Consider the following 56300-nt stretch of genomic DNA (forward strand, 5'->3'; position numbering starts at 1 on the left):
GGGTCAGCTTGAGGCTGTCCGGCAGAAGGCCGAGCGTGAGGGTGTCGACCACCTCCAGGGCGCGGGCCTGGAGCAGCGCCGCGGGCTGGGGCAGGCCCAGGACCACGCGCTTGCGCATCGTCACCTTGAGCATGTAGCGCACCAGCGCCTCGAGGGTCTCCACCTCGGGGCCGCCGAGCTCGTAGACCTTTCCGGCGGGCACTTGGCCCTCCACGGCGCGAGCCACCGCCTCGGCCACGTCGGCGACGTAGACGGGCTGGAAGCGCGACGCGGCGCCGGCCAGCGGCAGCACCGGCAGGGCGCGGGCCAGGGCGGCGAAGCGGTTGAAGAAGCTGTCGCCGGGGCCGAACACCAGCGAGGGCCGCAGGATCACGTGCGGACCGCCGGCCTCGGCAACCCGGGCCTCGCCGAGGGCCTTGGTGCGGGCGTAGTGCGAGGGCGAGTTCACGTCGGCGCCGATGGCCGAGACATGGACCAGGGGCGCGCCGACGGCGGCCGCCGCCCGGGCGATCTCGCCCGCGCCCTCGGCCTGGAGCTGCGAGAAGCTCTGCTTGCCGGTCTCCTGCAGGATGCCCACGAGGTTCACGACGATGTCGGCCCCCTGGACCGCGCGGGCGATGGACTCCGGGTAGCGCAGGTTGGCCTGCACGGCGACGATCTGGCCGACCTTGCCGAGGGGCTGCAGGAACAGGGCGAGATCGGGCCGGCGCACGGCCACCCGGATCCGGTAGCCGCGCTTGGCCAGCGCCCGCACCACGTGGCGCCCGAGGAAGCCCGATCCGCCGAACACGGTGACGAGCTGCGCGGCGGGGCGGGTCAGGGGGAGGGTCTCGAAGCCGGTCATCGCTCGTGCGTCTCGAAAAGCGGCGCCCGCGCCCGTCCGGCCCCTTGCGGGGCATGGATCGGCGCCGGTCCTTGAGCCAGGTGCAGCGTATCTAGACCACTTCCAGGCCAGACGGGAGGCCGCCTGGTGAAATTCGGACCCGGCTGTTCCGATGGCCTCAGCGCAGGCGCGGCTGGGGCTGCGGGCCGGCGACCGGGGTACGCCGGCTGAGGCCCTTGTGAACGTGCACCATCAGGGCGATGCCGAAGAGCGGGGTGACGAGATTGAGCACCGGCACCACCATGAGGCCCGCGAGGAGCACGCCGGCGAGGAGCGTGGTGCCGCCGTAGTGGCGGCGCATGGCGCCGGCCTCCGCCATCGGCCGAAAGCGCCCGGCGGCCAGTTCGAAATACTCCCGCGACAGCAGGTAGGCGTTGGCCCCGAAGAACGCGACCAGATTCACCCCCGGCACGAAGAACAGGATCAGCGCCACGAGGTTCACCAGCAGGGCGAGGCCGGCGAAGCGGACGGCGTAGAACATCGCGGTGCCGAGCGGCAGGGCGAGACCGGGCGGCTCGTCCGGAAAATCCGTGCGCTCGACGATCTCGGCCGCGTCGTCGAGGAAGTAGCCCGCCACCAGGATCGATACGGCCGGCATGACGTAGGCGAGGCCCACGAACAGGCCGGCCCCGGCGAAGAACACCGCCAGGGTATCGAGGAAGGGATAGTCCACGGAGAGATGGTGCTGGGACAGGAACCAGTTGATCGCCCGCGTCAGCCCGAACCAGACGACGACGAGGATACCCACGGTCAGTCCGAGGGACTTCCACAGGATCGCGCGCAAGGGAGCTGAGAACACCTGCCGGACGGCGGCGAAGGCGGCCTGGATGAGCATACCTGGGAATCCCGTGGTCGTGGATCGATCCGTTCGCAAGGACCCGGCCTGCGTCGCCCCCGCGCGCCGTGTCCCGAGGTTCTGGCTATGGCGATGCGCCGGCGCAAGTGCGGACCATCGCTGCACCACCCGTCCCGCCGGGCGGCGGATGGGCGATTCGCGGCGCCGATCCTGGACACCGGAGTTTTCTGGCGTGTGACCGGATTGCGACCGGAGGCGCGGTGTCGCCCGGCACCGCCCTCTGCTAGGCCCGTCGCCACCCTTCGCCGACAGGAACGAGACCGTCATCCATGAGGACGTCCCGCCCCGACCACGAACGCTGGCGCCCGAGCGTCGCGCCGCGCCTGGCCCCCCCGCCCGACGATCCGGAGGTCATCGTCGTCGGGGCGGGCGCCGCCGGCGTGGCGGCGGCGCGCGGCCTCGCGGCCCGGGGCGTCCGGGTGGCGGTCCTGGAGGCGCGCGATCGGGTCGGCGGCCGCCTCGTCACCGTCGCCCTGCGGGGCCATCCCGTCGACCTCGGCGGGCACTGGCTGCATGCGGGGCCGATCAACCCGCTGGTGCGGCTCGGCACCCAGCGGGGGGAGCCCCTGCGGGTGGCGGCGCAGGAGAGCCATCTCTGGGTCGGGCGCCGGCGCGGCCGGCCGGCGGAGGCGGCGGCCCTCGGCCGGGCCTTCGCGGTGGCCGACCGGGCCATGAGCACCCAGGCGGGCTGGGCGGGGCCCGACCGGCCGGCCGCCACCGCCCTGCCGCCGGGTCTCGGGCCCTGGGGCCGGCGGGTCGAGCGCGTCCACGGCCTGGTCTCGGGGCAGTCGCTGGACCGCGTTTCGCTCCAGGATTTTCCGAGCATGGAGTACGGCGACAACCGCTTCATCGCCGGTGGCTACGGCGGTTATCTCGCCCGCCTCGCCCAGGGGCTGCCCATCGCCCTCGGGACGCCGGTCACCGGCATCGACTGGTCGGGCCCGGACGTGCGGGTGCAGGCGGGCCCCCGGAGCTTCACGGCCCGGGCCGTCATCGTCACGATTCCCACCATGGTGCTTCGGGCCGCGCCGCTCTTCACCCCCGCCCTCCCCCCGGAGGTCGCGGACGCGATCACGGGGTTCGCCACCGGCATCTACGAGCACGCGGTGCTGCACTGGCCTTCCTGCCCGTTCCGCGGAGCGGACCGGCTCGCGAGCCTGGTCGGCGGGCGCGAGCCGAGTCCGGGCCTCCTCACCCGGATCGACGGCACGCCGTTCCACTTCTTCGAGCTCGATGCGCCGATGGCCGCCGCCCTCGACGCCCGCGGGGCCGGGCCGGATGGGGTCCGCCGCCTGGTGCGGACGGCGCTCGCCGCACATTTCGGCGCCCGCGCCCTGCATGACCTGAGCATCCCGGCGGTGAGCGCGTGGCGCCACGACCCCTGGGCGCGCGGATCCTGGGCCGTGGTGCCGCCGGGCCATGCCGGCGCCCGGGCCCGCCTGCAGGCGCCCGTGGCAGACCGGGTCTGGTTCGCCGGCGAGGCCCTGTCGCGCCTGCAATGGGGTACGGCGGGGGGCGCCTACGAGGAGGGTACGCGGGCCGCCGCCGCGGTGGCCGAGCGCCTGCGCGGCTCGGACGGCCTCGTCACGCCGGCGCCCGGCGGAACGTGAGCGGCAGGAGGGGGAAAATCTCGCCGAAGCGCACCGGCAGGGACGCGATGAGACGGGGGATCTCGTCGGCCGGTCGGGCCGGGCTGAAGAGGAAGCCCTGGATGTCGTCGCAGCGACTCGCCCTGAGCATCTGCGCCTGCTCCATCGTCTCGACGCCCTCCGCGGTGACGGTGATCGAGAGCTTGCGCGCGAGGGTCAGGATCGCCTCGATGATCGCCAGGCATTCGGGCCGGCTGCCCATGTCCTTGATGAAGGAGCGGTCGATCTTGATCTTGTCCACCGGGAACCGGATCAGGTAGCTCAGCGACGAGTAGCCGGTGCCGAAATCGTCGAGCGCCACGCGGATGCCCAGGGCGCGTAACTCGTTGAGATTGGCGATGGTCGTCGCATTCATCTCGAAGAACACCGACTCGGTGACCTCGATCTCCAGCCGCTCCGGCCTCAGCCCGCTGGCCTCCAGCGCCTGGGTCACGTCGGCGACGAGGTCGGTGTTCCGGAACTGGATCGGCGAGAGGTTCACCGCCAGCCGGATGTCGTCGGGCCAGCGCGCGGCCTCTCGGCAGGCCTGCATCAGGACCCAGCGGCCGATCTCGGTGATCAGGCCCGAGGCCTCGGCGACGGGGACGAAATCCGCGGGGGAGACCGGGCCGCCGGAGCCCCGGGTCCAGCGCAGCAGGGCCTCGAAGGTGCGGACCCGACCGTCCTCCAGGCTCACCAGGGGCTGGTAGTGCAGGCTGAATTCGCCCTGCGCCACCGCCCGCTTGAGATCGACCTCGAGTTCGCGCCGCAGGCGCATCGTCGCCTCGAGGTCGGGCGAGAACACCCGAACGTTGCCGCGGCCGGTGGCCTTGGCCCGGTAGAGGGCGAGATCGGCCTTGCTGAGGAGGCCTTCGGGGGTGTGGGCATCGCGCGGCGCCAGGGCGAGGCCGACGCTGGCGCCGATCTCCACCTGAACCCCGTCGAGGGTGTAGGGTATGCTCAGGGCCGCGATGAGGCGCCGGGCCAAGCCGACCAGGGCGTCCTCGTCGCCGCCGGGCAGGAGAATGGCGAACTCGTCGCCGCCGAGGCGCGAGACCAGCCCCTGGGGCGGGACCGTGCCGGTCAGGCGCTGGGCCACCCGGACCAGCAGGACATCGCCCAGGGCATGGCCGAAGGTGTCGTTGACGAACTTGAAGCCGTCGAGGTCGAGGTAGAGCAGCGCGCAGGCCTCGCCCCCGGTCTGTGCCCGGGCACAGAGCTGGGTCGCCACGCCCTGGAACTGGGTTCGGTTGGCCAGGCCCGTCAGCGGGTCGTAGCTCGCCAGATAGGCGATCCGCGCTTCGGACTGCCGGGTATCGGTGATGTCCGAGCCGACCCCGCGAAAGCCCAGGAAGGTCTCGGCGCCGTCGGTGATGGGCCTGCCGCTGAGGCGCCACCAGCGCGTGAGTCCGTCGATGGTGACCTCGACGACGCGCTCGCGAAAAGCTTTGCGCTCGGCGACGAGGGCCAGGATCTCGGCGAGTTCCGGGGTCATCGGACGGGGCTTGCGAACGCCGAGGAAGAGGGCCGCGAACGGCGCCTCGTGCAGGACCGCCGGGTCCTCTCCCGACACTTGGCCGATGCGCTCGGAGACGTGCTGGAGCCGTCCCAGCGGGTCGGTCTCCCAGAGCCAGTCGCTGGTGCTCGCCTCGAAGTCGTGGAGCAGCAGGCTGATCGTCTCGTTCTGCTCGCCGACCCGGACGCGATCGATGATCCGCTGTTCCGAGAGGCGGCCCATCCGCCCGGCAGTGAAGGCGACGAAGGCCGAATAGATGCCCATCAGCATCGCCAGCCACCAGTTGGCGGGGCCGCCGACGAGGAACAGGGCCGCGAGGCTGCCTAAGGCGATCGGCGCGGAATAGACCAGACCGAGATGCGCGAGCGACCCGAAGGTGTAGGTGGTGGCCATCAGGCCGACCCCGATGGCCACCACGAAGGTCTGGTCCTGGGTGCCTGCGGGCGGGAGGATAGCCAGGGGCATGCTGGCCCAGGCCAACCCCAGAATCAGCGAGAACAAGGCCGCGAGCCGATGCCCGGTGACGATCTCGCGCGCTCCCAGGCGCCGGCGACGGTAGCGCTGCGCCCCGATGGCTGCGAGGGTGATGGGACCGGCGACGCTGGCGAACAGGACCAGCAGGTAGGTTCGGTGCGCCTCGCTCCAGAAGAGTAGCAGCACGGCCCCGACGACCAGCGTATGGGTCAGGGCCAGGTAGGGCGCGAATTGCAGCACCTCGTCGAGATGGCCGGCCCGGGCCTCCAGATCGTAGCGGTTCGTGTTGCGGCCGGCCGCGTGGGCCGGCGCCCCCTCCGACGCCGGCTCCGGGCTGCACGGTGCCGAGGCGCGCACGCGATCCCCCGCCCGGCGTCCCCACGTCGCTTCGGGCGCTCGCGATCCGGACAGGTGGGAAGGGCCGGCGAGGACAGGATCGGGCGGACGCGGCATCAGCGAGGCGATCTTCAGGATATCGCCAGCAGTGGAAACCTGCCGGATCGACTCGATGGGACAGGACCCGACGGAACCGGGATGGTCGCATCGTCCGCGTACCGCATCGTCAAGTCTCCGACTGGAGGGCGAGGCCGTAGGCTAGTCCTGATCATTTGATAGAAACTTAATTGTAGCCTTGCGGGCGGTTCCGCCGCGATTGCGGCTTCTGGATATCCCCGCCCAGCTCGTCGCCTCCTCGGATCGCGGGAGGAACCGGACCGCCCTCGGACAGACCGGAGAGATCCCGCATCCCGCGAGCGACCTACCCCGTCACAACAGGACGTGGGGGCCGAGATCCTCCGCCGGCAGGGGCTGGAGGAACGCCGCGCCGATGCCGTCGTCGAAGCAGCGCGCGACCGTTGCCGGCGTTCGACCCAGGGTGATCTGCGTGCCGGGCTCCAAGCGGATATCGATCCGCACGGCCGCGCCCGAGGCCGAGACGTTGAGGAGGCGGGCCGGGATCCGGGTGCCGCAGGACATCGTGACGAGGATGTCGGGCGAATCCGGCACGAAGCGCGGATGGACGCGCTGGGGCACCTCGGCGCCGTTCTGCTCGGCGGCGAGGTCGAGCAGGCGACGCACGATGACGGGCAGCGGGGCCTCGGCGCGGATCACCCGCGTGACGAACTGCTCCTTGCCGCCCTCGATGACCTGGGCCTCCATCGAGCCCGCATGCCGAATGCTGCAGGACAGGATTTCGCCCAGAGACGGCACAACGGACGAACGGAAGCGAAGACCCGTGACGGAGAGATCGGCGGTGACGGCATAGAAATCGGCGCGGTACCGGCTCCAGCAGAGCGCAGGCAGGATCAGTCTCGTCTGCGTTGCTGTGATGGATTCGCCCATGACCATCCTGAGGTTGCGGATGTCATAGAACGGGGCGCTTCCCGACATTCCTTTACCCGAACGTCGAGAATTTGATTCAACGGCTCCCCGGAAGGCCCGGGATGCACAATTTCCGTGCAGAAGTCCGTGCTCGGACATCTTGCCCGCCGCATCGGTGCGGACCCGCCGCAGACCCGGTCGGATGGGCTAGGGATGGCAGTCGGTGCTCGACGGCAGGGTGTCGAGGCGGGTGAGGTCGCCGACCACGGCGAATTCGCCGTAGTTGAGCCGCAGCGCGCCGCTGACGCCGTTCTCGTAGAGGTCGAAGCTGAGGACGTAGATCGGCGTGCGCTCGCCCTCGCCGGGAATGTAGTAGCTCAATGTGACGGGCCAGCGCGGTACGGTCGCCATCGGCCCGTCCCGCAGGGGCTTGTCGCGCTCGGCCGCCTTGTCGGAGGCCGCCGGTGCCGGGACCTGACGGCCGATGACCGCGAGGGTGTCATAAACCTTGTGCCCATCGTCGGAGCCGTCGAACACCTTGACGGAGACGGTGGTCTGTCCGTCGCGGGCCGCCTGGATCAGGCGCCGCATGTGCACCGTGGGAAAGAGGACCTCGCCCGCGTCCTGGAATTGGTCGCGCTTGGGCTCCTTCAGCTTGACCTTCAGCAGGTCGGCGCCTGCCTCGGCTGTGCCGTCCACCGCCTGGCCGGGCGTGCCGTTGAGCACCGTGCTGGTCTTGAAGCGGTAGCTGCGCCCGTCCCCGCTCTCGAAGGTGCTGTTGCGCAGGTCCGAGGTGCGGCTGCCGGTCTCGCCGCTCTCCAGGACCGTCACCTGGCGGGTCTGCATCGTGTAGCCCTTGCAGGCATCCCCGGTGAAATCGATGACGATGCGCCCCCGCGCGCTCTCCACCGCCCGCGTGCCGCTGCTCTCGGCGAGGGAGAGATCGTAGACGGCCCGGTGGTTGGCGAGGGTGATCGGCGTGGCGGCCCCCGCTCCGGTCGCGAACAGGACGAGACCGACGGCGATGCCGGGGAAGGCCATCCGCACCCTCAGGGCGGCTGCACTCACGCTGGGACGACGCATGGACTCTCCTGACAGGACGGGGCCGGAGGACGAGGGCCCCGCCGACGCCCTCAGATAGGGCACCCCGCGGACCGGCGCGAGGTTCGTTCACCCCCGTCCGCATTCGCCGCGCCGACGGGGCGCCCTAGATAGGACCGGAGAAGAAGAACCGGAAGACGGGAGAAGGAAACGCCCATGGACGCCGATACCCTGCGCTCGCTCCAGGCCCCGATCAAGGACCGCTACCGCAACGCCCCGGACTCGGCCGTGGTGACCCTGCGGGCCCGGGGCAGCCTCGACGACACGGCGATCGCCTGCAAGGTCGAGACCGGACGCGCCCTGGCGGTGGCAGGCCTGCACCCGGCCACCGGCGGCTCCGGTGCCGAGCTGTGCTCGGGGGACATGCTGCTCGAAGCCCTGGTGGCCTGCGCCGGCGTCACCCTGAAGGCGGTGGCCACCGCGATCGGCGTCGAGCTCCGGTCCGGCACGGTGAGCGCCGAGGGCGACCTCGACTTCCGCGGCACCCTGGGGGTCGACAAGGCGGCGCCCGTGGGCTTCCGCACGATCCGCCTCGCCTTCGCCCTCGACACCGACGCCCCCCAGGACAAGCTCGACCAGCTCCTGAAGCTGACCGAACGCTACTGCGTCGTGTTCCAGACCCTGAACCACAAGCCGGAGCTGGCCGTCACCCTCGCGCAGGGCTGACCGGCGGCGCCGGGTTTCGTGCCGGGGCGATTGATCCCGGCGCCGTGATGGTGCGTTCCCCTCGACATGATGATCTTCCAATGGACGGTCGGCGTCCTTCTCGGCGCCGTGCTCCTGGCCGGGCTCGCCCGCCGGGTGGGGGCCCCCTATCCGGTCTTCCTGGCGCTGGGTGGGATCGGCCTCGCCTTCATCCCGGCCGTGCCGAACCTCGTGCTCGACCCGGAGCTGGCGCTGGCCCTGTTCCTGGCGCCCGTCCTCCTCGATGCCGGCTACGACACCTCGGTGCGGGACCTGCGGACCCACTGGCGCCCGATCGCCGGCCTCGCCTTCGGGGCGGTGGTGGCGACCACGGCCGCCGTGGCCGTGGTGGTGAAGTGGCTCGTGCCGGACATGCCCTGGGCCGCCTGTATCGTCCTCGGCGCGGTGGTGGCGCCCCCCGACGCCGTGGCGGCCCTCTCGGTGCTGCGCCACGTCTCCCTGCCGCACCGCCTCACCACGATCCTGCGCGGCGAGAGCCTCCTCAACGATGCGGGCTCCCTGCTGATCTACCGCCTCGGGGTCACGGCGGCGGTGTCCGGCACCTTCTCGGCCGCCGAAATCGGGCCGACCTTCGTCGTCGGCATCCTCGGCAGCCTCGTCGCCGGGCCGGTCCTCGCCCTCCTCTACAGCGCCGCGACGCGCCCCGTGGCCGACGCGCCGAGCGTCATCGTGCTGCAGTTCGTGGCCGCCTTCGGCATCTGGATCGGGGCGGAGCACGTCCACCTGTCCGGGGTGCTCACCGTGGTCACCTTCGCCATCACGGTGGCGCGGATCGCCCCGGGCCACACCCCGCCGCGGACCCGCATCGTCTCCTACGCGGTCTGGGATACGGCGGTGTTCGTGCTCAACGTGCTCGCCTTCGTGCTGATCGGCCTGCAGATCGGTCCGATCCTGGAGCGCCTGACCCGGGAGCAGCAGATCTCCTACGCGCTGGTCGGCGCGGCGGTGTTCCTCACCGTGGTGGTGGTGCGCTTCCTCTGGGTCCTGCCCACGGCCCACCTCGCCCGCCTGGGAGCCGACGGGACCGAGACCCGCGACCGCGGCCTCTCGGCCGGAATCGCGGTATCCTGGGCGGGCATGCGGGGGATCGTCACCATCGCGACGGCCCTGGCCCTACCCGATGGCGATCCGGGCTTTCCCTATCGCGACCTCATCGTGCTCACCGCCTTCTGCGTCATCATCGGCACGCTGACGGTTCAGGGCCTGACCCTGCGCCTGCTGCTCGGCCGGCTCGGCTTGGAGGACAACGATCCCGTCGGGCGCGAGGTCGGGCACGGCCGGACCGAAGCCTACCGGGCCGCCCTGAAGACCCTGGAAGATGCCGAGGATGCCCCCTCCGAGGCCCTGCGCGAGGAGTTCCGCATCGCTCTGGAGCAGGCCGAGGCCCGCGACACCGGCTTCGCCTCCGAGACGCTGCCCGCCGATGCCGCCCGCCGGCGCGCCATCGAGGCGGCCCGCGACCGGGTGCTGGCCCTGCGCCGCTCGGGCGATATCGGCGACGACGCCTACTACGTGCTGGAGGAGGAGTTCGACTGGGCCGAGATGAACGCGACGCCGCGGGCCGAGACCTGAGGCGCGGACGGGGAAGTCCCTTCTCGGGCGCACCGCCTCACGCCACGGGTCCCACCCGCAGGGAGAAGTGCGCGCCCTGCACATCCGGGGCGACCGCGAGGGCGCCCCCGAGCTGGCGGGCGAGACTGTTGATGATGCGCATGCCGAGGCTGGCACTGCGCGCCGCCGTGGGATCGAACCCGTCCGGCAGCCCGGCACCGTCATCCTCCACCGCGAGGATCAGGCCGCCCGCATCGTCGGGACGGGCCTCGACCCGGATCTCGCCCTCACCGTCCGCGTAGGCGTACTTGATCGCGTTGGTGACGAGCTCGTTGACGAAGAGGCCGAGGGGGATCGCGAGGTCGGCGGGAATGTTCATCCGGGCCGCGTGGCAGACGAGGCGGTGGCGCGGTGCGCTCTCCTGCAGCTTGGCGCAGAGAGCCTCGAGGAAGCCCGCGACGTCGATCGCTTCGAGGCTCGGCTGGCGCCAGAGCTGGTCGTGCACCTGGGCCACCGCCTCGACCCGGGTGCGGGCATCGGCGAGGGCGCTCTTCACGTCGTCGTTGTCGGAGCCCCGGGCCTGCAGACCCAGGAAGCCCGCCACCACCGCGAGGCTGTTCTTCACCCGGTGGCTCATCTCCCGGGACAGGAGCTCCTGGCGCTCCAGGGCTGCCTTCAGCCGTGCTTCGGCCCGCTGGCGCTCGATGGCGCCGCCGACGAGGTTGGCGAACCCCTGCATGAAGGCGATGTCGGCCTCCTCGAACTGGCCCTCGCGGGTGTCGTCCACCTCCAGCACGCCGTAATTGCCGTCGCGGTTGGCGATGAGCACGTTGATCGCCCGGCGGATGCCGTGGTCGGCCATCAGCTTCGGGGTGCGGAAGCGCGTCTCGTTCTCGAGGTGGTTCGAGATCACGGGCCGGCCGGTCTTCAGGGCATACCCCGCCGGCGAGGCGAGGTCGGCGCCGATGATGGTGGTGCCCACCGCGTCCTCGGCCCAGCCCACACCGGCGCAGACGAGGAGGCAGTCCTGGTGAGGCTTGTATTCCAGGGCCTTGCAGAACTGCGCCTCCATGCCCTCGGCGCAGAGTTCGGTGGCGCGCTGGAGCAGGGGCAGCAGCTCGGTGGCCCGCAGGGCCTCGACCCCGAAATCGGAGAGGATCGCCTGCTGCCGCAGGCGGATCGCCAGGGCCTTCGGCGCCAGTTCGGTCATCGCTACGCTACACGTCCCGGATCCAGCGCGGCCGGGCCGCCCGCCCGCGTGGCCTCCTTGTGCGACACCCGGAGCGCTGCCCGCAAGGCCATACGGCACTGTCTGCGCGAGAGTTGATGGCCCGCGCCCGGCTCAGATCTCGATCTCGGTGCCGACCTCGACCAGTTGCCGCGTCGGAACGCAGAAATGCGCGCCGGTGCGCTCCGCATTGCGCAGGAGGAACGCGTAGATCTCCTCCCTCCAGGTCGCCATGCCGCGCTGGTCGCTCTTCGGGATGATGGTCTCGTGCCCGATGAAGATCGTGAGATCCTCGAGGCATTCGGCCGGCAGGCGCTTGGCCTCCACGGCGCAGCGCAGGCCGTCGGGCACCGAGGCATCCTCCATGAAGCCGTAGCGCAGGATCACGCGGGTGATGTCGGGCGTGATCACGATGACCTCGGCGCGCTGGTCGCGGGTGACGGTCGGCTCCTCCTCGTAGCGGGCGGTGACGATGAGGATGCGCTTGTGGAGGGCATGGCTGCGCGCGACGAAGCGGGACAGGTGCAGGGGAATGGCGCTGGTGGCCGAGGACAGGAAGGCGGCGTTGCCCGGCAGGACGATCGGCGGATCGCGCCGGAGCTGATCGAGGAATTCGACCTCGGGCTGGCGCAGGGCGACCCGGGCCGACTCGACGAGCTGGTTGCCCTTGCGCCAGGTGAGCATCAGGAACGCCACGAGGGCTGCCAGCATCAGGGGAAACCAGCCGCCCTCGAACAGCTTCACCGTGTTGGCCCCGAGGAACACGAAGTCGATGAGGAGGAAGAACCCGTTCACCGCCAGCACGGCCACGGGGTTGTAGCCCCATTTCAGCGCCACCAGGGCGGCGAGCAGGGTGGTGATCGCCATCAGGGAGGCGACGGCGATGCCGTAGGCGCCGGCCAGGGCATCCGAGGAACCGAAGACCAGGACGGCGCTCAAGGTCGCGGCGGCGAGCAGCCAGTTCACCATCGGCACGTAGATCTGTCCGCGCTCGTGCCGGGCAGTGTGGACCACCCGCATCGGCGGCAGGAAGCCGAGCTGGATCGATTGCTGGGTGAGCGAGAACGCACCCGAGATGATCGATTGCGAGGCGATCACGGTGGCGACCGTGGCGAGGCCGATCAGCGGATAATGCGCCCAGTCGGGACTCAGGCGATAGAACGGGTTCTCGATGGCGTCGGGCTCGACCAGCAGCAGCGCGCCCTGTCCGAAATAGTGGATCACCAGGGCCGGCAGCACGAGGCCGAACCAGGAGGCGCGGATCGGCCCGGCCCCGAAATGCCCGAGATCGGCATACATCGCCTCGCCGCCGGTGACCGCGAGGAAGGCCGCGCCCAGCATGGCGAAGCTGACGTGCCATCCGGCATGCGTCAGGAATTCGACGGCCTTGAGCGGGTTGAGCGCAGCGAGAATCTGCGGCGCGTGCCAGATGCCGCCGAGACCGAGCAGCGCCAGCACGATGAACCAGACGAACATCACCGGGCCGAAGATGCGGCCGATGAAGGCCACACCCCGGCTCTGGACCAGGAACAGCCCGACCAGGATCACCACCGTGATCGGCACGACGAAGCGGGAAAGGGCCGGTGCCTCGACCTTCAGGCCCTCCACGGCGCTGAGCACCGAGATCGCCGGCGTGATCGCGCCGTCGCCGTAGAGGAGGGCGGCGCCCACGAGGCCGACCACGAGGAGAATGCCGGCCCAGGAGCCGGGCTTGGCGTTCCGGGCTCCGAGCAGCGCCAGCATGGCGACGATGCCGCCCTCGCCGCGGTTGTCGGCGCGCAGGATCAGCACGGCGTACTTGATGGAGACGATCAGGATCAGCGACCAGAGGATGAGCGAGACGGCGCCCGTGACGGCGACCGGGGTCGGCGGGGCGCCGGCGCTCGCGGCGCGGACCGCCTCCTTGAAGGCGTAGAGGGGCGAGGTGCCGATATCACCGTAGACGATACCGAGGGCGCCCAGCATCACCGCCGGGCGCAGGGCCGGCCGTCCCGAACGGGATTCCTCATGGGCCACGGGCAGGTTCTCCGACAACGGCAAAGGTTCGCTCTGCCGCTCGCAGGTAGGGGCGGCCGTCCGCCCGACCAGGGGCCCGGCCGCTCTCCGGCTTGAACCCCGGGCGGGGGCGTCACTCGAGGCGTACCACGACGCTGTCGCTGGCGCCCGTCGCATCCATCACGGAGATCCGCGCGAAGCCGGCACCGTCCGGAGCCCAGGCCGATTGCCGGCGCGCGCCCCCCGCCACCGGCAGTCCGTCGACCATCCAGGTCAGGGGCGGCACGCCGCCGAGCGCCTTCAGGGCGAGGCTCGGCGCCGGAGCGGGTTCGGGCTCCGACAGGCCCAGATCGATGCGGGCGCCGTCGGGCGGGTAGGCGATCTTGAGTGCGCCTCCCAATGCCGCCGACAGGGTCTTGGGGATGTCGCGCCGGATATGGCGCAGGGGCGGCGGCAGGCCGGCCGTGGTGGTCACCAGGGCGTCGTGGGGCATCGGCACGGGGTCGGGCTCGCCGCCGAAGCGGGCGAAGGCATCGAACAGGATCGGGGCCGCCACCACCCGACCGACGAGGCCCGGCACCGCATTGCCGTCCGGCCGCCCGACCCAGACCGCGAGGGTGACGCGCCGGTCGAACCCCACCGCGAGGGCATCCCGGTAGCCGTAGGAGGTGCCCGTCTTGTAGGCGATCCGGCCCGCCAGGGCGTTCTCGGGCGGCGGCGCTCCCCGAAGGATGTCGGCGACGTACCAGGCGGCGACGGCCTCCGTGATGCGGGCCTCCTGCGGCGGCGTGCCCGTCCCCTCGCCCGATACTCCGCCCGACGCCTCGCCCACGCGGCGGGTGAGGTTCGGCACGAGTCCTTGCCGGGCGAGGCCGGCGAACAGGCGGGCGAGGTCCGTGAGGGTGATCCCGAGGCCGCCCAGCGCCACGGGCAGCCCCGGCGCGGTGTCGCGGGGCAGGTCGATGCGGGCGCCGGCGGCCCGCAGGCGCGCGATGAGGCGGGCGGGGCCGACCCCCTCCAGCAGATCCACCGCCGGCACGTTCAGGGAGAGCTGGAGGGCGCGCCGCGCCGTCACGCTGCCCTGGTAGCCCAGGTCGAAATTCTCCGGGGCGTAGGCTCCGGCAAAGCGCACCGGCCGGTCGTCGAGCTGCGTCTCGGGATGGGCGAGGCCGGTCTCGAAGGCCAGCGCGTAGATGAAGGGCTTGAGGGCGGAGCCCGGCGAGCGGATCGCGCCCGTCATGTCGATGGCGCCGGCGCGACTCGCATCGAGGTAGCCGGGGCTGCCGACCTGGGCCAGAACCGCGCCGGTGCGGTTGTCGAGTGCCAGGAGGGCGGCCGAGATCCCGGGGCCCTGGGCGGCCGCGCGCTCGGCGGCCAGGGTTTCGAGGCTCGCCTGCAGGCGGCCGTCGAGGGTGAGGCGGATCGCCTGGGCGCCCGGGTCGGCGGCGTGAGCCGCCTCCGCCGCGTGGGCGGCCAGCATCGGGAAGGGCTTCCGCGCCGACGGCACGGGCTCGGTCCGCGCGGCCTCCGCCTCGGCCGGGGTGACGACGCCCTGTGCGGCGGCGATGGCGAGGACCCGGTCGCGGGCGCGCCGGGCCGCCTCGGGGAAGCGGTCGGGCCGCCGGGCTTCCGGCGCCTGCGGCAAGGCTACGAGAAGCGCGCTCTCGGCGAAGGAGAGCCGGGCCGGCTCGCGGCCGAAATACGCGAGGCTGGCGGCCCGCAGACCCTCCACCGGGCCGCCATAGGGGGCGAGCGCCAGGTAGAGGTCGAGCACACCGTCCTTGCCGAGCCGCTGCTCCAGCTGCACCGCCCGCACCATCTGGCGCAGCTTGGCGGCGAGCGAGCGTTCGGCCCGCGGCTCGACGAGGCGGGCCACCTGCATCGACAGGGTCGAGCCGCCCGAGACGATGCGGCCCGCCGCCAGCCACTGCCCCGCGGCCCGAAGGGTCGCCACCGGATCGATGCCGGGATGATGCGCGAAGCGCCGGTCCTCGTAGGCCATGAGCATGGCGCGGAAGCGCGGATCGACCTGGGCCCCGGTCACCGGCAGGCGCCAGCGCCCGTCGGCGGTGGCGAAGGGGCGCAGCAGCCGCCCGTCCCGGTCGAGCACCACCGTCGAGCGGAGCCCGGCCGGAGCGAGGTCGAGGGGTGGCAGGGCGTCGACGAAGCGCCAGAGGGCAACGACCGGGGCGGCGAGGAGGAGCAGGACAAGGCCAGCAAGCCCCCTCCCCCACCTGCGGCAGCGGGTCCCTGCGGCGCGGGCCGGGGCGGTCTGCGCCGGCTCCGGAGCAGTTGTCCCCTCGCCCGACCCGCGACGCGGGTCGCCCGCTTCCGCCGAGGGGGGCAGCGAAGCGCGTGGACGATCCATCCTACTTCGCGCTCACCGTCATCGAACCGAAGCCGGTGCGACCGAAGCGCTCCGGCCGATACATGTCCTCGATGGTGGCGGCCGGGTGGACGTAGGTGCCGGGGGAGACCGCCCGCACCGTGTAGGCGACCCGGAAGAAAGCCGACTGCTCGGGGCTGCGCTCGTAGGCCGCCACGAAGCGGTCATCGCGGAACTCGGTATGGACGGGGGCCACCTCCGACTTGGCGAAGGCGAGCCCGCTGAGCGCGTCGGCGTCGAGGAGCTTCGGGTTGTCGATCTCCAGGCCGGCGGGCAGGCGGTCAACGAGGAGGAGACGCCCGGCGCTGGCCTTGGCCTCGGTCACCGTGAGCACCACCACGAGGCGATCGTTCTGGCGGACCCCTTGCGCAAGGTCGACCGGGGTGCCGTCGAGGCGGTGGTAGCGCCGCTCGATCGTGTAGCCGCGCGCCTCGGCCGGCTCCGGCGCGATCGGATTGCCGCTGACACTGACCAAGGCCTGCACGGGCTGGCTGCCCGCATTGACCAGGGTGACGGGCCGGGCCTCCAGGGCGCCAGCCCGGTAGCTGCGCGCCACGGCGCCGCTCACGGGCTGGCCGTCGAGGGTGAAGCGGAGGTTGTCGGAGTCCGCGCTCAGGCCCTCCGCGGCGAGCACCATCCAGGCCTCTTCCTGGGTGCTGGTCGGCCGGCCGCCGGCCCGCTCGGCCGCGATGAGGGCGCCCAGTGGCTGGATGCTGTCGCGGGCGAGCCCCGTCTCGGCGGCCAGCGCCAGGAGGCCGGCGCCGTCGCGCAGGCGCGAGCCGTAATCCGGCCGGTAGGCCGGGCTCGCGGCCGTCTCCCGGACGCTGGCCATCGCAGCGTCGAAGGCCTTCGCCGCCCGACCACGGTCGCCGAGGAGCGCCAGGGCGGCCGCGATCTGGCCCCGCGCGAGCGGGGTGGCGAAGGCCGCGAGCTTGGTGTCGGCGAGGTAGCGCAGGTCGCCCATCACGGGCCGGCCGTTACGGGCGAGCACGTAGGCGGCGTAGGCGATGTCCATGCCGCCCTCACCAACCTCGGTGGTGTTGGCGACCGCGTTGCGCAGGCGGTCGAGAGCATTGGCGAAGGCGGTCTGGGGTACGGCGAACCCGCGCTCCCGGGCCCGGGTCAGGAAGTCGGTCACGTAGGCGTTGAGCCAGGTGTCGCTCGCGGAATCCGTGGACCACAGGCCGAAATCGCCCGCCGCGTTCTGGCGCCCGAGCACCCGCTCGATGGCCTGCCGCACACGCTCGTCGGCCTTGTCGTCGAGACCCAGCTTGTCGAGGGCGGCGAGGCGGTTGACGTAGAGGAGCGGCATCGCCCGGCTCACCGTCTGCTCGGAGCAGCCGTAGGGATAGCGGTCGAGGGATTGGAGCAGCGCCGGGACGTCGATGCCGGCGAGATTCGAGGCGGAGAGCGAGACCGTGCCGGTGCCGGGCAGGATGTCGGCCAGGAGTTCGTCCGAGAGCTTCAGGCTCGCGCCGGGATCCAGCGCCTGCAGGGAGCGGCGGGCGAGCGCCCCCGTGCCGGGACCGATGGTGAGGGCAAAGCTCTGACCGACGCCCTCGGGCAGGCCGGGCCCCCGCAGGGTCAGGTCGATCCGTGACAGGCCCGGCCCGGCGGCGGTGATGGGAATGACGAGGGCGCCCTTGGCCCCGGTCTCCAGCCGCAGGGTCCGGTGCATCGCCTCGGCGCCGACCAGGATGGAACCGGCCAGGTCGAGCTCCACCGTGTAATCGCCCGCCTGTCCCTCGACGTTGTCGAGGGCGACGTGGACGCGCGAGCGGTCGCCGACATTGAGGAAGCGCGGCAGGGTGCCGGTGAGCACGACGGGATCGCGGATGACGACGTCGGCCTGGGCCGCCCCCACCTTCGCGCGGCTCCAGGCGGTCACCATCACCCGGGCCGTGCCGTTGAAGGCCGGCAGGGGAAAGCTGACGCTGGCCCGGCCGTCGCGCCCCACCGTGACGGGTCCGGAATAGAGCGCCAGCGGTGCCTGGGTCGGGGGCGAATCGGCGAGTTCAGCCGCGCCGCCGTCGCCGCCGGAGCGGATGGCGCCGAGCGTCCCCTGCATGCCGTCGATCAGGTATCCGTAGAGGTCGCGGATCTCGGGGCCGAGCGCCTTCTGGCCGAAGAAATAGCCGAAGGGGTTGGGCGCCTCGTAGCGGGTCAGGTTGAGGATGCCGACATCGACGAGGGCCACGCTGACCCGGGCCTCCTCGCCGGATTTGAGGCCGGCGAGCTGGATCGGCAGGGTCAGGGTCTCGCGCGGGCGGGTCTTGGCCGGCGCCTCCAGGGTGACCCCGAGGGTGCGGCTGTCCCGGTCGACCCCGAACCATGCGACGCCGAGCGCCCGGCCCGGCAGGCGCTTGGCCGCTTGGTCCAGGGGCCGGTAGGCGGTGGCCACGAGGTAGGCGCCGGAGCCCCACTCGGCCTTCACGGGAATGTCGACGGTGGCGCCGGCCGCCGGCACGTCGACGGTGAGGAGCGCGTGCAGCTTGTCGCTGACGACGGCCAGCGTCGCCTGTCCCTTGAACTTCGGCTGCAGGCGCGCGTGCAGGGTCTCGCCGGTGGCGTAGGCCGCCTTGTCCAGGCGCAGGTCGAGGAGATCGGGCACGTCCGCGGTCTCGCCACCGCTCCAGCCCACCGTGAAGGTCACGCTCGCCGTAGCGGCCGGGCGGCCCGGCACGCTCGCCTCCAGCCGGTAGGTGCCGTAGCTGACCGTGGCGCTGACGCGGCCCGGCGCGTCGGGCGTCAGGTCGAGGCGGCCGTCGGCGATGCGGCGGGTGCTGGTGACCGGCTCGTAGGACCAGCGCCCACCCTCGCGGTACCATTGATAGGTCTTCTCGACGCGCTGGAGCGTCCAGGCGACGTTCCCCTGCGACAGGCGTCGGCCGTCGGGCGCGGCCATGACCACGTCGAAGCCGGCGACGCTGCCCTCGGTCAGATCGCCGCCGAACCCCTTGCGGATGGCGAGCACCGGGCCCTGGGGCAGGATCGGCAGGGTCAGGCTGCGGCTCAGCGCCCGCCCGCCGGGCTCGCCGACCTGCAGGGTGATCTTCGCCTCGGTGGGGCGTGGGGCGGCGAGCGCCTGCACGGGCACCACGAGCCGGGCCTTGCCGGCCGCGTCGGTGGTGGCACGGGCGTCGATCTCCGCCGAGGCGGCCTCCACCCGCTCGTCGTCGAGGCCGACGGAGTAGCCCTCGAGCCCCTTGATGCCGCTGCCGGAGGCCTGCTGCACCAGGACGGTGCCGGAGACCTCGAGCCCGGCGCCCGGCGCGCCGTAGAGGTAGCGCGCGGCCACGTCGATGGTGGCGGGCGCGCCCCGGGTCAGGCTCGGCGTCGCACTCTCCAGGGTCACCTCCAGGCGCTCGGGGACGTAGTCCTCCACGAGGAAGCTCGCCTCGCCGATGGCGGGCGCCTTGGGGTCGGTATAGGCCGCCACCCGCCAGGTGCCGTGCTGCGCGCCGGCCAGGAGGGGGAGCGCCAGGGCCCGCCCGCCGAGGCCTGCATCGGGCAGCGGGGCGCGCCGGTACTCGACGCCGTCCGGGCGCTTCACCACCAGGGTGAGCGGAATTTCCGGCACCGCGAGGCCGGTGGCGTCGCGCAGGAGCCCGGTGAGGTTCACGGTCTCGCCCGAGCGGTAGACCCCGCGCTCGGGAAACACGTAGGCCTCGACGGCGCCGGGCTGGGGCCGGCCCCTCACGCCGCGATCCGTGAGGTCGAAGGCCGATTGGCCGAGATCGAGAAAGCCGTAATCGTCGCCGATCTGCGCCACCACGAGGCCCGGTGCGGCGCCCCCCTCCCCGCGGGCGAGGCCCGACGCGAAGGCGGCGTGGCCTTGGCCGTCGGTCTTTGCCGTGGCCAGGACCTCGTTGTTGCGCGCCACAAGCCGAATCTCGGCGCCGGGCACGGTCTCGGCCGAGGCCAGGGAGCGGGCGAAGACGTGGACGCCGTCACGGCCCTTGAAGGCGGTGAGGCCGAGATCCGAGACCACGAACCATTGCGTGGCCTGGGTCTCGTAGCCGCCCTCCTCGTCGGCGGACGCGGCGGAAGCCCCGCTGGCCTGGGCCAGCATGATGTAGATGCCGGGTTCGAGCTTGCCGACCGCCTGAAGGACCGGGAAGGCGGTGACGGCCTCCTGGTTCAGCTCGGCCTTGGCCGTGTCGAGCACGCCCTTCCAGACGCGCTGGCCTTTCTGGTCGGCGATGGTGCGGGCGGTGGCGCCGGTGAGCTGGGATAGGAAGTCCTCGGCCCGCAGGGACGGCAGGAGGCCGCGGTCGCCGACCCGAAGCACCTCGACGTCGATCTTGGCCGCGTTCACCGAGACCAGGGGCACGCCGGCTTGGCCCGTGCGGGGCAGGACGTAGTTGCGCCCCGTGAAGCGGACCTGGGGGGAGCGGTCCCGGACGTAGACCTCGTAATCGGCCGATTTCAGCAGGCCCTCGCCGGCCGCCGAGGGCAGGCCGGAGCGCACCACGAAGGCATAGCGCTCACCGTGCTTGAGGCCATCGACGCAGACCTGCTGGCCGGTGGCGGTGACGGCGGCGTTGGCCGCACCCGAGACCGCGATGTAGGGCGTGAAATCGGTCTTGGCCGCGATGCCTTCGGAGAACTGGAAGCAGATGCGCGGGGCCGCGGCATCCGAATCGACGGTGTAGTTGAGGATGCGGAAGCCGTGCTCGGCCCGCAGGGATTCATAGGTCTCGCGCACTTCCGTGTCGTCGGCCAGGGCGAGGCTGGCGCGGTAGGCCTCCAGCGACGGGCGCCACTCCGACTCGGCCGCATAGACTTCGCCGAGGACGGCGAGCGCCGCGGCCTCGACCGCCGCAGCGCCCGCCCGCAGGTAGCCTTGGTAGGCGGCGGCCCGGGCGTTGCGGCGCAGGCGCAGGCGGTTGGCATAGTCGCCCGTCCGACCGTCGTTGCCGACCGTATTCGCCGCCCGGGCATAGGCGAGCCAGTTGGCCGGCTCGCCGGGCTCGCCCGCCACGGCGAGGCCGAGGGGCTTGAGGGCGTCGGCCGGCTTCTCGGCCTCGATCAGGGCCTCGCCCTCGGCGCGGGCCTTGGCGGCGACCTTCGCGTCGGGCTTCGCCGCGCCGGCCTCGCTCTTCAGCGTGGCCTCGAGGCGCACGCCGTCGCTGGCGAGGTCCTCGCGCACGAAGGTCTTGGGAGCCCCTGTCTTGGCAGCGCCCGCCTTGGAAGCGGAGGGCGTAGGCACAACCTTGGCCGCGGCGCGGGGGGCGGGAGCCTGCGCCTGGACGGAGGCGGGGAACGCCAGCAGCCCGGCGAGCGCGAGGGCCTGCAGAATGCCCGAGACGCCGACCGCGGATCGGGGCGAGCGCCCGTGTCCGGTTGATCCCGACATGCTTCCACCCCGTCGTCCGGACGCCGATGCGGTGCGCCCGACGGAACCGTAGCACTTCGCGCATGGCCCGCAACGGCCTGGAATTCGGGCACGGGCTCTGCCACACCGGACAGGTTCTCGCGGAGAGGCGCGACCCGACCATGACGCGACGCGATCGGTCCATCTGGAGCGCAACCGGTTTCATGCTGGGGATGATGGCGGGGGCCGCTTCGGCCCAGGGACCCGCCGCTCCCCTGCCATCCACTGCCCCGCCCTCCGCACCCGCTCCCGGGCGGACGAAGCCGGCCGCGCCCGATCCGGCCTTCGAGGCGGCGCGGACCGTGTTCGAGGCCTTGCCGGAAGGCGAGCGCAAGGGCCTGCAGGACGCCCTGGTCTGGACCGGCGACTACAACAGCGTGGTCAACGGCACCTTCGGGCGGCGCAGCTTCGAGGCGCTCCAGGCCTATGCGAAGCGCAGCGGCGGGACCGGCCTGCCGGACGCGACCGGACGCGCCGCGCTGCTGAGGGAGGGCGCGGCGGCGCGCGCAGCCGCCCGCTTCGTCGTCAAGCCGGACCCGGCCAGCGGCGTGGTGCTCGGCGTGCCCGAACGCGTGCTGCCGAAGCGCGCGGCGCAGCCGGGCGGCACCCGCTGGCAGAGCGCCGACGGACGAATCACCCTGGAGACGAAGTCCTCTCCCGCCGGCGAGACAGGGCTCGAGGCGGTCTTCGCACGCGTTACGGCGCCGAGCCCCGACCGGCGAGTGACCTACAAGCTCCTGCGGCCCGACTTCCTGGTGGTGACCGCCGAGACCGCGACGGGGAAGTCCTACATCCGCTACGCCGCCGGCGAAGCGGGCTTGCGCGGCCTCACCCTCGGCTACGACAAGGCCCTGGCCGGCGAGGTCGACCGCCTCGCCATCGCCATCGCCAACAGCTTCGTGCCCTTCCCCGATGCGGTTCCGGGCGCCGTCGCGGCGCCGGTGGCAACCGCCGTTCCGGCTCCCGCGCCGCCGCCCCTGCCCGGGACCCGTCCGGCGCCGCTTGCGACCGGCCTCCTCGTGGCGCCAGGGCGCGTGCTGACGAGCGCGGCGGCCCTGGCCGGATGCCGGGTGCCCCTGGTCGCGGGCCAAGCGGCGCGCGTCGGTGCCGGCGCCACGGCCGATCTGATTCTCTTGGAAACGGGTCCCCTCGCGGGCCGGACCGCGATCACACCGCCGGTCCGCGGACGCGGCCTGACCGAGGGCGAGGCTGTGGCGGCCCTCGTCATCGATGGCGAGGGCGGCGTCGCGGTGGCGCCGGGACAGGCAGGCATGGATCAGACGGGCATGAATCAGGCAGGCATGGATCAGGCGGGCATGGATCAGGCGGGAACAGGAGGGGCGGTGGGGAGCGCACGGATCACGGCACCGCTCCAGCCGGGTGCGGGGGGCGCTCCGATCCTGGATCGCGCGGGCGCGGTGGTCGGCCTGGTCCAGACGGTCTCGGCACAGCCTCGGCAGGTGGCGGGCGTGGTGCCGCCGGCGCGCTACGGCCTCGTGACCGGGGCCGCGCTGGCGACCTTTCTCGGTGCGGCGGGCGTCCGGGCCCCGTCGCTGCGCGAAACCGGCGCGAGCGGGGCCGGCCCCCAAGAGGCCGGCACGCTGGGCGCAGCCGCCGCAGCCCTGGCGGGCGCGGTGGTGGCCGTCACGTGCCAGCCGTGAGCGGAATCGTCAGATGCGCCCGGTGACGAGGAGGACGATCAGGATGATGACGAGCAGGCCGCCAAGTCCGAAGCTCGGTCCACGGTAAGCACCGCCGCCGAGGAAGTTACCGCCGCCAAGCACGATCAGGATCAGGAGGATGAGGAGAATGGTCGTCAGGGTCATGGATGGGAACTCCGTCACGCGCCCAACCAGAATTGCTTGAGCTTGACCGTACAAACGTCGCCGTGGCGATTCCGTTCAACGGTCCGTGCGGCATAATCCCACAAAGGCAGAGTTTTTCCTCCGATCGACTTCAGGCCCGCCAATCGGGCAGCGAATTCGATGCGGGTCCCAGCCAATCCGGCACCGGCAAGCCCCGCCTGGCCAGGAAAGCGGGGTTGAACAGCTTCGAGGCGTAGCGCGCCGCGCCGTCGCACAGGATGGTCACGACGGTGTGGCCCGGCCCGAGTTCCCGGGCGAGCCGGATCGCCCCGGCGACGTTGATGCCCGACGACCCGCCGAGGCTCAGGCCCTCCTCCCGCATCAGCCGGAAGACGATCTCGAGGGCCTCGGCATCGGGAATCCGAAAGGAGACGTCCGGGGCGAAGCCCGCGAGGTTGCGGGTGATCCGTCCCTGGCCGATGCCCTCCGTGATCGACGAGCCCTCCGCCTTCAGGGTGCCGGTGGTGTAGTGGGCGTACAGCGCGGACCCCTCCGGGTCGGCGAGGCCGATCCGCACGTCGGGGCGCGCGGCGCGCAGGGCCTCGGCGGTCCCCGCGAGGGTGCCGCCGGTTCCGGCCGCACAGATGAAGCCGTCGACCGCCCCACCGGTCGCCGCCAGGATCTCCGGGCCCGTCGTCTCCACGTGGGCCTGCCGGTTGGCGACGTTGTCGAACTGGTCGGCGAAGAAGGCTCCGGCCGGTTCGGTCTCGGCCAAGCGCTCGGCGAGCCGGCGGGCGGCGTGAACGTAGTTGTTGGGGTTGGCGAACGGCACCGCCGGCACTTCCACCAGGCGGGCGCCGGCCAGGCGCAGGGTTTCCTTCTTCTCGGCCGACTGCGTCTCCGGGATCACGATGACCGTGCGGTAGCCGCGCACCGAGGCCACGAGCGCCAGACCGATGCCGGTATTGCCGGCCGTGCCCTCTACAATGGTGCCGCCGGGCCGGATGGCGCCCCTTGCCTCGGCGTCGCGCACGATGGAGAGCGCCGCCCGATCCTTCACCGAGAGGCCGGGATTCAGGAATTCCGCCTTGCCCAGGATGGTGCAGCCGGTCTCCTCGGAGGCGCGCGCCAGGCGGATCAGGGGCGTGGCGCCGATGGCCGAGAGGATGTCGGGCAGGTGACTGTCGGGCAAGTGACTGTCGGAATGGAGGATCATGCGCGGGATTCCGGGTACGAGGCGGCGGACCCGGCGCGTCTCAGGCGGCGAGCGCCCGATTTACCGTGGAGCGCAGGTCGGCCAGGGAGAACGGCTTCGTCAGGACGTCGGTCACGATGGCATCGAGGCCCCGCGCACGCTCGCGCTGGTCGGCGAAGCCGGTCATCAGCAGGATGGTGAGATTGGGAAAGTCGCGCTTGGCCGCGAGCGCCAGGGCGATCCCATCCATCAGCGGCATGCGGATGTCGGTGAGCATGAGGTCGAACGCGCCGTCCGCCTCGGTCAGCCGGTCGAGGCCGTCGCTGCCGTCCGTGGCCGTGACCACGGCGTGACCGTCGATCTCGAGGCCCCGCTTGAGGAAGCCCCGCACCGTCTCTTCGTCATCCACCAGGAGGATGCGGGCCATCGTGCGTCTGTATCTCTCTCGGATCCGAGCGCTCAGTCACGCAAGCGCCGACGCGCCCTGTCAAGGGATCGTCGGACACAGCAAGCCCTTTAAGAGCCAGATCGTTTCATATTCTCCGGCACGCACGACGAATTCCGCGCGCGCGGCAAATTCTGCGGATCGTGAGCGGGTGCGTCTCAGGTGCCGCCGAACAGGTCGGGCTCCCGGCTCTCGTAATCGACGAGGCCGACGAAGGGCAGCTGGCGGTAGGCATGGGCGACATCCATGCCGTAGCCGACCACGAACACGTCCGGGCAGGTGAAGCCGACGAAATCCGCATCAATGGTCACGGCGCGCTTGCCGGGCTTCTCCAGAAGCACGGCGGTGAGCACCCGCTTGGCGCCCCGCGCCATCAGCAGGTCCTTGGCGAACACGATGGTGCGGCCGGATTCGAGGATGTCGTCCACCAGGAGGACGTCGCGTCCGCGCACCTCGCTCTCCACGTCGCGCAGGATCTCGACCTGCCCCGAAGAGACCGTGGCGGTGCGGTAGCTCGACAGGTGGACGAACTCGGCCTGCGGCTCCAGCCCGACCCGGTGCAGGGCGCGCAGGAGGTCGGCGGCGAACATGAAGCTGCCCTTGAGCACCGCCACCACGAGCAGGTTCTCGGGATTGGCGGCGGCGATGGCCGCTGCGAGTTCCTCGGTGCGCCGGGCGATGGCGGTTTCGTCGAAGAGGACGCGGACGCGTCGGGAAGCACTGGTCATCCGCGTTCCTTATCACGGGGCCGGGGCGCTGGCATCGGCCTTCGGCATGGTCTCGCCCGCCTCGGCGGCGGCAAAATGCACGCGGACCGAGCGGCCCTGCGCCGGCGGCGCCGACAGGCTCGCGCGGAAGCGCGCGGTCTCGCTCTTCTCGAGGGCGGCGCGCGGTGGCGCGATGCGCCAGCGATAGAGCGCCTGGTCGCGCCCGTCCCGGACCTCCACCTCGATCGGCGGTACCGCGGCCTCGGCGGCGACGCCGACGAGATCCCCCTCCACCACGAGCTGGCCCTGCGCGCCCTCCCCCGGGCTCTGGAATGCCACGACGTCGCGGAACTCGACGCCACGCAGGTTCACCGGAAATCCGACCCGGGCATAGAGACCGGCGCTCTGCGGCATCGCCCGCACCACCGTGGCCCGTCCAAGAACGGCGAGACCGAGTCCGCCGAGCACGGCGAGCCCGAGGGCGGCCCCGGGCGAGGCCAGGGAGAAGCCGTTGCGCTTCGGCCTCGCGGGCTTGGCCCGGGCCCGCGGACGCGGCGTCTCTGAGGGCGAAGGATCGGGCTCGGGTTCGGCGGCCAGGGCCGACTCCCAGGCATCGAGATCGGCCTGGGCCGAGGCGCGGCTCTGCGCCGCGTCGGGGCCGAGCTCGGAGGCGGCCATCATGGCCGCGGTCATCTCGGCCTCGAGGGCGGCGGAGACGTCGTCGGGGGAGATGAACCAGGTCTCGCGGCAGGCCGCGCAGCGCACCGAGCGCCCGTCCGCGCCGACGCGGTCCACGTCGATCTCGTACGCGCTGGTACAGGACGGGCAGACGATCAGCATGGCGTCCGTGGACCTCGGATCTCGATGGACGGTTGCCGACGGGGGCAAAAAGACTCAAACGGTTCTCCGCCAACACGGTTAACCGTCCGTGAAGCGGGCGGCCTATAAGCGGGATGCGCAGGACCGTCGCACGAGGGCCGTCGCACGAGGGCAGTCCTGGTTGGGCCGTCTTGGTTGCGCAGTCTTGGTCGGGCAGGCGTGGTTGGGCAGGACCTTGGGGGGATCGTGGCGGATCGGGTGAACACGCAGTCGCTCCTCTCCGGAGCCGAGGAGCCGGTGGTCCAGTTCGAGAGCGTCGGCATGCGCTACGGTCTCGGGCCGGAGGTGCTGAGCGATGTCAGCTTCCAGATCGCACCGCGCTCGTTCCAGTTCCTCACGGGACCGTCCGGTGCGGGCAAGACCACCCTGCTGCGCCTGATTCTGCTGTCGGTGCGCCCCACCCGCGGCCTCGTGTCGGTCTTCGGCGAGGAAGTCAGTGACATCTCCAGCGAAGCGCTGACCGGCCTGCGGCGGCGCATGGGCGTGGTCTTCCAGGATTTCCGCCTGCTCGACCACCTCACCACCTACGAGAACGTCGCGCTGCCCCTGCGTGTCCAGGGGCGGTCGGAAACGAGTTACCGGGCCGAGGTCGTCGAACTCCTGCGCTGGGTCGGCCTCGGCGAGCGCATGCACGTGCTGCCGCCCCTTCTCTCGGGCGGAGAGAAGCAGCGCGCCGCCATCGCCCGGGCGCTCATCGCCCGGCCGGAACTGCTCCTGGCCGACGAACCCACCGGCAATGTCGACCCCGGCCTCGGCCGCCGCCTGCTGCGCCTGTTCATCGAACTCAACCGGCTGGGCACCTCGGTCCTCATCGCCACCCACGACTTCGCCCTGATGGACCTCGTCGATGCCCGGCGCTTCGTCCTCGGCGATGGACGCCTGACGGTCGAGGCATGATGGACGAGACCGACACGCCATCCGCCGCGCCGGCACACCGTCCGCCGCCCCGCACCGACGACCGGCCACCGGTGAAGCCTCCGGCGCCGCCGGAGTCGCGCGCGGCCCCCCTGCCCCCGACCCTACGCCGCAACGCCCCCCTGGTCCCGACCGACTCGGCGGCCAGCCGGGCCCTGGCCGCCGTCATCGCGATCCTGACCTTCCTCGCCGCGCTCTGCGCGGGCGCGGCCGAGATCGTGGCCTCCAGCGCCGTTCAGTGGCAGGACACGGTGGCCCAGGAAGTGACGATCCAGGTGCGTCCGAGCCCCGGGCGCGACATCGATGCCGACGTCGCCCGGGCCGAGGGCCTGGCCAAGGCCACGCCCGGCATCGCCGCCGTGCGGGTGTTCTCGAAGGCCGAGGCCGAGCGCCTGCTCGAGCCCTGGCTCGGCAGCGGCCTCGACCTCTCGGACCTGCCGGTGCCGCGGCTCGTGACCCTGAAGCTCGCCGAGACGGCCCCGGACCTCAAGCCCCTGCGCAGTTCCCTCAGCGAGGCGCTGCCCGGGGTGGCGAGCCTCGACGACCACGCCCTCTGGCTGCGTCGGCTCTCCACGGCGGCCAACACCTTCGTGGGCGTCGGGGTCGGCATCGTCCTTCTGGTGCTGGTGGCGACGGGCCTCGCCGTGGTCTTCGCGACCCGCGGCGCCATGGCGGGCAACCGGGAGGTGGTGGAGGTCCTGCACTTCGTCGGCGCCAACGACGACTTCATCGCCCGGGCCTTCCAGCGCCGGTTCTTCGGCCTCGGCCTGCGCGGCGGCATCATCGGCTCGGGCGCGGCCATCGCGGCCTTCGCGCTGGCCGGGCTGGTATCGCGCAACTGGCGCTCCGGCCCGGCCGGGGAGGAAATCGAGGCGCTGTTCGGCACCTTCCACATCGGCTGGCGCGGCTACGCCGCCGTGCTCCTCATCGGCGTGATCGCGTCGGTGGTCACCGGCATCGTCTCGCGCCTCACCGTGCGACGGTTCCTGGCCTGAGGAACGGGGGCCCGCGACAGCGGCGCGCGCCCTGTCACGGAAGCGGGCGATCCCGTTAACCCTTCATGAACCTTTCGGGGCGGAGATACTTGCCTCGTGAACGCCCCAATCGGGGCTACTCTCTGGGGGAATGACGAGGCGGATGTCAGCCAGCGGCACCATGAGGCCCTCCGAGGCTTTCGGATGGGCCTGGACCGACGCCGCATCCCGCGCGCCTGCCCCGGCGCGCCGGCAACCGGATGCGTCCGGCCCTGGATCCACGGCGCGAAGCGGGCTCGGGCCGACCGCCAAGGCCACCCTCGGCCTCGCGGCCACCGGTGCCGTCGCGCTCTTCTGCGGCTTCCTGACCTTCGTGGCCTGCCTGGAGCGGGACGAGCGCGTGCCGCAGGGCCGGGCCGACGGCATCGTGGCGCTCACGGGCGGGGCGCAGCGCATCGGCGACGCCATCGACCTTCTCGCCAACGGCTACGGCCGACGCCTGCTGATCACGGGTGTCAACGAGCGCACCAGCCGCGACGAGATCGCCCGTCTCAACCCGACGCAGCGGCACTGGATCGATTGCTGCGTCGACCTCGACTATCGGGCGCGCAACACCATCGGCAACGCCATCGAGACCCGTCGCTGGATGCGCCAGCACCGTTTCAGCACCGTGACGGTGGTGACCTCGAACTACCACATGCCCCGCACGATGGTGGAACTCGACCACGCGCTCGTGGGAGCCGACCGCGTCGTGCCCCATCCGGTGATCGCGGAGGGCTTCGATGCCGACCGTTGGTGGCATCACCCCGCCTCCGCCAAGTTGCTGGCCTCGGAATACCTGAAATTCCTCGTGGCCTGGGTCCGGACCCGCTTCGAGCATGATCCGGAGCGCTCACGGGCCGCCATCCTGATCGGACGCGGCAAGCCGATCAAGATGGTCGCCGAACCGCTGCTGCTGCGCGGGCAGGAATAGGCCGAATCCCGCTCGGAGCCCGAGGCTTCACAGCCCCTTGCACTGGCTCCGGATCATCCCGGCGAATTCCTTCTCGGACGTCTGGACTTGGTTCAGGCGGTCGGTGCGCTCGACCCCTGAGAGGCAGCGACCATAGACGCTCGCCACCCGGCGCATGGTCTCCACGTGCCGACGCCAGACGCGACACTGGTCGGCCGCTTCGCTGCCGGCCTGTTCGAGCTGGTCGATCGCCTGGCGCTGCATCGAGTTCGCCACGAGGACGTCGCGGGCGCAGGCGGTATCGGTGACGCCGCGCTGCTGCGCGTGGGCCGGCGCGGCGGCGAGCAGGAGGGCAATCAGAGCGGGCGCGCAGGGCAGGATCCGCATGATCAAGCGGCCTGCGAGGCCGAGGTGTGGGTGAGCAGCGCGTAGAGGGCACTGGCGTCGCGGGCGGCGCGGATGCGCTCGAGGATACCTGGCTCGCGCAGGAGGCGGGCGACCTGGGCCAAAGCCTTCAGGTGGTCGGCGCCGGCCCCCTCGGGAGCCAGGAGCAGGAAGGCGATGTCGACGGGCTGGCCGTCGAGGGCATCGAAATCCACCGGCTTCTCCAGCCGGGCGACGAGGCCGAACAGCCGGTCGAGGCCGGGCAGCTTGCCGTGCGGGATGGCGACGCCGTCGCCGATGCCGGTGGAGCCCAGGCGCTCGCGCTGCAGCAGGGTCTCGAACACCTCGCGCTCGTCCAGCGCCGGAAGCTGACGGACCGCGTGAGCGCTGAGCTCCTGCAGCATCGACTTCTTGGCGCGGACGCGCAGGGACGGCACCACGGAATCCGGAGAGAGGAATTCCAGCACTGGCATGAAGGACCGTCGCCCCGTCGGCGGCGGCCGAGACCCGGCCGCCACTCCATGAAAGGTCGGGCCGCCCGGGGCGGCCCTTGGACTCAATCGAACGGGTTCAGGCTCTGTTCCCGACCCGCGCCTACGAGGCTGCCTCGGCCGGATCGACCCAGCCGATGGCCCCGTCCGTGCGGCGGTATACGACGTTGATGCGTCCGGTGCCAGCGTGAACGAACACGATCACCGGCGCGCCCGTGAGGTCGAGGGCGGTGACCGCCTCGCTGACCGAGTGGCGCTTCAGGGTCTTGGTGCTCTCCGCCACCACGGGCGGGTGCGCCGCTTCCCCGTCGTCGCCATCCTCGTCGAGGTCGATGGCCTCGGCCTCGCTCGGAGCCGCGAACACCGCGTAGGCCGCCTGCACGGTCGCGCCGTCATGGCCGGCCGCGCCATGGTCCTTCAGCTTGTGCTTGTAGCGCCGCAGGCGCTTTTCCAGGCGGTCCGCCGTCTGCTCGAAGCTTGCATGGGCGTCGTGGGCGGCGCCGGAGGCTTCCAGGGTCAGGCCGGAAACGAGGTGGAGCACGCAATCGGTGCGGTAGGCGGTTCCGTCCCGCCGCAGGGTGACGTGGCCGGAGCAGGTCCCGCTCATGTGGCTGTCGAGATACTTCGAGAGGGTGGCAGCCATTCGCTCCTCGACCCGCCCCCGAAGAGCTTCGCCAAGGTCCAGGCCGTGGCCCGTCACGCGCAATGACCCCATGATCCCTCCGATTTTCGTTGTGGACACGCCCTGGGTGAGGCGCAACCTGAGTTAAGGAGCCTCTCTCGGAGAAGTCAACGCGAGGTCGGGCCCGGGCCTTGTGCGGGCCTCCGATCCGTCATTCGCGGCCCGGGCCCCGGCCGCGCGCGAGCCGTCGGGCCCGCGCAAGGCGGACCTCGCCGATCCGATCCGTCCGTCGCCAAAGGGGATGCCGCCGCGGTCGCTTCACCGCCCCGCGTAAGCGAAATGCTCGCGGCGGCGCTCGATCGAGGAGGGAATGCGCAGGGACTCCCGGTACTTGGCGACGGTGCGGCGGGCGATGTCGATGCCCTCGTCACGCAGGCGCTGCACCAGGGCGTCGTCGGAGAGCACGTCGCTCGGCGCCTCGCCGTCGACCAGCTGCTTGATGCGGTGGCGGACGGCCTCGGACGAATGCGCGGCGGTGCCGGCGGCGCCCGGGATCGCGGCGGTGAAGAAGTATTTCATCTCCAGCGTGCCGCGGCTGGTGCCGATCGACTTGTTCGAGGTGACCCGCGAGACGGTGGATTCGTGCATGCCGATCGCCTCGGCCACCGTCTTCAGGTTGAGCGGGCGCAGGTGCGCGACGCCGTGCAGGAAGAACGCGTCCTGCTGGCGCACGATCTCGGAGGCGACCTTGAGGATGGTGCGGGCCCGCTGCTCCAGGCTGCGGGTGAGCCAGTTGGCGGTCTGCAGGCATTCCGACAGGAAGGCCTTGTCACCCTCGGCCGCCGCACCGCGCGAGACCCGGGCATAATAACTCTGGTTGACCAGCACCCGCGGCAGGGCCTCGGCGTTGAGCTCCACCAGCCAGGAGCCATCGGGCGCGGCACGCACGAACACGTCGGGGATCAACACCTCGACGGCCCGGCTTCCGAAGGCGCGACCGGGCTTCGGATCGAGCCGGCGCAGCTCGGCCAGCATGTCGACGAGGTCCTCGTCGTCGACGCCGCAGAGCCGACGGAGCGCCGCGAAGTCGCGCTTCGCCACGAGGTCGAGGCGCGACACCAGGGCCTGCATGGCCGGATCGAACCGGTCGCGGTCGCGCAGCTGCAGGGCGAGGCACTCGGCGAGGTCGCGCGCGGCGATGCCGGCGGGCTCGAAACTCTGGACGAGCTTCAGCACCCGGGCGACCCGGTCGAGGGACGCGCCAAGGCGCTCGGCCACCGCATCGATGGATTCGCGCAGGTAACCGGCATCGTCGACGGCATCGATCAGGAAGCCGCCGATCAGCCGGTCCATGGGATCGCGGGTGGCAAGGTCGAGCTGGGCGCCGAGATGCTCGCGCAGGGAGATTTCGGCGGTGAGGCTCGCCTCGAAATCCGGGGCCTCGCCGTCGAAGCTGCCGCCGGTATTGCCGTAGGGCGCCGGCGTCAGGGAGAGCATGTCGCCGGACGCCGCCTCACGGGCATGGGTCGGGTTCTCGTCCGAGAACACGTTGTCGAGGCGGGTGTCGAGGGCGCTCTCCATGTCGGCGCCGCTCGCCGTCAGCGTGGTGGCGATCCAGGGCTCGTCGCCTCCGTCATAGTCGCCGCCCTCGCCGTCCCCGTCGCGATCGACCGAGGATTCGGAGGGTGTCTCGGCCGGCGGGCGTTCGCCCTCGCTCTCACCGTCGGCGCGCTCCAGCAAGGGATTGCGCTCGAGTTCGGCATCGACGTACGCGGCGAGGTCGAGCTGGGAGAGTTGGAGCAGCTTGATCGCCTGGAGAAGCTGAGGCGTCATCACCAGGGCTTGGCCCTGGCGCATTTCCAGCCGTTGCAGCAGACTCATCGTTGTCGCCCCGGGTGAGTCGCGCCTCAGGTCGGCGGCACACGTCGCCGTGAGCCGAACCTCGGCACAAATCTTGCTTCCTGTCGTCTGTTCCCAGGTCTAGCGCCAACCCGATCCCACGTCAAAGCGTGGCGGATCAGATTTGCACGCAAATTGGGCAGGCTATGAAAGCGGCATGGGGATACGCGCCCCCATGGAAGTCGGACCGTCGCATCGCCGACGCTAACAAAAGCTTGTGAGATCAGTGGAAATTCCCGCACTGCACCAAGGATAGGCGGCTTGAGGCGTGTCGGACGCCGGCTGAAAAACCTGCGGGCTGCGATCCGGATGCAGGGCTGCCCCTGTAGCATCCGGACGGGACCGGCCCCTAAAGGCGGAAATCCTCGCCGAGATAGAGGCGCCGGGCCTCCGGATTGGCCACGATCTCCTCGGGCGTCCCCTCGGTGAGGATACGGCCCGAATGGGCGATGTAGGCCCGATCGATCAGCCCAAGGGTCTCGCGCACGTTGTGGTCGGTGATGAGCACGCCGATCCCACGCTGCTTCAGGTGCTTCACCAGGTCCTGGATATCGCCGACCGCGATGGGGTCGATCCCCGCGAAGGGCTCGTCGAGCAGCATGAAGCTCGGCGAGGACGCGAGCGCCCGGGCGATTTCGCAGCGGCGGCGCTCGCCTCCGGAGAGGGCGATCGACGGCGACTTGCGCAGGCGCGCGATATCGAACTCTTCGAGCAGCGATTCGAGCTTGCGGGCGCGCTCCTTCCGATCGGGCTCGGCCACCTCGAGCACCGCGCGGATGTTGTCCTCCACGGTCAGGCCGCGGAAGATCGAGGCCTCCTGCGGCAGGTAGCCGATGCCGAGGCGGGCCCGCTGGTACATCGGCAATTGGGTGATCGGCAGGCCGTCCAGGGTGATGGTCCCGCGATCGGCCGTGACGAGGCCGGTAATCATGTAGAAGATGGTGGTCTTGCCGGCGCCGTTGGGGCCGAGCAGTCCGACCGCCTCGCCGTTGCGCACGGTGAGACCGGCCTCGTGCACCACGGTGCGGGCGCCGTAGCTCTTGCGCAGGCCACGCACGCAGAGGATGCCCGGTCCGCCGCCCTCCTCGACGATGGCAGCCGCATCGGCCGCGCGACGACGGGCGCGACCGCCGAACAACCGCCGGAGCAGGGAGGGTGCCGGCGGCGCGCCGGCACGGTCGGAGGAGCGCTCCGCCAGGGCGGGCGCCGGCGCCGCGGCACTCAATTCGTCTGGGCCCGGGACTTGCCGGCAGGCTTCTCGGCGGAGGCTTCGGTGGGCTTGTCGGCCGGCGGCCTGGTCGCGCGTCCGGCGATGGGGGCCGGCGTGCAGCCCCTGCCCTTGGCCCCGTCCTCCTTCTGCGGCACCAGGAGGGCGGAGACGCGCCCGCCTGCCACCGGGTCCATATTGGCCCGACCGGTGTTCATGTCGTAGACGAGGCGGGAGCCGCGGGTGACGTTCTGGCACTGGCTCAGGATGACGTTGCCGGTGACCACGATGCGCTTGGCCTCCTGATCGAACACGGCGTTGTCGCCGGTGGCGATCTGGTCCTTCTGCACCACGGTGACCGGGCCGGCGCATTCCACGCGCTGGATGCCGTTCTCGTTCAGGCCGGCCGCCCGCTCGGCCTGGCTGGCCGGCTCGCCGCCCGGCGCCGTCGCTTCCTTCTTGTCCTTGCCGCGCTTGTAGCGCACCGTCATGCTGGAGCAGCGGATCGTGCTGTCGCCCTGCACGGCGACGACGTTGCCGGCGAAGATCGCCTTGTTCTCGCGGTCGAACACGTCGAGACGGTCGGCGTCGATCTTGATCGGTTCCTTGCCGCTGCCCCCGAGGTTGCCCAGGGGCGAAGCGGACTTCTCCTTGCGCGGGGCCGCAGGCGCCGTCTGTGCCGCGACGGGTCCGGCCGCGATCACAGCCGCCAGCGCGAGCGCGAGGGCCGTCCGGCGCCGATGCGGAACGACGTCCATCCCCGTGGGCCGCGTCACGGGCGGCGCTCCCCGTCCTCGGGCTCGGCCGCCGTGGTCCGGATACGCGCCGGCTTGTCGGTCAGACCGGCGACCTGAGCCTTGTCGGCCTGGGCTTCGGACTTGTCCTGCGGATCCCGACCGTGCAGGACCGTATGGACGTTGCCGACGAAAGAGATGACGTGGCCACTGTCGATCACCTCCAGGGTGTCGGCCACGATGGTGCCGGCGGGCATCGAGACGGCGACGGTCTCGCTCGACCGCACGCTGCCGGCCTTGAAGTCGACGGCCGCCGTCTTCAGGCGGACCTCCTCGCCCTTGTCCGTCCAGAGCCGGATGTCCCGGTCGAGGTTCAGGGATTCGCGCGTGGAATCGAACACGCCGGAGGCGGCTTCGAGGTGCACGAGGCCGCCCTTGTCGTCCGTGTTGAGCTGGCCCTTCATCGCCTGCAATTCGATCACGCTCGGCTTGCGAACGTCCTGGAAAGCGGCGGTGGCGGTGACCTCGTAGCCCCGGTCGCCCTTCCGGAAGCCGGACAGGCGAGGATTCTCCATCTTCACCTTGCTGCCCGACAGGCTGAGCTGGCCGACCGACACGTCGGGCAGGCCGGCCCCGAAGGGATTGAACAAGGTGACGACCGCGAGCGCGAGGACGGCGGTTCCGGCGGCGAGGGGAATCAGCCGCCGCAGGGCGCGCACGTGGCTGCTGTGGTTGCGCGCCCGCGCATGGGCGCGGGTCCGGCGCGCATCGACGCGGCCGTCGCTCGTCTGCCCCGTCTCGATCGCCGCGCCCAGGTGCATGATCTTTCCAACATCGTGCCCCGGCGGCGTCGGCACGCGCGAGGAGCGCGCCACGGCTGGGTCGACCGCCGGATGACCGGGGGCAGTGGCGAAGTTATGACGGGAAGCTTGAGAAAGCATCAAGCCTCCGGTTCACCCGAGGGCGGAATGGCGCAGGCGCGCGGGCGGGGATGTGCGACGGCGCACGGAGACGGGCGCGCAGGACGTCGGCGCGACGGCGCCTGTGCGGCGGAGGCCGCCGTCAGGCATGCGCGAAGATGTCGGTGTCCGGCCAGCCGGCGAGATCGAGCCGGGCGCGGGTCGGCAGGAAGTCGAAGCAGTTCCGCGCGAGATCCGTGCGGCCCTCCCGCTCCAGCATCGCGTCGAGGCGCGCGCGCGCGGCGTGCAGGTAGAGGACGTCGGAGGCGGCGTAATCGACCTGGGCCTGGCTCAGGGTATCGGCGCCCCAATCCGAGGATTGCTGCTGCTTGGACAGGTCGACGCCCACGAGTTCGCGGACCACGTCCTTCAGCCCATGCCGGTCGGTGTAGGTGCGAGCCAGCTTCGAGGCTACTTTGGTGCAGTAGACCGGCGCCGGCATGACCCCGAGGCCCCGGAACAGCACCGCGAGATCGAAGCGTGCGAAGTGGAAGATCTTCAGGGTGGCCGGATCGGCCAGCACGCGCATCAGCGTCTCGGGCGCCGGACCGCCGGGGATGATCTGGACCACGTCAGCCGTGCCGTCGCCGCGCGAGATCTGTACGACGCAGAGCCGGTCGCGATGCGGGTTGAGCCCGAGGGTCTCGGTGTCGATGGCAATGGCCGGGCCGGCGACGTAGTCGGCAGGCAGGTCGCCGCGATGCAGGCGAATGGCAGGATGCGGCGGCATGGACGGGGAATTTCCGCGCTGGGATCGACGACGGGCCACGAACGGCGTTTCTCGTGTGATCCCCGGCGCCTATCATCGGGCCCCGACCCCCGCAAGGGTGGCAGACTGCGCGGCGCGCGGGAGCACCCCGCGCGCCGCATCAGGCCCTGGGTCTGTTTGACCAGCCTCATTTCTGCTTCGCGATGACCTTGTCCTTGATGCCGTCATAGGCGTTCTGGGGGATGATCTTCTTGGACAGAAGCTCGTCCTTGCCACGATAGGGGCGCCCCTTGATGATCGCGGCGGAGCGGGCGGCGCCGATGCCTGGCAGCGCGTCGAGCTCGGCAGCGGTGGCGCTGTTGATGTCGACCAGGGTCGTCTTCGCGGTCGGCTCGACCGTCGGCGCCTTGGGCGCTGCAGGCGCGGTCGGCGCCACGGTCTTGGGAGCCGTCGTGGGCATGGGGGTGGCCGGGCTCGGCGCCTGGGCCAGGGCGGGCCCCGCGGTGAGGCAGGTCAGAACGGCGAGGGTACGCAGCAGGGATGAGGACATGGATGTCTCCCGAAAGCATCGCCCTCCGCGCGATGCGGCAGCGAGCCTGTCCCCTGAGTAGAAGCTCCAACTTGAACCGCAGATTAAAGTCCTCGCACGTTTCCGTGCCGGGATCTTCGGCGTATCACGCGGGCGAATCCTCTGCGGGTTCAAAGCGGAGGTCTGGCCAGCGCGGCGGTGAAGGAAATCCTCCGCAGGGACCTTCGCCGCGTGGCGGTCCGATCCGCGCCGCACCTGGCGGCACCGTCTGTTCCGGCCTCCTGCGCGGGACACTCTAGCCAGAACCTGCGGGTGGCGTTATAGAGCCGCCAGCGAATCTCCGTTTGACCACGGTACCGAGGCGGCCTTCCCCTGGAAGTCGCGCCCACGGTGCCTTTTTTGCCGTAACAGGACTCTTCCGATGGCCGTTCCGAAGCGAAAGACCTCTCCCTCGCGTCGCGGCATGCGCCGCTCCGCCGACGCCCTCAAGGCCCCGACCTACGTCACCGACAAGGATTCGGGCGAGCTGCGTCGTCCCCACCACATCGATCTCAAGACCGGCATGTACCGGGGCCGCCAGGTCCTCAAGGTGAAGTCGACCGAGGCTTGAGCCTCGCGGGGGCGCCGTACGGCTGCCCCGGACTGCACCGCAGATCCGAGATTCCCGAGCCGTGGCCCCGCAAGGGCCCGGCTTTTTTCGTTGGCCGATCCTTACCGCCGGGGGCGACGTCAGGGTCTGTCAGGCGCGGCGCGCCGCCTCGGCGTAGCGCGCGGCGGCCGAGCGTGTGCGCTCGAAACGGGACGGCCTCAGGGTCGGCTCGACGCTGACGATGAGCTGGGCCAGGAAGCCCGACAGGGGACGAGCCGGGATCGGTCGAAACCCGGGCGCCGCGCCGCCGGAGATCACCACGAGGTCACGACGCGGGAGGGAGTCCGATTCGGGCAGCGCGCCTGCCAGGTCGTCCCGCGCCGTCTCGGTACGCGCCATGGCCCTCGCTCCCCGGGCCCGCATGGCCCGTGGGAACAGAATTGGCCCGCGTTAACGGTTCGTCAACCTTTGATCCGGCGCCTGCCGCGCAGCAAGGTTACCGGTTGAGGGTCTCGGACGATTCCTTCGGCCCGCAATTCCTGCGGCCCGCGCTCACTTCTTGGCGAGGTCCTCGAGACGGGACTGCATCTCGGCCATCTGGCGCTTGAGGTCGTCGAGGTCGTTCCCAGCCGGGCCGTGCTGGGTCGGGGCGGGAACGCCCGCGGACTTGCCTGCCGAGGAGGGATGGGCGCCCATGCCGGAGAGCGGGCCAGTGCCGAAGGTGGTGAACATCTTCATTGCGTCGCCGAAGAAGCTCATATTCGCCCGGACCTGCTCCTCCATCGCGCTCTGGAACGCGGTGGGCGCGAAGCTCTGCGCCATCTTCTCGCGCAAACCCTCCTGGTCCCGGGCGAAATTCGCCATGGAGAATTCCAGGAAGCTCGGAACCATGGTGCGCATGCTGTCGCCGTAGAATCGGATCAACTGCCGCAGGAAGGCCACCGGCAGCAGGTTGTCCTCGCCGGCCTTGTTCTCCTGCTCGAAGATGATCTGCGTCAGCACCGACCGGGTGATGTCGTCGCCCGAGCGTGCGTCGTAGACGAGGAAGTCCTCGCCGTTCTGCACCATCGTCGCCAAGTCCTCGAGGGTGACGTAGGTCGACGTCCCGGTGTGATAGAGGCGCCGGTTAGCGTATTTCTTGATGACGGTGTGGGTGGACTTACCGTTATCCGCCATTTCTGGGGGCCTCTCCCGGCGCGTTCGTAGCCGCGCGATCTTCTTACGGCGGCGCCGAGGACCGCTGCTCGATCCCGCGCCGCACAAGTGCACCTTAAGACGTTCCCGTGCCGACGAAAACAGCAATTTATCGCCCATCCCGCGGAATACCACGCAACGGAGCGTTTCCTGTCACGGGCGGAGCTGCAAACAACCTTCGGATGCCTTGACTTCGCAGGGTCGACGGCTTTCATCCGGGAGAACGGCACAAAGGCGCCCACGCTCGATTGCATTCAGAGCGTCAAGGGAGCGCCCGCCGGGATGAGGAGAACGTCACCATGGCAGCAGAAGAAATCGTCATCGTCGGCGCGGCGCGCACCGCGGTGGGCTCGTTCGGCGGCGTCTTCAACACCGTCCCCGCGCACGACCTCGGCGCCGTGGCGATCAAGGCCGCCCTCGAGCGCGCCGGCGTCCCGGCCGACGACGTGGACGAGGTGATCTTCGGCCAGGTGCTCACCGCCGGCGCCGGCCAGAACCCCGCCCGCCAGGCTGCCATCAAGGCCGGCATCCCCGAGAAGGCCACCGCCTGGGGTGTCAATCAGGTCTGTGGCTCGGGCCTGCGCACGGTCGCCATCGGCATGCAGCAGATCGCCAACGGCGACGCCACCGTGATCGTGGCCGGCGGCCAGGAATCGATGTCGCTCTCCCCGCACGCGCAGTACCTGCGCGGCGGCCAGAAGATGGGCGACGTCAAGCTCGTCGACACCATGATCAAGGACGGCCTCTGGGACGCCTTCAACGGCTACCACATGGGCCAGACGGCCGAGAACGTGGCGCAGGCCTTCCAGCTGACCCGCGAGCAGCAGGACCAGTTCGCCACCGCCTCGCAGAACAAGGCCGAAGCCGCCCGCAAGGAGGGGCGCTTCAAGGAGGAGATCGCCCCCGTCACCGTGCCGGGCCGCAAGGGCGACGTCGTGGTCGACACCGACGAGTACATCCGCGACGGCGCGACCGTCGAGGCCATGGCGAAGCTCAAGCCGGCCTTCACCAAGGACGGTACCGTGACCGCCGCCAACGCCTCGGGGCTCAACGACGGCGCGGCCGCCATCGTGCTGATGTCGGCCTCCGAGGCCGAGCGCCGGGGCATCAAGCCCCTGGCCCGGATCGTCTCCTGGGCAACGGCCGGCGTCGACCCGAAGGTGATGGGCACCGGCCCGATCCCGGCCTCGCGCAAGGCCCTGGACAAGGCCGGCTGGAGGGCCTCCGACCTCGACCTGATCGAGGCCAACGAGGCCTTCGCCGCCCAGGCGCTCGCCGTGAACAAGGACATGGGCTGGGACACCGACAAGGTGAACGTCAATGGCGGCGCCATCGCCATCGGCCACCCGATCGGAGCCTCCGGTGCCCGCGTCCTCGTCACCCTGCTGCACGAGCTGAAGCGCCGGGACGCCAAGCGCGGCCTCGCCACCCTCTGCATCGGCGGCGGCATGGGCGTCGCCCTCTGCGTCGAGCGCGTCTGAGCCCGCGCTCCGACCGGCGCCGCATGAATTCTTGACGGCGCCGCAAATTTAAATCGGTCGCGCTCGACGTGGACCCTCCGCTAAAGCGCGACCGGCCAAACATAATCACAAGAAACCAGCTTTCGGAGGAAACCATGGCTCAGGAACGCGTCGCACTCGTCACCGGCGGTACCCGCGGCATCGGCGCCGCCATCTCGAAGGGCCTGAAGGCCAAGGGCTACAAGGTCGCGGCCAATTACGGCGGCAACGACGAGGCGGCCAACGCCTTCAAGAACGAGACCGGCATCCCGGTCTTCAAGTTCGACGTCGGCGACTACGCGGCCTGCGAGGCCGGCATCAAGGCGGTCGAGGCCGAGGTCGGCCCGGTCGACATCCTGGTCAACAATGCCGGCATCACCCGTGACGGCCTGTTCCACAAGATGACCTTCGAGAAGTGGCAGGCGGTCATCAAGACCAACCTCGACTCCGCCTTCACGGTGACCCGCCCGGTGATCGAGGGCATGCGCAACCGGGGCTTCGGTCGCATCATCCTGATTTCCTCGATCAACGGACAGAAGGGCCAGATCGGCCAGGCCAACTACTCGGCCGCCAAGGCCGGCGTGATCGGCTTCGCCAAGGCCCTGGCCCAGGAAAGCGCCTCGAAGGGCATCACCGTCAACGTGATCGCGCCGGGCTACATCGCCACCGACATGGTCATGGCGGTGCCGGAGGACGTGCGCAACAAGATCATCTCGACGATCCCGGTGGGCCGCCTCGGCGAGGCCGAGGAGATCGCCCGCGCGGTGGAGTACCTCGCCGCCGACGATTCCGGCTTCATCACCGGCTCGACCCTGACCATCAACGGCGCCCAGTACATCGCCGGATAGTCGTTCGCGCGGCTTCCTTCGCGGGAGCCGCGCCCCTCACTCGATGTCCATGCAATTGGCATAGAACGTCGCCGTCGCCGGCCAGTCCGAGAAGACCCCCTTCACCCCGACGTCGCGGTACAGCACGTCGAGGAGCGCGAAGGTGTCCCCGTCCCGGTCGATCAGCGGACGGATCGATTTGTAGTAGTACCCTCCGCCATCCTTCAGCGGCCCCGAGCGCTCGAGCGACCAGGTGATCAGGTCGAGGCCGGCGGACCGCGCCGCGCGCGCGTAAGCCGAGGGTACGATCGTCCCGTTCGGCCCGACCCGGACCAGCATCCAGAGGGGCGGCGCCAGGGTGCGCAGGCCCAGGGCAGCCAGCTCCGCCATGCCGGGCTTCCAGCTCTCCGGTTTCTCGGGATCGAAGCCCGGATCGGTCTCGTCGCGGTTGTCGAGCCACAGGGCCTGCCGCCCGAATTCGGGCTCCGCCTTCAGCCAGTGCAGGATGTCCCGAAGCTGGAAGCTCTGCGGACGGACCTCGGAGGCCGGGATGCCCGCCCGCTTGTAGGCCTCGATCATCGCCTGGGCATACTGGTCCTGGCTGTAGCCCTGGAAGGGCATCGGCACTTCGGGAGCTTTCAGCTCGGGGGTGAAGCGGCGTCCCAGAGTTTTGACCAGGGCGATGTACGCGTCATGGGTCATCAGCGTGCCGGTGGTGGCGTAGAGATCGGTGCGCCAGCGCGGAGTCGCATGCGCGTAGGCTTCCCGGGTCGTGGCCTGGGGGTCGCTCGCGTCCATCTTGCCGTTGAGGCTCATGAACTCGGCCAGGGTCAGGTCGCTGGTGCAGCAGCGGGCCGAGGCCTTGCGCCCGGTGGCCGGATCGGCGGGCTGGAAGTCTTGGCTGCACTTGGCCGCCAGGTCCGGGCGGGCGAGGATGTCGGTGGTGGCGTGCAGGTCGCATTGCGCGTGCCGGCAGACCAGCTGCCAGTCCCGCGTGAAGGCGACATCGCACTCGATCACGCCGGCGCCCATGCGGGCGGCCGCCAGCACCCCCTCCCGCGTGTGCTCGGGAAACTGCAGCGGCGCGCCCCGGTGCGAGATCGAGAAGCGGCGGGCGGTGTAGGGCCTGTCCGCCCCGCAGGCCTGCAGGCGCTCCTTCAGGGGGCCGGGCTTCATGCTGTCCACGAGGTAGAAGGGTCGCGGCCCAAGCTGAGCCGGTTCCCCCGCGCCTGCCGGGCCTGCGGGGAGGACGAGGGCCATCCCCGCGACCCGCGCGCCCCGGGCCCAACCCGATCCAAGAGATGCCGTGCCCATAGCTCCGCCTCCGCGCCGATCGCCGACTCCACGGAGGTAGAGCCTGCCCGTGACCCGTCGATGAAGGCGGCGTCCCGGACCATCTTCGCCTTGCCCGGGGCGGCCCCGGCATGGGACAGCGGCGCCTCCCGCCTCGGACCTCCGGTTTCCCATGCCCTCCGCGACCCTGCTCGGCTTCGGCGCCATCCTGCTCTGGTCGCTGCTCGCCCTGCTCACGGCCCTGTCGGGGGCGGTACCACCGTTCCAGCTCGCCGCGATGACCTTCGCGCTCGGCGGGCTCGTCGGCTGCGCCAGCTGGATCGTACGCCCCGCGGGTATCCGGGCCCTGCGCCAGCCCTGGCCGGTCTGGCTCCTCGGCGTCGGTGGCCTGTTCGGATATCACGCCCTGTACTTCGCAGCCCTGCGCCTCGCCCCTCCGGCGGAGGCGGGCCTGCTCAATTATCTCTGGCCACTCCTCATCGTGCTGCTGTCGGCCCGGCTTCCCGGGGCGGCGGGCCTGCGCGCCGGCCATCTCGGCGGGGCTGCCCTCGGGCTCGCCGGCGTCGTGGTGCTGTTCGCCGGCCGCGGCCGGATCGACTTCGCCGCCGGAGCCCTGCCCGGCTACCTGGCGGCCCTGGCGGCCGCCTTCGTCTGGTCGGGCTATTCCGTGCTCTCGTCCCGGGTCGGCGCGGTGCCGACCGATGCGGTGGCGGGCTTCTGCCTCGCCACCGCCGCCCTCAGCCTCGCCTGCCACCACGCCTTCGAGACGACGCTGTGGCCGGCGGGCGCGGGGCAGTGGGGGGCAGTCGTCGCGCTCGGCCTGGGACCGGTGGGCGCCGCGTTCTATCTCTGGGACATCGGCGTGAAGCGGGGCGACCTGCGCCTTCTCGGGGTCGCGGCCTACGCGGCCCCGATCCTGTCGACCCTGACCCTGGTGCTGGCCGGCTATGCCGAGCCGAGTCCGGCCCTGGCGCTCGCCTGCCTTCTCATCGTCCTCGGCGCCGGGGTTGCGGTGCGGGCATCCCGCGCCGGGGCGTCCTAGCGCCCGCGCATCACGTCCGAACCCTCACGGACCAGACATCAGGATCTGGGCATCGGGCGCCAGTCCGGCGGCGCCATCTCGAAGCCGGCGAATTCGAAGGCCGGTGAGACCGTGCAGCCCACCAGCGTCCAGGCGCCGAGACTGGTGGCCGTCTGCCAATGCCCGGCCGGGACGACGATCTGCGGCTGCTGCCCCCGCGCGAGGTCGGGGCCGAGATAGGCCGCACTGGCATCGTGACCATTGGGGCTCATCGTCAGGACGAGAGGGGCGCCCGCGTGCCAGTGCCAGATCTCGGCCGCATCCACCCGGTGCCACTCGGAGACCTCCCCGAGATCGAGGAGGTAGTAGATCGCGCTGCCCACCGAGCGCCCGTCGATGCTGCGGGGGTCCCGGAAGGTCTCGCGGTAATGGCCGCCTTCCGGGTGCGGCGCGAGGCCGAGGCGGGCGATCACTTCGGCGGCGGTCGGTCCCTGGGATCCGGCACTCATGGGCGCACTCCTGCAGATGGCGTCACTCGATGGCCCCCTGCGGCAGGCTGAGGCCGGGAGGCGCCTTGGCGCCCGATGATCCGCTTCCCGACTCCTTGGCCACCTTCGGGCGGACCTTCGGCTTCGCCGCGGCCTTGCCCGGCTTGGCCGCCTCGGTCCCGGCGGACACCGGCGCGCTCTTCACGGCAGGGGCTTCCCCGCACTCCCGAAACCCGAGTTGCGCCAAGCTCTTTCCGGCGTCCGAGACGATGTTGAGCGTGTCGGGCAGGGGCGCCGGCGCGGGATCCCAGCGGACCGGGGCGCCGAGCAGGGCCCCCAGAGCCGCCGGGCTGCCGCCGCGCCGCAGGGCGAACAGGTCGGGGCCGTACGCCGTGGCGGCCTTGCCGGCGATGACGACCTCGAGGACCCGGGTCGTCTCCGGCGTGAGCGGGCGGAGCGGATTCTCGACGACGACCGCCCCCGTGCGGGTCACCCAGACCACGAAGTCCTTCGGTCCCTCGTAGACCGCCGCCCGAACCTCGCACTGTACGGTCAGGCCGGGCAGGTTAGCGGCCGGCATCGGAGCGGCGACGGGGGCAGGCTCCGGAGCGGTGGGAACGGTCGTGGGTGCCTCGGCCGCCGGTTGCGCCGCAGGTGTGGGCTCGGGACTGGCCTTAGGTTTTGGCTTGGGCTTGGGCTCCGATCTGGGCTTAGGCTTCGGGGCGACCCGGCGCGGGGACGGCACTCCGGCGGGTTCCTCGGACTCAGGAGCCACCTCGGACACCTGAGCCTGAACCGGTCCGGCGACGATCAGCGCCAGGAGGGACAGGGACGCCATGGGCTGCAAGGTCTGCCACCGGCGCGTGCGGGAGCACACCATCAGCGAAGCTCTCGTTCTCGATGCGGGTCTGGACGGGCGGGCGACGACAACCGACGGGCCGGGTCCTCATCCGAAATCGCGAGCGGCCGCTCCGGCTCGATGTCCAGGACGGTCGCGCTGCGGTCGATGGGACTGGGGCGCAGCGGCTCGAGGCTGCGGATCAGCAGATCCTCGCCGTCAGCCTCGTCCACGAGGTCTTCCTCGCGCGCCATGCGCAGTTCGGGCCGGCGCCCCCGCCTGAGCTGAAGGGCCACGAGGAAGCCGGAGAACAGGAGGACGCCCAGGGCCCCCAGGATCAGGAGTGTTTCCATGCCGGGTCCAGCGTTAGCCCAGGACGCGCCGCGTTGCATCCTCCCCCGGCGCTTTCGCGAACCGCCACGCCGCGTCGGAACGGTCCTTGCGTCGTTGAGGGACGATGTCAGAAGTAACGGCTCGAACGCGGCGGGATATCCCCAGGGCCGGGGAGGTCAGACATGAGCCGGGCAGGCGTGACCTGTTCAGGCATGACCGGTGGAGGCATGACCGGTGCAGAGATGGACCATGTAACTCCGGGCATGGCCCTCTTTCCGTGTCGATGGCCGGGGATTCCGCGCAAGTCCGACGCATCGGCGTCGTCCGCATAGCTTATGACGCCATAGCCCGCTCCCGAACCACAAGGTCGATCGATGCGCATGCATGACCTCAATCCGGCCGATGCCGCCCACGACCCCGGCCATGATCAGCAGGGGGCGGAGAGCCTGGAGCGCGACCTCCTGCGGCTGATCGAGGAATCCCGCGAGCAGGCGGCGGAGGATCCGTTCCGCAATCCCGTGCTCGCGGTGACGCTCGCCATCACCCGGCGCTTCGACCGGGGCGAGATCGGCGAGGACGACCTCGACGCGCTGTTTCCGCGGCTGCGATCCCAGTCCCTGGCGTCTCGCGCCGAGCGCCTGCGCGCCTATGTGGGTCTGGACCGGGATGCGGTGTCGGCGCCCGACAGCCGGATGGCCGCCCGTCTCGTGGCGGCGGTGCCCGCGCGCCAGGGTGATTTCGAGACCTTCCGGGATCTCGTCGGCCGCACGGGCTTCGCCGTGGTCTTCACCGCCCATCCGACCTTCGGGATGCCGCGCGCCGTCGCCGCCCTGATCGCACAGGCGGCGAGTCAGGCCGAGGGCACCGCCCGCGAGCCGCTGCTCGCGCGCGCGGCCGCGCTTTCGACCCGCCCCGACCCGAACATCAGCCTCGACGACGAATTCGAACAGGCCTGCATCGCGGCCAATCACGGCCGTACCGCCGTCGACGGCTTCAACGCCGCACTCCTCGATGCGGCGCGGGCGCGCTGGCCCGACCGCTGGACGGAGCTCGTCCCGAAACCCTTCGCGATCGCGAGCTGGGTCGGGTGCGACACCGACGGGCGCACCGATATCGGCTGGTGGGACACCCTGCGCTATCGCCTGGAATCGAAGCGGATGCAGCTCGACCGGGTCATGCGGCACCTACCTCAGGTTCCCGCGACCCAGGTGGTGCGCGACCTCACTGGGAGTGCCCTCGCCGCCGTGAACCGCCAGCTCGCCGTCGCGCCCCGACTCGGAACCAAGCCGTCCCTGGAAGCGGTGCACCGCTTCGCCCTCGCGCTGATCATCGAGCGCGAACGGGCTCAGACCGATTCCAGCGCGATCCTGGCCGGGCTCGCGGGGGCCCTCGGGGCGACCGAATCCGAGGCGGACCAGCGCAGCATCGCCCTGCTGCGGTCCGGCATCGCCACCCACGGTCTCTCGAACGCCCTGCCGCATTTCCGGCTGAACGCCAGCCAGATCCACAACGCGGTGCGGCGCGTCACCGATCTCGAGGGCGAGCCCACGGACGCCGCCCAGCGCCGTTCGCACCTCGCCACCATCCACGCGTTGCTCAACGACGTGCAGGCGGTGGACGTGGATTTCGGTGCGCTCGCCGCCGAGCGGGCCTCGGCCGCCCGGCTGATGATGACGATCACCCAGATTCTCAAGCACGTGGACGGCACCCACCCGGTCCGCTTCCTGATCGCCGAGACCGAGACCGGCTACACCCTGCTCGCCGCCCTCTGGCTGGCGCGCCACTACGGCATCGCCGACAGGGTCGAGATCACGCCGCTGTTCGAGACGGCCAGCGCCCTCGAACAGGGCATCCGGGTCCTCGACGATGCGCTCCGCAACCCGCATTGGCGGCAATATCTCAAGCGCATCGGACGCCTGACCGTGCAGTTCGGGTACTCCGATTCCGGGCGCTATGTCGGTCAGCTCGCGGCGAGCTTCTGGATCGAGCGCCTGCGCCTGCGCATCACCGAGCTGATGGTGCAGAACGATCTCACGGGCGTGGAGCTCGCGATCTTCGACACACACGGCGAATCCATCGGCCGGGGCGCGCATCCCAGCTCTCTGCGCGACCGCTTGGCCTATCTCGCCCCGGAGGATTCGCGTCGACGCAACCGGAATGCCGGGATCCGGGTCCGCCTCGAATCGAGCTTCCAGGGCTCGGACGGCTACCTGATGTTCGGGACCCTGCCCCTGGCCGAGGCCACGGTGGAGCGCATCGCCGAGCACGTCTTCGCCTTCGATGTCGCCGACGACGACAGCTTCGCCGACTATGTCCTCTCCGATCCCGCCAGCGGGGCCGACGAGACCGACGACCCGATCTACGCCGAAGCGGATTTCGCCGCCGAGTTCTTCACCGTGGTGCGCCAGGACATGGAGGCGCTGGTCGACGATCCCGGCTACGCCGCCCTGCTCGGGACCTTCGGCCCGAGCCTCCTCGACCGCACGGGCTCCCGGCCCGTCGCTCGCCAGACCGACGGCGGCGGCCCGACCATGATCACCCACCCGCGCCAGATGCGGGCGATCCCCAACAACGCGATCCTGCAGCAGCTCGGCTTCCTGGCCAATTCCCTGCACGGCGTCGGCCGTGCGGCGGGCCGGACCCCAGACCTGTTCCGCGACATGCGCCGGGATTCCGTGCGCTTCTCCCGGGCCTTCCGCCTGGTGCAGCACGCAGCCAGCGTCTCCGACCTCGACGTGTTGCGCGCGTATATCGACACGCTCGACCCGGCGGTGTGGCTGGAGCGGGCCCGGCGCACCCAGCGCGACGGCCGGCGCGAGGAACTCGTGGTGATCGCCAACGCCCTCGATCGGCTGCGGCTCGCCCCCGACCTGCGCCACCTCTTCGGCCGCTTCACCTGCGACTGGCTCAACCTGCAGGTCGCCGCTCCCGACCTCGGCCGGATGTCCGCCCGCCTGACCCTGCTGCACGCGATCCGCCTCGCGCTGATCCACCGAATCTGGTTCCTGGCCGTGCACATCCCGGGTTTCCGCCCGCAATCGGGCGTGAGCCGCGAGGCGCTGATCGAGCGCTTCCTGCGCCTCGATATCGACGGCTGCCTCACGCTGCTGGAGGACATCTTCCCGATCACCCCGGATCCGACCCTCGGCCTGAACTTCGGCGAGCCGGCAGGGCCGCGCGACGTCGGCACCTACGAGGCCGAGCACAAGACGCTGTTCGAGCCGATCCGGCGCAGCTTCCAGCGGGTGCGCGAGATCTCGGGCATGATCCAGCACGAGGTGGGTGCGTTCGGATGAGGCCGAGGGGCGCGGCCCCGGCGCACCGAGGCCGCCGGGTCGCACCGGCGGCTCCTCACCTTCAGGGTCCGAACGCCGCTCAGGGCGACGTTGGATCCGAGCCCGGCACGTCCATCTTCATCGCGGCCGCCGCGGCCGCCAATCCCCAGCGGACCAGATCCTCAGCCTCTCCGGCCGTTCCCGCCTCGGCGTAGCAGCGCAGCTCAGGCGCATTGCCGGACGCGCGGAAGTGGATGATCCGTCCACCATCCAGCTCCATCCTGACGCCATCCTGAGCGTCGATGGCGCGCGGCTCACCGATCGGCCGGACGAACTCCCGCCGATACGCCGCTTCGCTGAGCTGCTGCAGGAAGGCACCGCTCTTCTCGGCCGGCGTGTTGGGCAGGCGGTCGCTCGCCGTCTCGCCCACGCAGAGGGACACGACGAGGTCCGCGAGCGACATCCCGGCTTTGCGCGCCGCCGCCAGGGTTGCCAGGATCGGCAGCATCGCATCACGTGTCGGCAGCGCGGGCAGGGTTCGGCCATCGAGGGTCACGTCCGAACCGAGCAGGAAGCCGCCATTGGCCTCGAAGCCGACGACGGCGTCGGCGCCCTCCGTCTCCGCTTGGGCCATGCCGGCGATGACGTAGGGCGAGCCGACCCTGGTGCGCAGCACCCGCCGGAACCCGCCTGCGTGCTCGATGGCCGAGCCGGCCGTGACGGGCACGACGACGGTGTCGACGCCGAGATATCGCGCCGTGATCAGCCCGAGGACATCCCCCCGCAGGATTCGTCCGGCGGCATCCGCGACCAGCGGCCGGTCCGCGTCGCCATCGGTCGTCACCAGGGCGTCGAAGTCGCCGGACGCCATGGCATCGCGGATGAAGGCGATATCTTCTGGTCGATGGGCCTCCGTGTCGATCGGAACGAAACGGTCCGCGCGCCCGATCGGGGTGACGTCCGCGCCCAGCGCCGTCAGCAGTTCGACGAGCAGGTCGCGCGCCACGGAACTCTGCTGGTAGACCGCGATCCTGAGGCCAGCCAGGATGTCGGTCGCGAAGGCCTCGCAATAACGCCGGCGGTAGCGGTCCACCGCGCCGGACTCCGGCACAGCGGGATCGGCCGCCGCCATGGTGCCTTCCGTCGAGATGTCGCCGAGGGCCGCCAGGATCGCAGCCTCATCGGTCTTGGTGATTTCACCGTCGGGCCGATAGAATTTCAGGCCGTTCCGGTCCTCCGGAATGTGGCTGCCGGTGACCATCACGGCACAGACGCCGCGCCGAAGCGCTTCCAGAGCCAGGGCCGGGGTCGGCAGCGCGTCGCAGTCGATGGCCGTGAAGCCCGCGCCCGCCGCGGCGGCCGCCACCGTGGCCGCGATGCCGGGGCTGCTGTCGCGCAGGTCCCGCCCGATCACGACGGTGCGATCGGTGCTGGTCGTCTCGGCGACGGAGCGGAAGAAGGCGCTCGCATAGGCGTAGCTCGGCCAGCCCACCAGGTCGGTGACCAGCCCCCGCAACCCGCTCGTCCCAAACTTCAAGTTACTCATGAAAGCTCCGATTACAGGATTGCGGCGCAGCACCGGCAAGACAGCAGAGCTGCTTCTCGGAGAAGCGGTTCCCTGTCCCAATTGCGCGCGGATTCGTGAAAGCCAGCGGTGCGATCCCCCTGGGGCGGACGGTGCCTATACCGACACGACCGTGAGCAGCGTGCCCTCCACCCCCGTCACCCGCACCCGGGCGCCCAGCGGCGCATCGGGGCCGGTGACGCGCCAGAGGGTGTCGTTGACGCGGATACGTCCCTCCCCGGCGACGATCGGTGCCACCAGGGGATAATCCCGCCCGACAAGACCCCGTGCGCCCTGATTCAGGGCGTTCGGACCGGCCTTGGCCCGGCGGCTCGCGACCACCGCGAAGGTGACCGATAGGACGGCGAACAGCAGCAGCTGTCCCTGCCAGGGCATCGGGACGAGGAGAATCTGAAGCCCCGTGACCACGGCTGCGAGACCGAGCCAGAGCAGGAACACCCCCGAGGCGACGAGTTCGGTTCCCATCAGCACGAGGCCGACGAGGATCCAGGTCCAGGCCGGGCCGATCGCGTCGACGAACGATGCGATCATCGCCCCGACCCGCCGACATTCGGAGGCAGGCCCCCGCTCTTCCGGGCAGGAGCTCCCTCGCCGAAGACGCTGCGGGTGATCTCGGCGATGCCGCCCAGGGTGCCCGCCAGGGCTGCCGCCTCGATCGGGACCACCACCACGCGCTGGTTCGGCGCGGTGGCAATGGCCTTCACCGCATCGACATACTTCTCCGCCACGAGGAAATTCGCTGCCGCAAGGTCGCCCTTGGCGATGGCTTCGCTGACGAGTTGGGTCGCCCGCGCCTCGGCCTCCGCCCCGCGCTCGCGCGCCTCCGCGTCGCGAAAGGCTGCCTCCTTGCGCCCTTCCGCCTCTAGGATCGCCGATTGCTTGCGCCCCTCCGCGCGCAGGATCTCGGCCTGCCGGTGCCCCTCCGCCTCCAGCACGGAGGCGCGCTTCTCACGCTCGGCCTTCATCTGGCGCGCCATCGCGCCGGCGAGGTCGGCTGGCGGCACGATGTCCTTGATCTCGATACGCGTCATCTTCACGCCCCAGGGCGAGGCCGCGGCATCCATCACCCGCAGCAGGCGCTCATTGATCTCGTCGCGGTGCGACAGGAGTTGGTCGAGGTCCATGGAGCCGACCACCGTGCGGATGTTGGTCATGGTCAGGGTCATCATCGCGACCTCGAGGTCGGAGACCTCGTAGGAAGCCCTGGCCGCATCGAGGACCTGGTAGAAAACAACGGCATCGATCCGCACACCGGCATTGTCGCGGGTGAAGGCCTCCTGGCTCGGAACGTCGATGACCTGTTCCATCACGTTCACCCGCCGGCCGATGCGCTCGACATAGGGAGCGATGAGGCCCAGGCCGGATTCCAGGCTGCGGTGATACTTGCCGAACCGCTCCACGGTGTAGACGTGCCCCTGCGGCACGATGTTGATGCCGATCCCGAGGGTCACGACGACAAGTGCCACGAGCACCACCGCCGCGACGCTCACGCCCACAGAGAAATCCATGCCTCGTTCCCCCGGCGATCCCGCCGGCATTGAGACTGGCCGGATGATGCGACGCAAGGGTGTTCGGTGCCTCCTGCGGCGCCGAAATGACCGAGCTCAGGGTATCAGCGTGCCCAGACCCCGAGGCGCTCGGCGCGGGCATGGTCCTCGGCGGCCACGAGGTCGGGCGTTGCCTCGGGTGAGGCGCGGCCTCCGCCGTTGAACAGCACCACCTCGGAGAGATCGCGCCCATCCACCGCGCACAGGCGGGCCTCGCTGCCGGCCACCGGCTGGCAGGTGACGGTACGGCCGGCGAGGTAGCGGGTGAGTTCGTCGGCCTGTCCGCCGCGCACCCACTCCACACCGAAGAGACGTATCAGCTTGCCGCCGACACGCAGGGTCGCGGTGTCGATGACCTCCACCGGACCGCTGATCTCGTTGGCCACGGCCTGTTTCGGTGGCGCTTCCTCCGGCGGGGCCGGACTCATGTCGGGTGCGCTCGGCGGCGCCGCGGCGGACGAGGCCTGCGACGGGGATTGAGCCGCTCCCCCGGCGTCCGGCGAAGCGGCCTCCTGCGGCGTCCGCCCTCCGAAGACGGCGAGGAGAGCCACGAGTGCCGCGGCTCCGAGCCCGATCGGGAGGGCGCGCCGGGATAGGGCATCGCGCATCACATTGCGATCACGGGCGACTTCGCCGAGCCGCGAGGCGCTGTCGGCGAGGCGGCCGCGGGCATAACCGCCGACGCGTTGCGCTCCCTCTCGGACGCGGCCCGCGACGAGACCGGCCCGGCTCGGCTCGGCAGGGGCGGCCGCGGACCCCGGCGCGGGCGACTCTGGCAACGAAGACGCGACGCCGTTGCGCCGGAGTGTCGCGAGGCGGCCGGACAGGGCGGTGGCGAGGGCACGGCTGCGGGTGGCCGAGCGCGCGACCAGGGACCGCGCCAGGACCGACTGCGACTCGACGAATCGTGCCGTTGCCGTTCGGAAATCCTCCGTCGGAACGGGTTCCGGCGCGGGCGCGGGGTCCGGTTCAGGGATCGGCCGGAACAGGGCGGGGTGCCGGTCGCGGAATTCCGCGAGCAAGGCCGACAGATCCATCGGGACGAGGGTCCCGTCCGCCTCGCTGACGTGACGTGGTGCGCCCGTCCGGTCGATGACGCGGTAGCCGAGCGAGTCCGCGCTCGGCACGAGGGCCGCCTCCGCCAGGAGGGCGAGCGTGCGCTCGGCCACCGGGTAGGTACCCGCCTGCGCCACCGCTTGAGCGATGCGTAGGCGCAAGGCCTCACGCTCCGAGGCCGTCCCGTCCCGTCGCGCGTCACCCGGTACCGGCGAGGGTGGATTTCGATCATCCAAGACGCGCACAACTCCGGGTATGACGCACCGATCGCGACGGGCCGACCTCAGGCACCGCGCTGCGCATTCGCTATAGCGCTCTGCGGCCCTGCACCATAGCGGCGCAGCACGCGGCTCGACTCGGCGACGATCAGCGGGCGGTCTCCGGCGAAGCTGATGGTGAGGGTGAGTTCAGACACGCCCTGCGAACGCACGCCACGCGCCGGGTTGTCGGCGCGGAAGTCGAAGGTGGTGTGGACGATGCAGGTTGCGCTCGTCGCATTGCAGGCCGTTCGGGTCGCTCCACCCTGCGCTTCGTAGCGCCGCTCGGGCCAGCGCCGGACGAAGCGGCGTTTCTCGGCGATGAGGGCCGCCAGTGACAGGATGCGACCGTGGAAACGTACCCGCTCGGCATAGAACCGCGGCGCGGCAGCCACCATCGCCTCCCCGGAGGCCGAGACCGTGTCGAGGTAGCGGTCGGTCAGGCGGGTTGCGGCGGCGGCCCATTCGGGAAAGCGTGCGTCCGCTGCCGCCGGTGAGGCCATCGGGGTGTCGGCCAGGCGTGGGCGGATATGCAGGCGCTCCGGTGCAGCGCGCCCCTCGCGGGTCGCCGAACGGCGGCCGTCGCCGGATCCCGCCACGCGACGCCGGTGCGAGGCCATCGGCGTCCGCTCGGCACGCGCCGCGTCCTGAGCCGCCTGACCGTCCGCCGGCGCCTTGGCCGTCGCGGGCGTCTCCGCCATGGGCTTCTCGGCCACCGGCTTCTCGGAGGCGGATTTCTCGAGCGACGGCGTCTCGCCGACGACCTTGTCCGTGCCGGGCTTCAGGGTCTGTCGAGCCGGCGGGTCGACCCACCCCGGGCGTGTCTGAGCCTGCGCCGTTCCCAGGGACAGAGCAACGCTCATCAACGCGACGGACGACGCGAAGCCAAGTCGGACAAGACCGGTTCCGTTGGAGCTTGGACCGTGGTGCATGGCATCATCACCGGGGTCGCGGCCGGGGTTTCGGAAAAGCACGTGCGGGACCGATCGACCGGGGTGAAACGTCGGGCGTGCCCGCTAAGTTTCCCTGAATACGCGCGCAACGGTTCGGCGCGGATTCCGAAGTGTGGACGAGTGTGAGGATTGCGGGGACGCACCACAGCACGGACGCATGCGCCGCAGCACGGACTCTTGTGCCGGACGGCTCTTGTCATTGCCAAGCCTGAACCCACCTTGTGGATCGGGTCCGGGCCCCTCTGGCGGTCGAGGCGTTGACCGTGATGTCGGACCCTTCCATGCTTTTGCGCTGACGCGGCGCGAACGCACCGGAGGGTGTCGAACCTCATGGTCCCTCGTTGTCTCCCGTTCTCTCATCGCCAGCCTGATGCGCGCCGAATCGGAGGCTTCCGATGAGCGCGCGTTCCCGCAAGGCGCTCCTCCTCGTCAATCCGAAGGCCCGCAACGGCAGCTTCTCCCTCGACGAGGTTCGTGACGTCCTGCGTGCCGGGGGGATCGAACCCTTCGAGCCGCCAGGTGACGCCGACTGCACTGCCGTCATCAAGCGCCACGCGCAGGGTTGCGATCTCGTCATCCTCGGCGGCGGCGACGGCACCCTCAACGCAGCCGCCCCTGCTTTGGTCGAGACAGGATTGCCCCTGGGCATCCTGCCCCTCGGCACGGCGAACGACCTCGCCCGCTCCCTCGGCCTCCCGGTCGACCCGGTGGAGGCCGCTCGCCTCATCACCAGCGCGGAGGCGCGTCCGGCCGATCTCGGCTGTGTCAACGGACACTACTACTTCAACGTCGCCAGCATCGGCTTCTCGGCGGATCTGGCCGGCGACCTCACGGCAGAATCGAAGAAGACTTGGGGCACCCTCGGCTACGGCATCGCGGCGGTTCGCGTGCTGCGGCGAATGCGGCCCTTCACCGTCTACATCGAGCATGATGGTCAGACCGAAACGGTACGCACCATCCAGGTCTCGGTGGGCAATGGGCGTCACTACGGCGGTGGCATGACCGTGGAGGAGACGGCCACCGTCGATGACGGCAAGCTCGACTTCTACAGCCTAGAGGTCGCCCATTGGTGGCGGCTGCTGATGCTCCTGCCGTCCCTGCGCAGAGGCACCCAGGGCAAGGCGGCCGACGTGCGAGCCTTCAGCACCACCGAGATCGTGGTGAAGACCAAGAAGCCGCGCCCCGTGAACACCGACGGCGAATTGTCGACCTACACGCCGGCCCATTTCAAGGTCGTGCCGAAGGCGGTGCGGATCTTCAGCCCGGCGCCGGCCGACCGGCCGGGTGTTGTGGCGAGCAGCCCCGGCCTGACGGCCTGACCGAGCCGAATCCGGGGCCGGGACCGGCCCCGTCCCTCTTCATCCCCGCTCACGACGCGACGCCGTTCGGGGGAGCGGCCCTGACTGACTCGACGAGGCCACCGTGGACAGCCTGCTTCAACTCGCCAGCGACCCGACCGCCTGGGCGGCCCTCGCCACCCTGGTGGTGATGGAGGTCGTGCTCGGCATCGACAACCTCATCTTCATCTCGATCCTGACCAACAAGCTTCCGCCCGAGCACCAGCAGAAGGCGCGACGCATCGGCATCGGCCTCGCGCTGATCCTGCGCCTCGGCCTCCTCGCCACCATCGCGTACATCGTCGCCCTGACGCAGCCGGTCTTCGAGGTGTTCGGCAAGGGCTTCTCCTGGCGCGATCTCATTCTCATCGCCGGTGGCCTCTTCCTGCTGTGGAAGGCTACGAAGGAGATCCACCACACCGTCGATCCGGAGCCGGAAACGCCCGGGAGCAGCGCCGTGCGGCTCGGCTTCGCCGCGGCTATCGGCCAGATCCTCGTCCTCGACCTCGTCTTCTCCATCGACAGCATCATCACGGCGGTCGGCATGACGGAGCACGTGCCCATCATGGTGATCGCCGTCGTCACCGCCGTGACCGTGATGCTGCTGGCCGCCGATCCACTGTCGCGGTTCATCGCCGTCAACCCAACGGTGGTGATGCTGGCGCTGGGCTTCCTCATCATGATCGGCATGACGCTGATCGCCGAGGGCTTCGGTGCTCACGTGCCGAAGGGCTACATCTACACCGCCATGGCTTTCTCGGCGGGCGTCGAGGGGCTGAACATGCTGGCCCGGCGCCGCAGGCGTACCCAGACCGGAACGGTGACGAAATCCTGAGGAAACATCGTTAACGTTTCACGGGAAAACTCTCGGCGCGGTCCGACCGGGCGATCGGCCGGACCGCGACTTCTTCGTTGCCGCAGGCGTTTGGCGGGTCGCCGGAAAGGCCGTTCCTCAAAGGTGGATCACACGCTTCTCCCAGGAGACCAGTCTCCTCCCTCGATGTCGGGGCCAGCGCAGGACGCCGTGAGGCTGACCCGTCCGGTGGAAGGACTGAACGTAGTGGCGAAGGGACTGCCTACAGGATCGGCTCGCGGGCTGCGGCCTCCTCACGGGCGCAGACGGCTTGGTCGGGAGCCTGACCACCGGCCGTCCTAAGCTTGCCGAGCTCGATGCGCGCTTTGTCGAGGTCGGCTCGGAAGCCGGCATCGCCCTGCAAGGCGGCAAAGACGGCGCTGGCAGCCGTGCGCCCGGCCTCGATATCGCTGGCCCAATGCAAACCGCAGACGACACGGCTCTCGCCGTACGAGCGGGCACGGACGAAGAACTGCGTCGTCTTCTCCGGCATCAGCGCCGCCATGATCGCTGCGTAGGTCCAGGCCTGGGTCGCATGGCTCGAGGGGAAGCTGAAGGCATTGCCCAGCTCAGAGGTCCGCACGACGCAGATCTCCGCATCGTTGCCGACGAAGGGACGCAAGCGGCGGTAATGCATCTTCGGACCGCGCGTGGCCTGAGCAATGTCGAGACGCGCGCGTTCCAGAAGGGTCATCAGGGCAGGCGCCCGAGATTGCTCGATGCGCTGGCCGATGACGCAGGCGAAATCGTCGAGGATCGCCGAGGCACCATCGGCGACATCGGTAGTAGCCAGGGTCCAGCGCGGCGTTCCCTTGAGGGACCGGGTGGCGACGAACGCGGCCTTGTCCGCCGCCTCGGCTGCCGACTGACCCCGTGGCGGGGCCCCGAGGATCGCCACGGTGTCGGGCGCCTGCGCGTCGGACAGGTAG

49 protein-coding genes (2 of these 49 only partly in view) are annotated in these 56300 nt (G+C 70.9%); 14 read left to right on the top strand and 35 right to left on the bottom strand.

What is annotated here, in order from left to right; all coding sequences use genetic code 11:
• Both AC0IY1_RS19460 and AC0IY1_RS19465 read right to left on the bottom strand, forming a co-directional pair.
• On the bottom strand, positions 1 to 844 hold the 5' portion of the coding sequence (locus AC0IY1_RS19460) for a complex I NDUFA9 subunit family protein (protein WP_471771672.1). It extends 296 nt beyond the left edge of the window; 844 of the gene's 1140 nt are visible here — the first part of the coding sequence; it begins with the start codon at positions 842 to 844; its stop codon lies off the left edge, out of view.
• Positions 845 to 1001: 157 nt separating this feature from the next.
• Complete coding sequence (locus AC0IY1_RS19465) at positions 1002 to 1718, bottom strand: sulfate transporter family protein (RefSeq protein WP_103708176.1); 717 nt, start codon at positions 1716 to 1718, stop codon at positions 1002 to 1004.
• A 290-nt stretch (positions 1719 to 2008) separates the two neighbouring features.
• On the opposite strand from AC0IY1_RS19465, the gene AC0IY1_RS19470 reads away from it, so the two are divergent.
• A complete protein-coding gene (locus tag AC0IY1_RS19470) occupies positions 2009 to 3349 on the top strand; it encodes a flavin monoamine oxidase family protein (protein ID WP_471771674.1) in 1341 nt (446 codons plus the stop codon).
• Here the strand turns inward: AC0IY1_RS19470 and AC0IY1_RS19475 are convergent.
• The 3 genes from AC0IY1_RS19475 to AC0IY1_RS19485 form a co-directional block, all read right to left on the bottom strand.
• Positions 3324 to 5714 (bottom strand): putative bifunctional diguanylate cyclase/phosphodiesterase, encoded by a 2391-nt coding sequence (locus AC0IY1_RS19475; protein WP_471771676.1) that lies wholly within the window; start codon positions 5712 to 5714, stop codon positions 3324 to 3326. The two genes, AC0IY1_RS19470 and AC0IY1_RS19475, sit on opposite strands and share 26 nt — an antisense overlap.
• Before the next feature lie 408 nt (positions 5715 to 6122).
• Positions 6123 to 6698: a PilZ domain-containing protein gene (locus AC0IY1_RS19480; protein ID WP_471771678.1), complete on the bottom strand. Its 576-nt coding sequence runs from the start codon at positions 6696 to 6698 to the stop codon at positions 6123 to 6125.
• A 186-nt stretch (positions 6699 to 6884) separates the two neighbouring features.
• The gene (locus AC0IY1_RS19485; RefSeq protein ID WP_471771679.1) at positions 6885 to 7760 is read right to left on the bottom strand and encodes a cell envelope integrity EipB family protein; all 876 of its coding nucleotides are present in this window, start codon (positions 7758 to 7760) and stop codon (positions 6885 to 6887) included.
• 174 nt (positions 7761 to 7934) lie between these two features.
• Here AC0IY1_RS19485 and AC0IY1_RS19490 point away from each other — a divergent pair, with 174 nt between their 5' ends.
• Entirely contained in the window at positions 7935 to 8444 is a 510-nt protein-coding gene (locus AC0IY1_RS19490) for an OsmC family protein (RefSeq protein ID WP_471771681.1), read from the top strand.
• A 66-nt stretch (positions 8445 to 8510) separates the two neighbouring features.
• On the top strand, positions 8511 to 10055 hold the full coding sequence (locus tag AC0IY1_RS19495) for a cation:proton antiporter (RefSeq protein ID WP_055946874.1): 1545 nt from the start codon (positions 8511 to 8513) through the stop codon (positions 10053 to 10055).
• Positions 10056 to 10092: 37 nt separating this feature from the next.
• Here AC0IY1_RS19495 and AC0IY1_RS19500 read toward each other — a convergent pair whose 3' ends face one another.
• The 4 genes from AC0IY1_RS19500 to AC0IY1_RS19515 form a co-directional block, all read right to left on the bottom strand.
• Complete coding sequence (locus AC0IY1_RS19500) at positions 10093 to 11244, bottom strand: sensor histidine kinase (RefSeq protein ID WP_471771682.1); 1152 nt, start codon at positions 11242 to 11244, stop codon at positions 10093 to 10095.
• 132 nt (positions 11245 to 11376) lie between these two features.
• Positions 11377 to 13227: a potassium transporter Kup gene (locus AC0IY1_RS19505; RefSeq protein WP_471771754.1), complete on the bottom strand. Its 1851-nt coding sequence runs from the start codon at positions 13225 to 13227 to the stop codon at positions 11377 to 11379.
• Positions 13228 to 13390: 163 nt separating this feature from the next.
• Complete coding sequence (pbpC, locus tag AC0IY1_RS19510; protein ID WP_471771684.1) at positions 13391 to 15625, bottom strand: penicillin-binding protein 1C; 2235 nt, start codon at positions 15623 to 15625, stop codon at positions 13391 to 13393.
• Between the two features lies 1 nt (position 15626).
• The gene (locus AC0IY1_RS19515; protein ID WP_471771686.1) at positions 15627 to 21002 is read right to left on the bottom strand and encodes an alpha-2-macroglobulin family protein; all 5376 of its coding nucleotides are present in this window, start codon (positions 21000 to 21002) and stop codon (positions 15627 to 15629) included.
• Positions 21003 to 21064: 62 nt separating this feature from the next.
• Between AC0IY1_RS19515 and AC0IY1_RS19520 the strand changes: the two genes are divergently transcribed.
• Positions 21065 to 22681 (top strand): serine protease, encoded by a 1617-nt coding sequence (locus AC0IY1_RS19520; protein WP_471771687.1) that lies wholly within the window; start codon positions 21065 to 21067, stop codon positions 22679 to 22681.
• A gap of 9 nt (positions 22682 to 22690) precedes the next feature.
• Here the strand turns inward: AC0IY1_RS19520 and AC0IY1_RS19525 are convergent, their stop codons facing one another.
• From AC0IY1_RS19525 to AC0IY1_RS19545, 5 genes are all read right to left on the bottom strand, one after another.
• On the bottom strand, positions 22691 to 22846 hold the full coding sequence (locus tag AC0IY1_RS19525) for a DUF3309 domain-containing protein (protein ID WP_103708171.1): 156 nt from the start codon (positions 22844 to 22846) through the stop codon (positions 22691 to 22693).
• A 130-nt stretch (positions 22847 to 22976) separates the two neighbouring features.
• Positions 22977 to 24041 carry a cysteine synthase A gene (locus AC0IY1_RS19530; protein WP_471771688.1) on the bottom strand — a complete coding sequence of 355 codons (1065 nt, stop codon included), beginning with the start codon at positions 24039 to 24041 and terminating at the stop codon, positions 22977 to 22979.
• A gap of 40 nt (positions 24042 to 24081) precedes the next feature.
• Positions 24082 to 24447 (bottom strand): response regulator, encoded by a 366-nt coding sequence (locus tag AC0IY1_RS19535; protein ID WP_055946868.1) that lies wholly within the window; start codon positions 24445 to 24447, stop codon positions 24082 to 24084.
• A gap of 176 nt (positions 24448 to 24623) precedes the next feature.
• Positions 24624 to 25193, bottom strand: coding sequence for a hypoxanthine phosphoribosyltransferase (gene hpt, locus AC0IY1_RS19540; RefSeq protein WP_055946865.1), 570 nt, complete (start codon positions 25191 to 25193; stop codon positions 24624 to 24626).
• A gap of 12 nt (positions 25194 to 25205) precedes the next feature.
• On the bottom strand, positions 25206 to 26012 hold the full coding sequence (locus AC0IY1_RS19545; protein ID WP_471771690.1) for a zinc-ribbon domain-containing protein: 807 nt from the start codon (positions 26010 to 26012) through the stop codon (positions 25206 to 25208).
• A 237-nt stretch (positions 26013 to 26249) separates the two neighbouring features.
• Here AC0IY1_RS19545 and ftsE point away from each other — a divergent pair, with 237 nt between their 5' ends.
• The 3 genes from ftsE (at position 26250) to AC0IY1_RS19560 (ending at position 28913) form a co-directional block, all read left to right on the top strand.
• Positions 26250 to 26948 (top strand): cell division ATP-binding protein FtsE, encoded by a 699-nt coding sequence (gene ftsE, locus AC0IY1_RS19550; RefSeq protein ID WP_181259686.1) that lies wholly within the window; start codon positions 26250 to 26252, stop codon positions 26946 to 26948.
• Positions 26945 to 27961 carry a cell division protein FtsX gene (locus tag AC0IY1_RS19555; protein WP_471771692.1) on the top strand — a complete coding sequence of 339 codons (1017 nt, stop codon included), beginning with the start codon at positions 26945 to 26947 and terminating at the stop codon, positions 27959 to 27961. Before ftsE ends, AC0IY1_RS19555 begins: the two co-directional genes overlap by 4 nt.
• Before the next feature lie 142 nt (positions 27962 to 28103).
• On the top strand, positions 28104 to 28913 hold the full coding sequence (locus AC0IY1_RS19560) for a YdcF family protein (RefSeq protein WP_055946859.1): 810 nt from the start codon (positions 28104 to 28106) through the stop codon (positions 28911 to 28913).
• 27 nt (positions 28914 to 28940) lie between these two features.
• On the opposite strand, the gene AC0IY1_RS19565 is transcribed toward AC0IY1_RS19560, so the two are convergent.
• The 9 genes from AC0IY1_RS19565 to AC0IY1_RS19605 all read right to left on the bottom strand — a co-directional run bounded on the left by AC0IY1_RS19565 (position 28941) and on the right by AC0IY1_RS19605 (position 36447).
• Complete coding sequence (locus AC0IY1_RS19565) at positions 28941 to 29279, bottom strand: hypothetical protein (RefSeq protein ID WP_471771694.1); 339 nt, start codon at positions 29277 to 29279, stop codon at positions 28941 to 28943.
• Between the two features lie 2 nt (positions 29280 to 29281).
• Positions 29282 to 29749: a PTS IIA-like nitrogen regulatory protein PtsN gene (ptsN, locus tag AC0IY1_RS19570; RefSeq protein WP_055946855.1), complete on the bottom strand. Its 468-nt coding sequence runs from the start codon at positions 29747 to 29749 to the stop codon at positions 29282 to 29284.
• A gap of 121 nt (positions 29750 to 29870) precedes the next feature.
• Positions 29871 to 30482 (bottom strand): ribosome hibernation-promoting factor, HPF/YfiA family, encoded by a 612-nt coding sequence (gene hpf / locus AC0IY1_RS19575; RefSeq protein ID WP_055946853.1) that lies wholly within the window; start codon positions 30480 to 30482, stop codon positions 29871 to 29873.
• Positions 30483 to 30707: 225 nt separating this feature from the next.
• Complete coding sequence (gene rpoN, locus AC0IY1_RS19580) at positions 30708 to 32270, bottom strand: RNA polymerase factor sigma-54 (RefSeq protein ID WP_082512775.1); 1563 nt, start codon at positions 32268 to 32270, stop codon at positions 30708 to 30710.
• 367 nt (positions 32271 to 32637) lie between these two features.
• Entirely contained in the window at positions 32638 to 33426 is a 789-nt protein-coding gene (lptB, locus tag AC0IY1_RS19585) for an LPS export ABC transporter ATP-binding protein (protein ID WP_471771756.1), read from the bottom strand.
• Positions 33427 to 33509: 83 nt separating this feature from the next.
• The gene (locus AC0IY1_RS19590; protein WP_471771758.1) at positions 33510 to 34253 is read right to left on the bottom strand and encodes an LptA/OstA family protein; all 744 of its coding nucleotides are present in this window, start codon (positions 34251 to 34253) and stop codon (positions 33510 to 33512) included.
• Between the two features lie 14 nt (positions 34254 to 34267).
• Positions 34268 to 35050 (bottom strand): lipopolysaccharide-assembly, LptC-related protein, encoded by a 783-nt coding sequence (locus AC0IY1_RS19595; protein WP_471771696.1) that lies wholly within the window; start codon positions 35048 to 35050, stop codon positions 34268 to 34270.
• 241 nt (positions 35051 to 35291) lie between these two features.
• Complete coding sequence (locus AC0IY1_RS19600) at positions 35292 to 35918, bottom strand: ribonuclease D (RefSeq protein ID WP_471771698.1); 627 nt, start codon at positions 35916 to 35918, stop codon at positions 35292 to 35294.
• A gap of 166 nt (positions 35919 to 36084) precedes the next feature.
• Positions 36085 to 36447, bottom strand: coding sequence for a ComEA family DNA-binding protein (locus AC0IY1_RS19605; protein WP_471771699.1), 363 nt, complete (start codon positions 36445 to 36447; stop codon positions 36085 to 36087).
• Positions 36448 to 36847: 400 nt separating this feature from the next.
• Here AC0IY1_RS19605 and rpmF point away from each other — a divergent pair, with 400 nt between their 5' ends.
• Positions 36848 to 37036 carry a 50S ribosomal protein L32 gene (gene rpmF / locus AC0IY1_RS19610; protein WP_055946842.1) on the top strand — a complete coding sequence of 63 codons (189 nt, stop codon included), beginning with the start codon at positions 36848 to 36850 and terminating at the stop codon, positions 37034 to 37036.
• A gap of 129 nt (positions 37037 to 37165) precedes the next feature.
• Here the strand turns inward: rpmF and AC0IY1_RS19615 are convergent, their stop codons facing one another.
• Complete coding sequence (locus AC0IY1_RS19615) at positions 37166 to 37414, bottom strand: hypothetical protein (protein WP_471771700.1); 249 nt, start codon at positions 37412 to 37414, stop codon at positions 37166 to 37168.
• Between the two features lie 153 nt (positions 37415 to 37567).
• On the bottom strand, positions 37568 to 38191 hold the full coding sequence (gene phaR / locus AC0IY1_RS19620; RefSeq protein ID WP_103708164.1) for a polyhydroxyalkanoate synthesis repressor PhaR: 624 nt from the start codon (positions 38189 to 38191) through the stop codon (positions 37568 to 37570).
• 317 nt (positions 38192 to 38508) lie between these two features.
• Between phaR and AC0IY1_RS19625 the strand changes: the two genes are divergently transcribed.
• Both AC0IY1_RS19625 and phbB read left to right on the top strand, forming a co-directional pair.
• Positions 38509 to 39690: an acetyl-CoA C-acetyltransferase gene (locus AC0IY1_RS19625; protein WP_471771702.1), complete on the top strand. Its 1182-nt coding sequence runs from the start codon at positions 38509 to 38511 to the stop codon at positions 39688 to 39690.
• Positions 39691 to 39824: 134 nt separating this feature from the next.
• Entirely contained in the window at positions 39825 to 40556 is a 732-nt protein-coding gene (phbB, locus tag AC0IY1_RS19630; RefSeq protein ID WP_055946829.1) for an acetoacetyl-CoA reductase, read from the top strand.
• A gap of 36 nt (positions 40557 to 40592) precedes the next feature.
• On the opposite strand, the gene AC0IY1_RS19635 is transcribed toward phbB, so the two are convergent.
• Positions 40593 to 41849 carry a glycerophosphodiester phosphodiesterase family protein gene (locus AC0IY1_RS19635; RefSeq protein ID WP_471771704.1) on the bottom strand — a complete coding sequence of 419 codons (1257 nt, stop codon included), beginning with the start codon at positions 41847 to 41849 and terminating at the stop codon, positions 40593 to 40595.
• Positions 41850 to 42000: 151 nt separating this feature from the next.
• On the opposite strand from AC0IY1_RS19635, the gene yddG reads away from it, so the two are divergent.
• Entirely contained in the window at positions 42001 to 42870 is an 870-nt protein-coding gene (gene yddG / locus AC0IY1_RS19640) for an aromatic amino acid exporter YddG (RefSeq protein WP_471771706.1), read from the top strand.
• 38 nt (positions 42871 to 42908) lie between these two features.
• Here yddG and AC0IY1_RS19645 read toward each other — a convergent pair whose 3' ends face one another.
• Genes AC0IY1_RS19645 through AC0IY1_RS19655 form a run of 3 tightly spaced genes read right to left on the bottom strand, consistent with a single transcriptional unit; the run spans position 42909 to position 44528 of the window.
• Complete coding sequence (locus AC0IY1_RS19645; protein ID WP_055946820.1) at positions 42909 to 43358, bottom strand: cupin domain-containing protein; 450 nt, start codon at positions 43356 to 43358, stop codon at positions 42909 to 42911.
• Between the two features lie 22 nt (positions 43359 to 43380).
• Positions 43381 to 44175 (bottom strand): hypothetical protein, encoded by a 795-nt coding sequence (locus AC0IY1_RS19650; RefSeq protein WP_471771708.1) that lies wholly within the window; start codon positions 44173 to 44175, stop codon positions 43381 to 43383.
• Between the two features lie 41 nt (positions 44176 to 44216).
• On the bottom strand, positions 44217 to 44528 hold the full coding sequence (locus AC0IY1_RS19655; RefSeq protein WP_471771710.1) for a hypothetical protein: 312 nt from the start codon (positions 44526 to 44528) through the stop codon (positions 44217 to 44219).
• A gap of 360 nt (positions 44529 to 44888) precedes the next feature.
• Here AC0IY1_RS19655 and AC0IY1_RS19660 point away from each other — a divergent pair, with 360 nt between their 5' ends.
• Positions 44889 to 47804 carry a phosphoenolpyruvate carboxylase gene (locus AC0IY1_RS19660; protein WP_471771712.1) on the top strand — a complete coding sequence of 972 codons (2916 nt, stop codon included), beginning with the start codon at positions 44889 to 44891 and terminating at the stop codon, positions 47802 to 47804.
• A gap of 79 nt (positions 47805 to 47883) precedes the next feature.
• On the opposite strand, the gene AC0IY1_RS19665 is transcribed toward AC0IY1_RS19660, so the two are convergent.
• The 5 genes from AC0IY1_RS19665 to AC0IY1_RS19685 form a co-directional block, all read right to left on the bottom strand.
• The gene (locus tag AC0IY1_RS19665; protein WP_471771714.1) at positions 47884 to 49329 is read right to left on the bottom strand and encodes a phosphomannomutase; all 1446 of its coding nucleotides are present in this window, start codon (positions 49327 to 49329) and stop codon (positions 47884 to 47886) included.
• A gap of 135 nt (positions 49330 to 49464) precedes the next feature.
• Positions 49465 to 49899 carry an NfeD family protein gene (locus tag AC0IY1_RS19670; RefSeq protein WP_055946811.1) on the bottom strand — a complete coding sequence of 145 codons (435 nt, stop codon included), beginning with the start codon at positions 49897 to 49899 and terminating at the stop codon, positions 49465 to 49467.
• Positions 49896 to 50876, bottom strand: a complete 981-nt coding sequence (locus tag AC0IY1_RS19675; protein WP_471771716.1) for an SPFH domain-containing protein — start codon at positions 50874 to 50876, stop codon at positions 49896 to 49898. The genes AC0IY1_RS19670 and AC0IY1_RS19675 overlap by 4 nt, the downstream gene beginning before the upstream one ends.
• 104 nt (positions 50877 to 50980) lie before the next feature.
• Complete coding sequence (locus tag AC0IY1_RS19680; RefSeq protein ID WP_471771718.1) at positions 50981 to 52132, bottom strand: thermonuclease family protein; 1152 nt, start codon at positions 52130 to 52132, stop codon at positions 50981 to 50983.
• Between the two features lie 122 nt (positions 52133 to 52254).
• A complete protein-coding gene (locus AC0IY1_RS19685; RefSeq protein ID WP_471771720.1) occupies positions 52255 to 53091 on the bottom strand; it encodes a hypothetical protein in 837 nt (278 codons plus the stop codon).
• 485 nt (positions 53092 to 53576) lie between these two features.
• On the opposite strand from AC0IY1_RS19685, the gene AC0IY1_RS19690 reads away from it, so the two are divergent.
• The gene (locus tag AC0IY1_RS19690) at positions 53577 to 54500 is read left to right on the top strand and encodes a lipid kinase (protein ID WP_471771722.1); all 924 of its coding nucleotides are present in this window, start codon (positions 53577 to 53579) and stop codon (positions 54498 to 54500) included.
• Between the two features lie 103 nt (positions 54501 to 54603).
• Complete coding sequence (locus AC0IY1_RS19695; RefSeq protein ID WP_103708152.1) at positions 54604 to 55353, top strand: TerC family protein; 750 nt, start codon at positions 54604 to 54606, stop codon at positions 55351 to 55353.
• 241 nt (positions 55354 to 55594) lie between these two features.
• On the opposite strand, the gene AC0IY1_RS19700 is transcribed toward AC0IY1_RS19695, so the two are convergent.
• A protein-coding gene (locus AC0IY1_RS19700; protein WP_471771724.1) for an acid phosphatase crosses the window boundary here: on the bottom strand, positions 55595 to 56300 show its 3' portion. It continues 155 nt past the right edge of the window; only the last 706 of its 861 coding nucleotides appear in the window; its start codon lies beyond the right edge, outside the window; its stop codon occupies positions 55595 to 55597.

It is taken from the genome of Methylobacterium sp. AC690 (genome assembly GCF_979256535.1).

Bases quoted from the DNA above. Each gene is read 5' to 3' on its own strand.
- AC0IY1_RS19590 (WP_471771758.1), bottom strand. From the start codon at position 34,253: ATGGACGTCGTTCCGCATCGGCGCCGGACGGCCCTCGCGCTCGCGCTG.
- AC0IY1_RS19560 (WP_055946859.1), top strand. From the start codon at position 28,104: ATGTCAGCCAGCGGCACCATGAGGCCCTCCGAGGCTTTCGGATGGGCC.
- AC0IY1_RS19530 (WP_471771688.1), bottom strand. From the start codon at position 24,041: ATGATCCTCCATTCCGACAGTCACTTGCCCGACAGTCACCTGCCCGAC.
- AC0IY1_RS19635 (WP_471771704.1), bottom strand. From the start codon at position 41,849: ATGGGCACGGCATCTCTTGGATCGGGTTGGGCCCGGGGCGCGCGGGTC.
- AC0IY1_RS19515 (WP_471771686.1), bottom strand. From the start codon at position 21,002: ATGTCGGGATCAACCGGACACGGGCGCTCGCCCCGATCCGCGGTCGGC.
- AC0IY1_RS19625 (WP_471771702.1), top strand. From the start codon at position 38,509: ATGGCAGCAGAAGAAATCGTCATCGTCGGCGCGGCGCGCACCGCGGTG.
- AC0IY1_RS19505 (WP_471771754.1), bottom strand. From the start codon at position 13,227: ATGCTGGGCGCCCTCGGTATCGTCTACGGTGATATCGGCACCTCGCCC.
- rpoN (WP_082512775.1), bottom strand. From the start codon at position 32,270: ATGAGTCTGCTGCAACGGCTGGAAATGCGCCAGGGCCAAGCCCTGGTG.
- AC0IY1_RS19615 (WP_471771700.1), bottom strand. From the start codon at position 37,414: ATGGCGCGTACCGAGACGGCGCGGGACGACCTGGCAGGCGCGCTGCCC.
- phbB (WP_055946829.1), top strand. From the start codon at position 39,825: ATGGCTCAGGAACGCGTCGCACTCGTCACCGGCGGTACCCGCGGCATC.
- AC0IY1_RS19660 (WP_471771712.1), top strand. From the start codon at position 44,889: ATGCATGACCTCAATCCGGCCGATGCCGCCCACGACCCCGGCCATGAT.
- phaR (WP_103708164.1), bottom strand. From the start codon at position 38,191: ATGGCGGATAACGGTAAGTCCACCCACACCGTCATCAAGAAATACGCT.
- AC0IY1_RS19465 (WP_103708176.1), bottom strand. From the start codon at position 1,718: ATGCTCATCCAGGCCGCCTTCGCCGCCGTCCGGCAGGTGTTCTCAGCT.
- AC0IY1_RS19690 (WP_471771722.1), top strand. From the start codon at position 53,577: ATGAGCGCGCGTTCCCGCAAGGCGCTCCTCCTCGTCAATCCGAAGGCC.
- AC0IY1_RS19675 (WP_471771716.1), bottom strand. From the start codon at position 50,876: ATGGATTTCTCTGTGGGCGTGAGCGTCGCGGCGGTGGTGCTCGTGGCA.
- AC0IY1_RS19685 (WP_471771720.1), bottom strand. From the start codon at position 53,091: ATGAGCGTTGCTCTGTCCCTGGGAACGGCGCAGGCTCAGACACGCCCG.
- AC0IY1_RS19495 (WP_055946874.1), top strand. From the start codon at position 8,511: ATGATGATCTTCCAATGGACGGTCGGCGTCCTTCTCGGCGCCGTGCTC.
- AC0IY1_RS19645 (WP_055946820.1), bottom strand. From the start codon at position 43,358: ATGAGTGCCGGATCCCAGGGACCGACCGCCGCCGAAGTGATCGCCCGC.
- AC0IY1_RS19520 (WP_471771687.1), top strand. From the start codon at position 21,065: ATGGCCCGCAACGGCCTGGAATTCGGGCACGGGCTCTGCCACACCGGA.
- AC0IY1_RS19490 (WP_471771681.1), top strand. From the start codon at position 7,935: ATGGACGCCGATACCCTGCGCTCGCTCCAGGCCCCGATCAAGGACCGC.
- ptsN (WP_055946855.1), bottom strand. From the start codon at position 29,749: ATGCCAGTGCTGGAATTCCTCTCTCCGGATTCCGTGGTGCCGTCCCTG.
- hpt (WP_055946865.1), bottom strand. From the start codon at position 25,193: ATGACCAGTGCTTCCCGACGCGTCCGCGTCCTCTTCGACGAAACCGCC.
- AC0IY1_RS19670 (WP_055946811.1), bottom strand. From the start codon at position 49,899: ATGATCGCATCGTTCGTCGACGCGATCGGCCCGGCCTGGACCTGGATC.
- AC0IY1_RS19470 (WP_471771674.1), top strand. From the start codon at position 2,009: ATGAGGACGTCCCGCCCCGACCACGAACGCTGGCGCCCGAGCGTCGCG.
- AC0IY1_RS19525 (WP_103708171.1), bottom strand. From the start codon at position 22,846: ATGACCCTGACGACCATTCTCCTCATCCTCCTGATCCTGATCGTGCTT.
- AC0IY1_RS19600 (WP_471771698.1), bottom strand. From the start codon at position 35,918: ATGCCGCCGCATCCTGCCATTCGCCTGCATCGCGGCGACCTGCCTGCC.
- AC0IY1_RS19655 (WP_471771710.1), bottom strand. From the start codon at position 44,528: ATGGAAACACTCCTGATCCTGGGGGCCCTGGGCGTCCTCCTGTTCTCC.
- AC0IY1_RS19485 (WP_471771679.1), bottom strand. From the start codon at position 7,760: ATGCGTCGTCCCAGCGTGAGTGCAGCCGCCCTGAGGGTGCGGATGGCC.
- AC0IY1_RS19500 (WP_471771682.1), bottom strand. From the start codon at position 11,244: ATGACCGAACTGGCGCCGAAGGCCCTGGCGATCCGCCTGCGGCAGCAG.
- AC0IY1_RS19650 (WP_471771708.1), bottom strand. From the start codon at position 44,175: ATGGCGTCCCTGTCCCTCCTGGCGCTGATCGTCGCCGGACCGGTTCAG.
- AC0IY1_RS19595 (WP_471771696.1), bottom strand. From the start codon at position 35,050: ATGCACCTGGGCGCGGCGATCGAGACGGGGCAGACGAGCGACGGCCGC.
- rpmF (WP_055946842.1), top strand. From the start codon at position 36,848: ATGGCCGTTCCGAAGCGAAAGACCTCTCCCTCGCGTCGCGGCATGCGC.
- hpf (WP_055946853.1), bottom strand. From the start codon at position 30,482: ATGGGGTCATTGCGCGTGACGGGCCACGGCCTGGACCTTGGCGAAGCT.
- AC0IY1_RS19565 (WP_471771694.1), bottom strand. From the start codon at position 29,279: ATGCGGATCCTGCCCTGCGCGCCCGCTCTGATTGCCCTCCTGCTCGCC.
- AC0IY1_RS19480 (WP_471771678.1), bottom strand. From the start codon at position 6,698: ATGGGCGAATCCATCACAGCAACGCAGACGAGACTGATCCTGCCTGCG.
- yddG (WP_471771706.1), top strand. From the start codon at position 42,001: ATGCCCTCCGCGACCCTGCTCGGCTTCGGCGCCATCCTGCTCTGGTCG.
- pbpC (WP_471771684.1), bottom strand. From the start codon at position 15,625: ATGGATCGTCCACGCGCTTCGCTGCCCCCCTCGGCGGAAGCGGGCGAC.
- AC0IY1_RS19605 (WP_471771699.1), bottom strand. From the start codon at position 36,447: ATGTCCTCATCCCTGCTGCGTACCCTCGCCGTTCTGACCTGCCTCACC.
- AC0IY1_RS19665 (WP_471771714.1), bottom strand. From the start codon at position 49,329: ATGAGTAACTTGAAGTTTGGGACGAGCGGGTTGCGGGGGCTGGTCACC.
- AC0IY1_RS19535 (WP_055946868.1), bottom strand. From the start codon at position 24,447: ATGGCCCGCATCCTCCTGGTGGATGACGAAGAGACGGTGCGGGGCTTC.
- AC0IY1_RS19555 (WP_471771692.1), top strand. From the start codon at position 26,945: ATGATGGACGAGACCGACACGCCATCCGCCGCGCCGGCACACCGTCCG.
- AC0IY1_RS19545 (WP_471771690.1), bottom strand. From the start codon at position 26,012: ATGCTGATCGTCTGCCCGTCCTGTACCAGCGCGTACGAGATCGACGTG.